Annotated in this window: 50 protein-coding genes (2 of these 50 running past the window's edge); 34 read left to right on the top strand and 16 right to left on the bottom strand. The window is 35.2% G+C overall.

The window, feature by feature from the left end; genetic code table 11:
• A protein-coding gene (locus AC3RVF_RS15305; RefSeq protein WP_489693733.1) for a translocation/assembly module TamB domain-containing protein crosses the window boundary here: on the top strand, positions 1-359 show its 3' end. Its footprint begins 4,024 nt before the window's first position; the window shows 359 of its 4,383 coding nt (coding positions 4,025-4,383); the start codon falls outside the window, past its left edge; the stop codon is at positions 357-359.
• 87 nt (positions 360-446) lie between these two features.
• Here the strand turns inward: AC3RVF_RS15305 and AC3RVF_RS15300 are convergent, their stop codons facing one another.
• The 4 genes from AC3RVF_RS15300 to AC3RVF_RS15285 form a co-directional block, all read right to left on the bottom strand.
• Positions 447-1,331, bottom strand: a complete 885-nt coding sequence (locus AC3RVF_RS15300; protein WP_489689964.1) for an endonuclease I family protein — start codon at positions 1,329-1,331, stop codon at positions 447-449.
• A gap of 9 nt (positions 1,332-1,340) precedes the next feature.
• On the bottom strand, positions 1,341-3,809 hold the full coding sequence (locus AC3RVF_RS15295; protein WP_489693732.1) for a phospholipase D-like domain-containing protein: 2,469 nt from the start codon (positions 3,807-3,809) through the stop codon (positions 1,341-1,343).
• Positions 3,810-4,214: 405 nt separating this feature from the next.
• Positions 4,215-4,595, bottom strand: a complete 381-nt coding sequence (locus tag AC3RVF_RS15290) for a Rid family detoxifying hydrolase (RefSeq protein ID WP_489689966.1) — start codon at positions 4,593-4,595, stop codon at positions 4,215-4,217.
• A gap of 26 nt (positions 4,596-4,621) precedes the next feature.
• Positions 4,622-7,387 (bottom strand): putative LPS assembly protein LptD, encoded by a 2,766-nt coding sequence (locus AC3RVF_RS15285; protein WP_489693731.1) that lies wholly within the window; start codon positions 7,385-7,387, stop codon positions 4,622-4,624.
• Between the two features lie 289 nt (positions 7,388-7,676).
• Here AC3RVF_RS15285 and AC3RVF_RS15280 point away from each other — a divergent pair, with 289 nt between their 5' ends.
• From AC3RVF_RS15280 to bshA, 8 genes are all read left to right on the top strand, one after another.
• Entirely contained in the window at positions 7,677-8,798 is a 1,122-nt protein-coding gene (locus AC3RVF_RS15280) for an N-acetylmuramoyl-L-alanine amidase family protein (RefSeq protein WP_489689968.1), read from the top strand.
• Positions 8,799-8,852: 54 nt separating this feature from the next.
• The gene (locus AC3RVF_RS15275; RefSeq protein WP_489693730.1) at positions 8,853-9,800 is read left to right on the top strand and encodes an MlaD family protein; all 948 of its coding nucleotides are present in this window, start codon (positions 8,853-8,855) and stop codon (positions 9,798-9,800) included.
• A 6-nt stretch (positions 9,801-9,806) separates the two neighbouring features.
• The gene (locus AC3RVF_RS15270) at positions 9,807-11,111 is read left to right on the top strand and encodes a 4Fe-4S dicluster domain-containing protein (RefSeq protein WP_489693729.1); all 1,305 of its coding nucleotides are present in this window, start codon (positions 9,807-9,809) and stop codon (positions 11,109-11,111) included.
• Between the two features lie 55 nt (positions 11,112-11,166).
• On the top strand, positions 11,167-11,601 hold the full coding sequence (locus tag AC3RVF_RS15265) for an LNS2 domain-containing protein (protein WP_489689971.1): 435 nt from the start codon (positions 11,167-11,169) through the stop codon (positions 11,599-11,601).
• A gap of 80 nt (positions 11,602-11,681) precedes the next feature.
• Positions 11,682-12,473 carry a (Fe-S)-binding protein gene (locus AC3RVF_RS15260; RefSeq protein ID WP_489693728.1) on the top strand — a complete coding sequence of 264 codons (792 nt, stop codon included), beginning with the start codon at positions 11,682-11,684 and terminating at the stop codon, positions 12,471-12,473.
• 3 nt (positions 12,474-12,476) lie between these two features.
• A complete protein-coding gene (locus tag AC3RVF_RS15255) occupies positions 12,477-12,962 on the top strand; it encodes an ABC transporter ATPase (protein ID WP_489689973.1) in 486 nt (161 codons plus the stop codon).
• 14 nt (positions 12,963-12,976) lie between these two features.
• Positions 12,977-15,895 (top strand): serine hydrolase domain-containing protein, encoded by a 2,919-nt coding sequence (locus tag AC3RVF_RS15250; RefSeq protein ID WP_489693727.1) that lies wholly within the window; start codon positions 12,977-12,979, stop codon positions 15,893-15,895.
• Positions 15,896-16,031: 136 nt separating this feature from the next.
• Positions 16,032-17,174, top strand: coding sequence for an N-acetyl-alpha-D-glucosaminyl L-malate synthase BshA (gene bshA / locus AC3RVF_RS15245; protein WP_489689975.1), 1,143 nt, complete (start codon positions 16,032-16,034; stop codon positions 17,172-17,174).
• On the opposite strand, the gene AC3RVF_RS15240 is transcribed toward bshA, so the two are convergent.
• On the bottom strand, positions 17,171-18,625 hold the full coding sequence (locus tag AC3RVF_RS15240; RefSeq protein ID WP_489693726.1) for a membrane dipeptidase: 1,455 nt from the start codon (positions 18,623-18,625) through the stop codon (positions 17,171-17,173). The two genes, bshA and AC3RVF_RS15240, sit on opposite strands and share 4 nt — an antisense overlap.
• Positions 18,626-18,757: 132 nt before the next feature.
• Positions 18,758-19,258, bottom strand: coding sequence for a hypothetical protein (locus AC3RVF_RS15235; RefSeq protein ID WP_489689977.1), 501 nt, complete (start codon positions 19,256-19,258; stop codon positions 18,758-18,760).
• Positions 19,259-19,391: 133 nt separating this feature from the next.
• Between AC3RVF_RS15235 and AC3RVF_RS15230 the strand changes: the two genes are divergently transcribed.
• From AC3RVF_RS15230 to AC3RVF_RS15215, 4 genes are all read left to right on the top strand, one after another.
• Positions 19,392-22,328, top strand: coding sequence for an FAD-binding and (Fe-S)-binding domain-containing protein (locus tag AC3RVF_RS15230; RefSeq protein WP_489693725.1), 2,937 nt, complete (start codon positions 19,392-19,394; stop codon positions 22,326-22,328).
• Between the two features lie 164 nt (positions 22,329-22,492).
• Positions 22,493-23,563: a chorismate synthase gene (gene aroC / locus AC3RVF_RS15225; RefSeq protein ID WP_489693724.1), complete on the top strand. Its 1,071-nt coding sequence runs from the start codon at positions 22,493-22,495 to the stop codon at positions 23,561-23,563.
• 63 nt (positions 23,564-23,626) lie between these two features.
• Entirely contained in the window at positions 23,627-25,072 is a 1,446-nt protein-coding gene (locus AC3RVF_RS15220; protein ID WP_489689980.1) for a dicarboxylate/amino acid:cation symporter, read from the top strand.
• A 177-nt stretch (positions 25,073-25,249) separates the two neighbouring features.
• A complete protein-coding gene (locus AC3RVF_RS15215; protein ID WP_489693723.1) occupies positions 25,250-26,038 on the top strand; it encodes a hypothetical protein in 789 nt (262 codons plus the stop codon).
• Here AC3RVF_RS15215 and AC3RVF_RS15210 read toward each other — a convergent pair whose 3' ends face one another.
• Both AC3RVF_RS15210 and AC3RVF_RS15205 read right to left on the bottom strand, forming a co-directional pair.
• Positions 26,039-26,446 carry a thiol-disulfide oxidoreductase DCC family protein gene (locus AC3RVF_RS15210; protein WP_489693722.1) on the bottom strand — a complete coding sequence of 136 codons (408 nt, stop codon included), beginning with the start codon at positions 26,444-26,446 and terminating at the stop codon, positions 26,039-26,041.
• A 58-nt stretch (positions 26,447-26,504) separates the two neighbouring features.
• Complete coding sequence (locus AC3RVF_RS15205; RefSeq protein WP_489689983.1) at positions 26,505-28,679, bottom strand: endonuclease MutS2; 2,175 nt, start codon at positions 28,677-28,679, stop codon at positions 26,505-26,507.
• A 39-nt stretch (positions 28,680-28,718) separates the two neighbouring features.
• Between AC3RVF_RS15205 and ung the strand changes: the two genes are divergently transcribed.
• Positions 28,719-29,384: a uracil-DNA glycosylase gene (gene ung / locus AC3RVF_RS15200; RefSeq protein WP_489693721.1), complete on the top strand. Its 666-nt coding sequence runs from the start codon at positions 28,719-28,721 to the stop codon at positions 29,382-29,384.
• Positions 29,385-29,425: 41 nt separating this feature from the next.
• On the opposite strand, the gene AC3RVF_RS15195 is transcribed toward ung, so the two are convergent.
• The 5 genes from AC3RVF_RS15195 to AC3RVF_RS15175 form a co-directional block, all read right to left on the bottom strand.
• Complete coding sequence (locus AC3RVF_RS15195) at positions 29,426-29,566, bottom strand: hypothetical protein (RefSeq protein ID WP_489689985.1); 141 nt, start codon at positions 29,564-29,566, stop codon at positions 29,426-29,428.
• 34 nt (positions 29,567-29,600) lie between these two features.
• Positions 29,601-30,455 carry a substrate-binding domain-containing protein gene (locus AC3RVF_RS15190; RefSeq protein ID WP_489689986.1) on the bottom strand — a complete coding sequence of 285 codons (855 nt, stop codon included), beginning with the start codon at positions 30,453-30,455 and terminating at the stop codon, positions 29,601-29,603.
• Positions 30,452-31,354: a nucleoside phosphorylase gene (locus AC3RVF_RS15185; protein ID WP_489693720.1), complete on the bottom strand. Its 903-nt coding sequence runs from the start codon at positions 31,352-31,354 to the stop codon at positions 30,452-30,454. Before AC3RVF_RS15185 ends, AC3RVF_RS15190 begins: the two co-directional genes overlap by 4 nt.
• A 126-nt stretch (positions 31,355-31,480) precedes the next feature.
• Entirely contained in the window at positions 31,481-31,810 is a 330-nt protein-coding gene (locus AC3RVF_RS15180; RefSeq protein ID WP_489689988.1) for a translation initiation factor, read from the bottom strand.
• A 72-nt stretch (positions 31,811-31,882) separates the two neighbouring features.
• Positions 31,883-32,833, bottom strand: a complete 951-nt coding sequence (locus AC3RVF_RS15175) for an isopenicillin N synthase family dioxygenase (protein WP_489693719.1) — start codon at positions 32,831-32,833, stop codon at positions 31,883-31,885.
• Between the two features lie 120 nt (positions 32,834-32,953).
• Here AC3RVF_RS15175 and AC3RVF_RS15170 point away from each other — a divergent pair, with 120 nt between their 5' ends.
• The 11 genes from AC3RVF_RS15170 (at position 32,954) to AC3RVF_RS15120 (ending at position 42,179) form a co-directional block, all read left to right on the top strand.
• Complete coding sequence (locus AC3RVF_RS15170; RefSeq protein WP_489693718.1) at positions 32,954-34,963, top strand: alpha-ketoacid dehydrogenase subunit alpha/beta; 2,010 nt, start codon at positions 32,954-32,956, stop codon at positions 34,961-34,963.
• 96 nt (positions 34,964-35,059) lie between these two features.
• Positions 35,060-35,221, top strand: coding sequence for a DUF1328 domain-containing protein (locus AC3RVF_RS15165; RefSeq protein ID WP_489689991.1), 162 nt, complete (start codon positions 35,060-35,062; stop codon positions 35,219-35,221).
• Between the two features lie 32 nt (positions 35,222-35,253).
• Complete coding sequence (locus AC3RVF_RS15160; RefSeq protein ID WP_489689992.1) at positions 35,254-35,733, top strand: lipocalin family protein; 480 nt, start codon at positions 35,254-35,256, stop codon at positions 35,731-35,733.
• A 2-nt stretch (positions 35,734-35,735) separates the two neighbouring features.
• Positions 35,736-36,440: a YiaD family glycine zipper/OmpA-like lipoprotein gene (locus AC3RVF_RS15155; RefSeq protein ID WP_489689993.1), complete on the top strand. Its 705-nt coding sequence runs from the start codon at positions 35,736-35,738 to the stop codon at positions 36,438-36,440.
• Between the two features lie 72 nt (positions 36,441-36,512).
• Positions 36,513-37,640 carry an NAD(P)/FAD-dependent oxidoreductase gene (locus tag AC3RVF_RS15150; RefSeq protein WP_489693717.1) on the top strand — a complete coding sequence of 376 codons (1,128 nt, stop codon included), beginning with the start codon at positions 36,513-36,515 and terminating at the stop codon, positions 37,638-37,640.
• Positions 37,637-38,356, top strand: a complete 720-nt coding sequence (locus AC3RVF_RS15145) for a methyltransferase domain-containing protein (protein ID WP_489693716.1) — start codon at positions 37,637-37,639, stop codon at positions 38,354-38,356. The genes AC3RVF_RS15150 and AC3RVF_RS15145 overlap by 4 nt, the downstream gene beginning before the upstream one ends.
• Entirely contained in the window at positions 38,353-39,405 is a 1,053-nt protein-coding gene (locus AC3RVF_RS15140) for a type III polyketide synthase (protein WP_489689996.1), read from the top strand. The genes AC3RVF_RS15145 and AC3RVF_RS15140 overlap by 4 nt, the downstream gene beginning before the upstream one ends.
• Before the next feature lie 2 nt (positions 39,406-39,407).
• Complete coding sequence (locus AC3RVF_RS15135) at positions 39,408-40,181, top strand: SDR family NAD(P)-dependent oxidoreductase (RefSeq protein WP_489689997.1); 774 nt, start codon at positions 39,408-39,410, stop codon at positions 40,179-40,181.
• Between the two features lie 25 nt (positions 40,182-40,206).
• Positions 40,207-40,656, top strand: coding sequence for a 3-hydroxyacyl-ACP dehydratase FabZ family protein (locus AC3RVF_RS15130; protein WP_489689998.1), 450 nt, complete (start codon positions 40,207-40,209; stop codon positions 40,654-40,656).
• Complete coding sequence (locus tag AC3RVF_RS15125) at positions 40,653-41,924, top strand: beta-ketoacyl-[acyl-carrier-protein] synthase family protein (RefSeq protein ID WP_489689999.1); 1,272 nt, start codon at positions 40,653-40,655, stop codon at positions 41,922-41,924. The genes AC3RVF_RS15130 and AC3RVF_RS15125 overlap by 4 nt, the downstream gene beginning before the upstream one ends.
• Before the next feature lie 3 nt (positions 41,925-41,927).
• A complete protein-coding gene (locus AC3RVF_RS15120) occupies positions 41,928-42,179 on the top strand; it encodes an acyl carrier protein (RefSeq protein WP_489690000.1) in 252 nt (83 codons plus the stop codon).
• A 159-nt stretch (positions 42,180-42,338) separates the two neighbouring features.
• Here the strand turns inward: AC3RVF_RS15120 and AC3RVF_RS15115 are convergent, their stop codons facing one another.
• The 3 genes from AC3RVF_RS15115 to AC3RVF_RS15105 form a co-directional block, all read right to left on the bottom strand.
• Complete coding sequence (locus AC3RVF_RS15115) at positions 42,339-42,803, bottom strand: arsenate reductase family protein (RefSeq protein WP_489690001.1); 465 nt, start codon at positions 42,801-42,803, stop codon at positions 42,339-42,341.
• Positions 42,804-42,816: 13 nt separating this feature from the next.
• Positions 42,817-43,119 (bottom strand): ribosome hibernation-promoting factor, HPF/YfiA family, encoded by a 303-nt coding sequence (gene hpf / locus AC3RVF_RS15110; RefSeq protein ID WP_489693715.1) that lies wholly within the window; start codon positions 43,117-43,119, stop codon positions 42,817-42,819.
• A gap of 78 nt (positions 43,120-43,197) precedes the next feature.
• Complete coding sequence (locus tag AC3RVF_RS15105) at positions 43,198-44,157, bottom strand: TerC family protein (RefSeq protein WP_489693714.1); 960 nt, start codon at positions 44,155-44,157, stop codon at positions 43,198-43,200.
• Positions 44,158-44,395: 238 nt separating this feature from the next.
• Between AC3RVF_RS15105 and AC3RVF_RS15100 the strand changes: the two genes are divergently transcribed.
• The 9 genes from AC3RVF_RS15100 to AC3RVF_RS15060 all read left to right on the top strand — a co-directional run.
• Entirely contained in the window at positions 44,396-45,256 is an 861-nt protein-coding gene (locus AC3RVF_RS15100) for a formate/nitrite transporter family protein (protein WP_489693713.1), read from the top strand.
• 357 nt (positions 45,257-45,613) lie between these two features.
• Positions 45,614-47,578 carry a tetratricopeptide repeat protein gene (locus AC3RVF_RS15095; protein WP_489690005.1) on the top strand — a complete coding sequence of 655 codons (1,965 nt, stop codon included), beginning with the start codon at positions 45,614-45,616 and terminating at the stop codon, positions 47,576-47,578.
• A gap of 34 nt (positions 47,579-47,612) precedes the next feature.
• Positions 47,613-49,850: a caspase family protein gene (locus AC3RVF_RS15090; protein ID WP_489693712.1), complete on the top strand. Its 2,238-nt coding sequence runs from the start codon at positions 47,613-47,615 to the stop codon at positions 49,848-49,850.
• Positions 49,851-49,869: 19 nt separating this feature from the next.
• Positions 49,870-50,097, top strand: coding sequence for a PGDYG domain-containing protein (locus AC3RVF_RS15085; RefSeq protein WP_489690007.1), 228 nt, complete (start codon positions 49,870-49,872; stop codon positions 50,095-50,097).
• Positions 50,098-50,157: 60 nt separating this feature from the next.
• Positions 50,158-51,180: a toll/interleukin-1 receptor domain-containing protein gene (locus tag AC3RVF_RS15080; RefSeq protein WP_489693711.1), complete on the top strand. Its 1,023-nt coding sequence runs from the start codon at positions 50,158-50,160 to the stop codon at positions 51,178-51,180.
• 196 nt (positions 51,181-51,376) lie between these two features.
• Entirely contained in the window at positions 51,377-51,943 is a 567-nt protein-coding gene (locus AC3RVF_RS15075) for a toll/interleukin-1 receptor domain-containing protein (RefSeq protein ID WP_489690009.1), read from the top strand.
• A gap of 857 nt (positions 51,944-52,800) precedes the next feature.
• Positions 52,801-53,118, top strand: coding sequence for a helix-turn-helix domain-containing protein (locus tag AC3RVF_RS15070; protein WP_489693710.1), 318 nt, complete (start codon positions 52,801-52,803; stop codon positions 53,116-53,118).
• Between the two features lie 5 nt (positions 53,119-53,123).
• Entirely contained in the window at positions 53,124-55,745 is a 2,622-nt protein-coding gene (locus AC3RVF_RS15065) for an Eco57I restriction-modification methylase domain-containing protein (RefSeq protein ID WP_489693709.1), read from the top strand.
• A 1-nt stretch (position 55,746) separates the two neighbouring features.
• On the top strand, positions 55,747-57,671 hold the 5' portion of the coding sequence (locus AC3RVF_RS15060; RefSeq protein WP_489693708.1) for an Eco57I restriction-modification methylase domain-containing protein. Its footprint extends 556 nt past the window's final position; only the first 1,925 of its 2,481 coding nucleotides appear in the window; its start codon is at positions 55,747-55,749; its stop codon lies off the right edge, out of view.

The raw sequence follows: 57,671 nt of genomic DNA, 5'->3' as shown, positions 1-57,671 counted from the left end.
CACAAATAAATGAACGCATACTAATAAACGGAAAAGTTGGTGTGCCGGTGGGCGGCGCAAACGAAACTTCGGTGGCTGGTGATATTGAAGTGCAATGGTTAATTAACGAAGATGGAAGTTTACGAATGAAATTCTTTAATCGTCAGGCAGATTTGCAGTTTATTGGCGAAGACCAAATTTTTGAACAAGGTACGGGGATTTCATATTCTGTAGATTTCAATACTTTTCAAGAGCTGTACAGAAAGCTTTTTAATAAGAATGTAACTATAGATACAGAACTGCCCGTAATTCCAGACGACAACACCTATCCAGTAGATTTTAACCCACAGGGCACAAAGATTGAGGAAGAAGGAGAGTAGGGACGTGGAGTGGCTTAAATAGTATGTCTGTGATTACACTAAAGCTGCCAAAAATAATTTCATCAAAATATTTCGGAATCAATTCTTTTATTTTTTTTGCTCGGCTTTTGAACCGTATAATCGCTCGGCTAAAGTTTCATCCAAAACAAATGGATTTGCTTTTCCCGACTGATAGTTTGCTATGAGATGAGTTCGTTTTAACTCCAATTCATCAACAGGATCCTGTTTATGCCACGCTAATAAAGTTGTTAGTTGTAATTCGAAAAATGAATCGTCAGCCAAATCGGCTTCTTCTTGGTACATTGTATAAAAGTAAAAAACCGCGCGCGCAACGTTACCTTTAAAACTGTCTTGAGGTTCAAATTTTTCATTTCCTTCTTTAGCACAAATAGATTCAATTTCGTCTGGTTTCGATTTGTACTTTTCATTTGCACTATACCAAACGTCGCATTCTTCTGCTTTTACTTCGCCAAAAGGATGATTATATCTTGAAACATTAACGCCTAAGCGCACTGGAAACAGGTGATGCATGTCGCTCTTAGCGTTTCCATCGTGAGCCCCTTTACTTTTAGGAAAGCTATGTTCTGCGATTATACTGTTGAATAAATTCAACTTCATCAACTTCAAAATAGGGTTTTCTTCGGTGTGTAAAAGCGGTAATTTATAACCCGTATACATACAACTCACGGTATCGTTTACATTATAAATTTGAGTATACATAACTTCTCTCGCCTCGTCATAGCTTAATACTTGCTTTGGCTTATAATTTTCAACTAAGTTGTGTATGGGAATAATTTCATCGGAATAAACCGTGCTTTTTACACCACATTTTACCTTTTCCGAAACTATCGTATCAGAAGTCGAATAAATGAAAACTTCAGGATTACGTACTGCAGATTGCGCCGTATTTCCGTAGAAAAGGAGTAAAATAATTACAACGGAAAATCTAAAAATGGTTTTCTTTTTCTTCAAATTACAATTTTAAAATACTTTTAAAAGCTCATCTAACTTTGATGGACCTTCAAGTTTTTTCTTTTTTAAGCTTTTTTTCATTTCAACAGTAACCTGATCTAAGATTGCATAAAATTGGCGCATCATAAATTCAAGCTCCTCTTTTCTTGTTGCCATTGATGGTCGCTCATCTACAGAATATCTTTTTAATAAGGCGTCAATATCTTTTATTTCTTGGGTTCTAAGTTGCGTTACATCATCAAATTTTATGTTGTGTTTTGCTTCAACAACAATCTTTTCTGCCTCTAGTTCTTCGAAAATCTTTTTATATGCGGCAACTAATTCTGGCGCATCTTTTATGAAAACTCCATTGTTGGTATCCATCATATAACTTCTAAATTCAGCATTTGCCGAACCTATATAAATATCATCACCAAAAATTATCACTTTCGTGTGAAGCGAAAATGAACTCGCTCCTTTAACGCCACTTTCACTTGGAAAATTGTCTGCTACTTCTTGTGTTAATCTATCCTTGTTGTATTCGAAGTATTCAAATCTATCTGAATCAAATTCTTTATTATTCTGAAGAAGATACTGCATTTGCCTTCTTCCTATAAAATTGATGGGTGTTAAATCTGTAGTGCCGATTGAATTCGTGTAAATTTTTAGTTTAATGTTTGGGCAAATATTCTTGCTCATAAGTCTATTCATTTCGTGGACAACGCCTTCTGTGGGCGAAAAATATCCTTGGTGAATAATAACTTCCACAGGTTCATTGGTTAAATTACTCTTCGCACAGGCATCCTCAAAAGCATCTTCCCAGACTTTTTGAATCATCTTACCGTGTTCAATTTCCTTGCCATAATCTGAACCAAATTTTCTGTTTTTCAAATTTCCGCGCTTAGTAATACTTAAATTGAAGGGTACATTTTGAACATAAAACATTTCTTGATTCGTCATAGGAATTACGTTCACAGTATGTAAAGTGTTACTAAACCTAGTGTTTTGAACATATCCGTTATTCGAATCGAAAAGCATATCAAAACTCGTCCAGGCTTTTCCATTTGTAGTTTTACTCACGTAATTGTCCTGATAAGATTTTAAATAATTTTCATATTTAGTTCCCCATTCTTGTTGTTTTTCAGCAACTAATGCTTCAGTTCCAGAATTTAATAATTGCACAAATATTTGAAGAGCGCAGCCTTGTTTTTCCAAATCGTTTAGATTTTCTGGACAGGCAGCTTCCGCCATTTGTGTCGCTTTATTAATTAAGTATAAATACCCAATCGGGGCGTGCTTTTCTATGTCGGAAGTTGTAGCCACCATTTTGGTATAATTCCAAAGTTCATCGTAACTTATTTGCAAAATGTTGCCGCCTTTTTCGTCTAATTCAAGAAAAACATCGGTATCCATAAAAATGTATTTCTTTTCCAAATCATTTGGATGCATATGGTATGCGTTTGCACAATTTCTGCCGCCTAATTGCGCCACCTCTTTGTCCGCTAAAATTAATTTATGGTGACTATAATCTGTTACATAATCCATTTCGTTATTAGCCATCATAGCACTGCCATCCAAGTCTTTAGGTGAAAAAGGCAAGATAGTTTCCAAACCATTTAAAAAGGGTTTTAATTGTTCCCCAAAGAATAAACCCATTATAGAAAGTTGAATCTTAGCTCCAATTTTCTCTGCATTGTTCCCCGTTTTAGCAGTCCAATACAATTTCATAACCTTCTTTAAATTCTCTTTTGTTTCTGGCGTTATTGTTGGAGTTGCGGTAGTACTTTCTGCCATCGTTTGCAATTCTCTGGCGTACCCTAATTGCGTTCCAAATAAGATTCCATTTGGGTCTTTTGAATAAAATCCGGCTAAAAATATTTTAGCTTCTAAACTCATTTCATCTTCGGCTTCACTTAATAATAAGCCGTTGTATTTTTTTAAATAAATCGATTTTTCTTCGGCGCAGTTTGGCGTAGTTTCCTGAACTCCAATTTTCTCGCCAGCACAACCAATCGTCATAAATTCAGCGAATTTAATAACAGAAACGGCGGGACGATTGTAAAAACGGACTTCAATTTGCGGAATGCCATTTGGCTGTTGATTCTCCATCCATCTAAAGAAATCGAGGTTTTTATAATTCCATTGATAATCGATTAAAATCTTCACTCGGAAATCTTTATCGGCTTTTATCTTTTCCAGAATGGAATAAGTCATATAAGCCGTAGTTTCATCTAAATCATAGATATAATAAATAAGGCGCAACTCTTTTTTCGCATTCTTAATTATATCAATTTTTGAAGCAAAAGCGAGGTCGTTATCTTTTAGAACGAAGGCCTTTTCTGCATTAAAAGAATTATTTAATAAATAATCTGGCGTAACAGTAAGTGGCGAAGTTAGGAGTAACTTTTTGCTACAACTAGAAACCAATAATGCCATTAAAAAGAAAAGTATAAATCTATAATATGAAGCTGGCAGGTTGAGAGTTATTTTTCTTCGCATACGATAGTTTTTTTGACAATTAAAAAACGGAAGTTTGGCAATTAATGAGTCAAAAACGCTGCTGTGTAAATGCTTGTCGAAAAGAAGACATGTCATTACTGAGCGCAAAGTTGCAAACTTCATATTCAAAAAAATTGAGGAGAATCAAATATAGCTAAATAGACTTATACTTTGATAAATTGATTCTTGAAAATAATTAAAGTAAAGCAACGGAACAATCGTAACTTCAGACGATTATAATTGTACTGTGCGTTTAAACCGCCGGAAGAAAAGACAGATGAAGTCGAGGAGTGGTATTGTCCGTCGTGCGTGGGTTAACGCTGAATTATTCTAAATAAATATTTTCCAAATTCTAAAAAACGATACAATTGTTGCAACTGATAGAATTAATTGGTTCCGAAATAATTACAGTGAAGCAATCACCGAAATCTCAACATTTACAAATTTGGGAAGGTTTGCTACTTCTACCGTTTCGCGAGCAGGAGCTGTAGCCTCATTGAAATATGTTGCATACACTTCATTAATCGCTGCAAAATTATGCATATCACTAATAAAGATTGAGGATTTTAGCACGTTTTCAAAAGTCATTCCTGCTTCAGTAAGGATTGCTTTTAAGTTCTCCATAACCAATTTAGTTTCACTTTTTATATCGTCAATTACCAAATTGCCAGTTTTTGGATCAATAGCTATTTGCCCAGAAGTGTAAAGCATATTTCCGTTAAGGACTGCCTGATTGTATGGTCCAATAGGAGCTGGAGCATTTTTGGTTGTGATTATAGTTTTCATATTTTTTTGTTTTGAAGTTTTGAAACTTAAAGTCCCTTATCGCTTTCTCTACGTTTGTCGTATTTAATATCGCTTAACATAGAAGATTTAATTCCAATAAAGAAATACCAAGCCGTATTAATGCTTCCGATTGGCGTCCAGTTAAAGCTCATTTGCCAACTTTCTAAATCGCGCTGGAAACGGAATTGCGTAAGTGTTACTCCTTTATTTTTAAAATCGTAACCCGAAGAAACACCGACTGTCCATCGTGGCGCTAGTTCCAGATTAGTGCTCATCATAAACGACTGACTAGAGATTTCATTTTGTCGCTGACTATTACCATAGGTTACAGTGTATGCAAAACGCATATCCCACGGAATGGTGTAATTATACCATTCTACATTAGTTTTGTCAACGTCATCTTCCTCGTCTTCTTTGTAAATCTGTCCGTCGTAAATATCTGTAGATTCTCCAAAAAGATCATCGGGACGACCACCGTTTCGAAAGGTTTCGTTGTCTGTTCTATCTAAATTTTTATCGGTGCTACCATCAAAATCCTTGCTTGAGAAGGAATAGTTAATACTCACATTGGCATTGGTTAATCTGAAAAGACTTCCGCCGTTATCAATATTGAAAACATCAATCTTTTGATTATTATTATCTAAAGCATACGGATCTAAACTTCCGCTGAAGTTGAAATCTAATTTAGGAATAATCGGAATGCTTCCCGTAAACTGCAACGGGCTCCATTGTAAAGAATCGCCGGCGAGATTATATGCTGTAGAAAAGTTTAAGTTGTTTAATAAAGTTATTTTTTTAGGCTCTAAAGCAGTTGTGTCGCGATCGCGCATTTTAGCTTCAAAAGTATTACTAAGTGAAAGGCCAATACTACTAGAATATACTTTGCCAGGCGCACCGTAGAGTGTGTTTTCGAATCTCGAATATGATACTACTTGTGCAGCTTCATCGGCAGTTTCTGGAATGATAAATTCATCGTAATATCTATCAAATGCAGGGTTAATGTTATAACTAATAGAAGGACGAACCACATGGCGCAGCGCTTGTATTTTATTATCTTTTCCGAAGTTGAAAAGACCGTAAAGCGTGGTTCCTAAACTGGTAGAAAAATTATAGGTTCGGTAACTTTCAAAGCCGGCCACAGTATCTTTAACAATACCACCCAATCCATCGTCAAGGGTCGAGTCATAATATTGACGCGTACTTTTTAATACCCACGTTTCGCGATAGTTTGTACCTGCCGAAGCGCTTAAATATTTAAGAATTTTAAAGTTTGTTGTAACTGGAATATTGTGTTGCGCGCCAATTTGTGCATCGTTAAACATTTCTGGTTTAAAGAAAAGCGAATCTGTAGTTAGTATTCTATTTTCGGCAGTTACATCGTACTGAAAATTTATGTTTTCAATGATGCCTTCTTTAGTGCCGTCTTTTGGAGCAAACGGATAAATTCTGGAAACACTTGCATTCATATTTGGTAAAGACATAGAAATTTCCTCAGTATTGGTATTCTGTGAATGCGTAGCGGCCACCGATAGATTTACTTGCGGTTCGCCTTCAAAGGTTTTGGAATAGGAAATAGAAGAACTCAAAGTGTTTACCAAAGCACTAGCATTGTTGGTCTGGTTAATGGATTCGGTGAAATATTGACTACTACCAATATTCACCGAAGCAGAAAAACGAGAGTTCGGGCTGCTTTTTGTGTCTTGCGAATGCGACCAACGTATGTTATAGATGCTGCTTTCGCTAAAATCTGGAAATCCTCTTTCTTCCTGTACTAGTTTTTCAAACCTCGCACTTAAATTCCCTCTAAATTTATAACGAAGCGAATAAGCCGTTTCTCCGCGAAGCGCATAACTTCCATTCGTGTAATAATCGCCTAACAGACTTAAGTCTAAATAATCGTTTATTGCAAAGTAGTAACCACCATTCTGAAAAAAGAAACCCCGACTGTTATTATCACCAAAAGAGGGGATAATAAACCCGGAAGTTCGGTCTTCGGTTAAAGGAAAATATGCAAATGGTAAACCAATCGGCGTAGGTACATCTGCGATGTACATATTTGTTAAGCCAGTAACTATCTTCTTTTTAGGGACAAACTTTGCCTTTCGAGTATAAAAATAATATTCGGGATCGTCAATATTTTTTGAAGTGGTAAATTTCACATTTCGTAAATAGACTACGGAATCGTTTACTTTTTTGGTGACTTCTGCAATTACTTTAAAACCATTTTGTTCGGTTCGGCTATTGTAAACCAGTGCTTTTTTCGAATCAAAATTATATCTAATGGAGTCTGGTTCCACTTTATTATTAGCCTGAACAAAAATAGGGCGCTGGCTGTAAACCCCAGCACTATCTATTCCTTTTGCGTAAACTTCGTTTTTGTTGTAATCTAGAATTATCAAACCCGCATCAATACGCATATCACCATAAATTATATATGCTTTATTATACATATATACTTTGTTTTCCTTTCGGTTTAGCAAAACGTAATCTTCGCCGTAATAATCTACAATAGCGGTCAAAGTTTCTTTGGGAGGCTTAATAGAATCGGTTTTTATAGTATCCTGTGCCTGTTCAGTAATTTCATCAATAACAGGTTTTAGGTTTACAGAAAGAGTATCCTCCTTAGTTACTTTCGGAATATTGGTTTCATTCTTTGGGGGAATGTCTTGTGCATGCAAAACAGTGCTGCAAAGGAGCAGGAATGTTAAGAAGATTGTTAAGTAATGATCTTTTGTCTGCAATGCGCTGGTACTATTATTTTGTAGATTTGGCTCAATATTTGAAACGGTCAAAAATAAACATATTTTTTCGGGTACGTTTTTTAAATTGAATTTTTTGGAAAAAGAAAATTCAACTGAAAAGAACAACGAAATATGACTAAAATGAATCATATCAAAAATGAATCCAGAGTACAGATGAATATGAAAAAATTAGTTATTCGTTAATAGTCACCATTATAAATCGATTTGTATGAATCATGGACTGCTAAGAGCAGTCATAGTTTAAAAGTAAGAGCAAGCGGTGTTGAGTTAAACCGCTAAATATTTAAAATAATCAATAATAACAATCGTTAACATTTATATGCACACTAAACTTTTCACTTCTTTTTTAATAGTTATAGCATTAACATTTTTTTCTTTCGCTGAATCTGCGACGGAAAAACCCATCAAACCGTTTGTTGTTGTTTTGGATGCTGGTCACGGTGGCCATGACCACGGAAACAAAGGGAATGGATACAAAGAATCCGAAATATCTCTAAATATTGTTTTAAAAGTGGGAGCAGAGCTAGAAAAGCTTCCAAATGTAAAAGTAATCTACACGCGTAAAACCGATATATTTATTGAATTGCGTGAACGCGCTGCAATAGCAAACAAGGCAGATGCCGATCTTTTTGTATCTGTACACTGTAACGCTCATAATTCTGATGCTTCTGGCGCTGAGACCTTCGTTTTAGGACTGCACAAAACACAAGCGAATTTTGAGGTAGCTAAAAAAGAAAACGAAGTAATTTATTTAGAAGAAAACTATCATGAAAAATATGGCGGATTTGATCCTAATGCCCCAGAATCTCTGATAGGAATGGTTTTGATGCAGGAAGAATATTTAGATCAAAGTATATTACTTGCAAGTCTGGTTCAAAATAATGTAATTAATAATTTAAAAAGAAAAGATAGAAGTGTGAAACAGGCAGGTTTTTGGGTGCTTCACAATACCTATATGCCGAGTGTTCTAATTGAAACCGGATTTCTTACCAATAAAAGTGAAGGTGCATATTTAGATTCAGAGAAGGGACAGTTTGAAATGTCTCGTGAAATAGGAAATGCCATAAAATCATACATCAGTAGTCTTTCAGTAGCTACAGAAAAAATAAAAGATCCCGAAATAGAACAAATACAAGTTGAAAAAACTATTGAAAATACCAAGGAAGCCGTTTACGAGGGTGTAACTTTCAAAGTGCAATTGGCTGCTAGTAGCAGAAAACTGGATTTGAAGCCCAATAATTTCAAAGGCCTAAAAGATGTAACTCGCGAAAAAGAGGATGGACTTTTTAAATATTATTACGGTGAATCTTCAGACTACAATAAAATTCAGGTAATGAAAACCTTTGTACAACAAAAAGGATATCCCTCAGCCTACGTTGTGGCTTTTAAAAAAGGTAAAAAAGTTAATCTACCAGAAGTGTTAAAATCGAAAGCCAATTAGTGTGCATTCTTTATATTTATGCTTTAAATTTGCTCATCATCTAAAACTATACACTTGAGACTATCGAAAGAAGTTAAAACTGGAATCCTCGCCATTGGAGCTATATTGCTGTTAATCTTTGGATACAGCTTTTTGAAAGGCACAAATTTGCTTGATAAAAACCGCGAATTTTATGTAAAATACGACAACGTAGAAGGTTTGGCGCAAGCAGCCCCTGTAACTATTAATGGACTTACCGTTGGAAAGGTTCAAAATATAACTTTTGCCAACTCAAAAGGAGGTTTGGTAGTAAAGTTTACAGTCGAGGAAGATTTCGATTTTTCCAAAAACAGTATTGTACGTATTTATAGCACTGGGTTAATTGGAGGAAAATCTTTAGGTATTTTTCCGCAATACGACAATAATATTGCTAAAAGTGGCGACACGCTTCGTGGCGATGTAGAAGACGGTATGCTTACCGCCGTTACAAAAGCACTGGGACCTTTAGAGAAAAAAGTGAATAATACATTGGCTACAGTTGATACATTATTATTAAGTATTAACGCTATAGTAGATGAAGAAACACGTCGTAATTTGCAACAAGCAATTGTAAACTTAAATACAACTCTTAATTCATTTGCGGGCGTTTCAGAAAACTTGAATAAAGTGCTCGCTAACAATACCGGTAAATTAGACAATACCTTTACTAATCTAGATAAAACGGCAAGAAACCTTTCCCAACTTACAGATTCATTATCGCAACTTGAAACTGGCAGATTGGTTACAGATTTGCAGAGTGTTGTAGATAAAATGGATAAAATTGTTACAGGCGTTGAAAATGGCAATGGATCCATGGGTAAGCTTTTAAAAGACGACAAACTTTACGAAAATTTAGAAGGAGCCTCAAGACAACTTGAGCAATTAGTACAAGATTTTAAACTTAATCCAAAACGCTATGTACATATTTCAGTGTTTGGGAAAAAGAACAAAGAATACGAAGCGCCAGCCAATCCAGACGAATAAACCATCATGCAATACATTCCAAATATATTATTTCTAATAGTCCTTTTAGCAGGTATTGGTTTTTTTACAATCAACATCCGCAAAATTATACGCAACATTAAATTGGGGCATCAAGTTGATGCATCAGACCATACCGGACAAAGGTGGAGCAACGTAATTCGAATTGCTTTGGGCCAATCTAAAATGGTGGTTCGTCCTATTTCGGGAATGTTACATATAATCGTTTATGTAGGTTTTATCATCATCAATATTGAGGTGTTAGAAATTATTATAGACGGTATTTTTGGTACGCATAGAATCTTTTCATCCTTAGGAAGTTTTTATGGCTTCTTAATTGGTTTCTTTGAAATATTAGCGCTTTTAGTTTTCGTATCTGTAATAGTATTTTGGCTTCGTAGAAACGCTTTAAAATTGCAACGTTTTTGGAAACCTGAAATGAAAGGATGGCCAAAAAACGACGGAAATATTATCCTTTATTTCGAAATGGTTTTGATGGGACTTTTCCTATTAATGAACGCCACAGATATTCACTTCCAGGAAATGAACAACGGTAACGTAGTTTCACAGTATATTGCTGGACTATTTAGTGGCACTCCCGAAGCTACACTTCATATAATTGAACGTACCGCTTGGTGGTTTCATATCGTGGGAATACTTGCATTTCTTAATTACCTATACTTTTCGAAGCATCTTCATATTTTATTAGCATTTCCGAATGTTTACTTCGGAAAAGTGGTGCCTAAAGGAAAATTTAAAAACCTAGAATCGGTTACTAATGAGGTGAAAATGATGATGGATCCAAGTGTAGATCCATTTGCAGCACCGGCTGAAGGAGCAACCGAAGCTCCTGCAAAATTTGGTGCGAGCGATGTAATGGATTTAAACAGAATTCAATTACTGAACGCTTATACTTGTACTGAATGTGGCCGTTGCACAGACGAATGTCCTGCAAACAAAACCGGGAAAAAACTTTCGCCTCGAAAAATAATGATGGACACCCGTGACCGTCTAGAAGAAGTAGGAAAAAACATTGACAAAAACGGCGAATTTAAGCCAGACGGAAAACAACTGCTCGACGATTACATTACGCGCGAAGAACTTTGGGCTTGTACAACCTGTAACGCCTGCGTAGAGGCTTGTCCCGTAAGTATTGATCCATTGAGTATTATTATGGATATGCGTCAATATTTGGTTATGGAGCAATCTGCAGCACCAACCGAGCTGAATGTAGCGATGACCAATATAGAAAACAACGGCGCCCCTTGGCCTTATAACCAAATGGACCGATTGAATTGGAAAGATGAAAATTGATTAAATAGCCATCAGTTTCGAAAGTATTCGTGAATTCGTGGTAAAAAAGATTTATATGAAAAAGGAAGACGTAGAAAAAATGCTGCACGAAAAAGTTGAAAAAGGCGAACACATTAGCCCGATTCTTCCCGAAGGAATAAAAAATTATTTAATAGATATTGACGGTACCATTACTGAAGATATTCCGAATGAAGAGCCTGAAAGAATGGCAACTTGTAAACCATTTCCAGATGCCTTAAAAACCTTAAACAAATGGTATGATGAAGGTCACATTATTTGTTTTTTCACTTCTCGTACGGAGATGCATCGCGAAGTAACCGAAACGTGGCTTAACAAGCACGGTTTTAAATACCACAGCATGCTGATGGGAAAACCTCGTGGCGGAAACTATCATTGGGTAGATAACCATTTAGTGAAAGCAACTCGCTACAAAGGTAAATTCACCGATTTAGTAGAAAAAGAGGTGACTATTAAAGTATTTAAAGACTGATTTCAGTTAATAGAAAAAAGTTAATAGTAATTAGCGTCCGAGCAATTTACTACTAACAACAAACAATTAACATTAAACACATGAGTGAACCAATAAAAGTCCCAACAATGGCCGAATACGCGGCACAAGGCAAACTGCCCGAAGTGCTGTTTTTCGTGGGATGCGCAGGAAGTTTTGACGACCGCGCAAAAAAAATAACTAAAGCTTTCGTAAAGTTGCTTAATAAAGCAAATATAGATTTTGCGGTTTTAGGAACCGAAGAAAGTTGCAATGGCGACCCAGCTAAAAGAGCAGGAAATGAATTCTTGTTCCAAATGCAAGCCATGACCAATATTGAAGTTTTAAATGGTTACGGAATAACAAAAATAGTAACCACTTGTCCGCATTGTTTTAATACAATTGGGAATGAATATCCTGAACTCGGCGGAAAGTATGAAGTTATGCACCACACTCAATTTTTAAAATCTCTTTTAGCAGAAGGAAGATTGAAAGTTGAGGGAGGAAAATTTAAAGGAAAGAAAATAACTTTCCACGATCCGTGTTATTTAGGTAGAGCTAATAACGAATATGAAGCTCCAAGAAATCTACTTGAAAAATTGGAAGTAGAACTCGTGGAGATGAAACGAAACAAACAACGCGGTATGTGCTGTGGCGCGGGTGGCGCACAAATGTTTAAAGAACCCGAACCAGGCGATAAAGATGTAAACGTAGAACGTACCGAACAAGCAATGGAAACTTCAGCAGATATAATCGCTACTGGTTGTCCGTTTTGTATGGTAATGATGACCGATGGCGTAAAAGCCAAAAATGCCGAAAACAACGTGCAAGTGATGGACGTTGCAGAAATGATTGTAAATGCAGAAGATTTATAAATAATGTTGACAGACTTTACAAACCTGCCAGATGATTCAAGAATTTGGGTTTATCAGGCCAATAGAAAATTAAGCGACGATGAAGTTGCTGAAATCACCGAACTTACAACAGATTTCTTAACCAAATGGACCGCCCACGGTGCAGATTTAGAAGCGGCTGTAGAAATGAAATACAATCGTTTTATTGTACTCGGACTTAACCAAGAAAATGCTTCGGCATCTGGCTGTAGTATTGATGCTTCGGTACATTTTATTCAGTCTCTTCAAGAAAAATTCGATGTAGACTTACTCGATAAGATGAACGTTACCTTTTATTCGGGAGACTATATTGCATACAAACCTTTGGCCGATTTCAGAAAAATGGCAAAAGATAAATCTGTATCAAAAAACACGGTTGTTTTTAACAATCTTGTAAATACAAAAGCCGAATATCTTGAAAATTGGGAAGTTCCCGCTCACGAAAGCTGGCACAGTAGATTTTTATCATAAAAGGATAGTTACTTATGAAGAATTTATTGATCACCCTCGTTTTTGTATTGCTCTCTTTTTCTGCTTTTTCGCAAGATAGAAATCCGTTGATTGTAAAAAAGGATTTTCAAAATCAAAAAAAATGGGTCGATAGCATCTACGATAAAATGACTTTGGAAGAAAAAATGGGCCAACTCTTTATGGTCGATATTTTTTCTAGCGATCCCAAAGCAAAGACCGATAAGATTAAAGACTTAATAACCAATTATCATATTGGCGGAGTTATCTTTTCTAAAGGTGGACCAGTGCGTCAAGCTAAGCTGAACAATGAATTTCAATCACTAGCAAAAGTTCCGCTAATGATTGGTATGGACGCAGAATGGGGGTTGGCAATGCGACTAGATTCTACGTATGCTTTTCCGTGGAATATGACTTTAGGCGCAATAACCGACAATAAAATTGTTGAAAAAATTGGACGTAGAATTGGCGAACAGTCCAAACGTTTGGGAGTTCACATTAACTTTGCACCCGTTGTAGATATAAATACAAACCCAAAAAACCCAATTATCGGGAATCGTTCTTTTGGTGAAGACAAAGAAAACGTTACCGAAAAGGCACTTTCGTTTATGAAAGGGATGCAAAGTGCGGGCATTATGGGCAGCGCCAAACATTTCCCGGGTCACGGAGATACAGATAGCGACAGCCACAAAACACTACCCACAATTGATTTTTCGAGAGAGCGCTTGGATACTTTGGAACTGTACCCTTACAAAAGATTGATAAATGAAGGTCTTAATAGTGTGATGGTTGCACATTTAAACGTTCCCGCATTGGAGATTCAGATGAATTATCCCTCTTCACTTTCATCAAAAGTTGTAACAGATTTGCTTAAAAATGAGCTTGGTTTCAATGGTCTCATTTTTACAGATGCCTTGAATATGAAGGGCGCTTCAAATTTTAAAAAACCTGGTGAGATTGAACTCGCTGCATTCCTTGCAGGAAATGATGTTTTATTGATTCCAGAAGATGTGCCAAAAGCAATGGTGTATCTTATAAATGCTTATAACGCAGAAGTAATAACTGAAAAACGATTGGCTTATTCTATTAAGAAAATACTGTATGCGAAGTATAAAGTTGGTTTAAACCATTACAAACCCGTAAACAAGCACTATTTAATCGAAGATTTAAATTCTGTAAACGATGATGCGCTTTACGAAGAGGCAATGGACAATGCGCTAACGGTGATTAAAAACAAACGCGCCATTCTGCCCATAAAAGATCTTCAAGAAAAAAAGATTGCATATGTAAATTTTGGAGACGCTTCCGGAGAGGTTTTCCTTAATGAATTGAAAAAATATAATGAAGTAGATTGGGTAAAAGCAAGTAGTCTCGATGATTATGTTCAAAAATTGAAAGCGTATAATTATGTAATTATTGGGTTTCATAAAAGTAACGAGAACCCTTGGAAAAGATTTGAATTCTCCGAAAATGAACTCGTTTGGCTTTATGAAATTGCACGCACAAATACAGTCATTTTAGATGTTTTTGCGAGACCGTACGCAATGCTCGATCTAAAAACAACTGCCAATTTTGAAGGCGTTGTAATGTCTTATCAAAATAGTGAAATCTCTCAAAAGCTTTCAGCCCAACTTATTTTCGGTGCGCGTGAAGCAAAAGGTGAACTTCCAGTTTCTTTAGGTGAAGATTTTCCTTTAAATACTAGTTTTAAAACAAAATCCCTACGTAGACTTCAATACGGAACTCCCGAAAGCGTTGGGGTTAATAGCTATAAATTAAGAAAGATAGATTCTCTTGTCAACTTAGGAATTAGGCAAGGAATGTTTCCCGGAGCACAAGTTATGGTTGCTCGAAAAGGAAAGGTAATTTATCAAAAGAGTTTTGGATATAATGAATACGACAAGAAAATTGCTGTAACAGATACAACTATTTACGACTTGGCTTCACTAACAAAAATTACAGCGTCGCTACCACTTGTAATGGAACTTGTGGACAAAAAGGAATTGAGTATAAACACCAAGCTTTCTGAAATGCTTCCGGAGTATAAAAACTCCAATAAAGCAAATGTTACTTTAAAGGAAATGCTTTCGCACTATGCGCGATTTAAGGCTTGGATTCCGTTTTACCGCAATACAATGAATGCCCAGAAAACAGCAATGTCTTCTGTATATTATTCAGACATTCCAGATAAAGATTTCAATGTGCAGGTTGCAGAAAAACTTTATATGCGCAGGGATTATATGGATACCATATATAAAACAATTCGTGATAGCGACTTAAATTCCCAATTAGAATATAAATACAGCGATTTACCTTATTATATTTTGAAAAAATATTTCGAACTCAAATATAATAAGCCAATGGATATGATAGTTCAGGAGAACATTTATGAATCTTTAGGGGCTAATTATACCACGTATTTGCCATTGCAAAAATTCTCAAAAGATAATATTCCGCCAACTGAGCAGGATGATGTTTTCAGAAAACAGAAAGTTCAAGGTTATGTTCACGACCAAGGTGCGGCTATGCTTGGTGGCGTAAGTGGTCACGCGGGTTTGTTCAGCAATTCTAATGACGTTGCAAAAATAATGCAAATGTATCTTTGGAAAGGATTTTACGGCGGCACGCGTTATTTTAATCCTGATATTCTAGACCTTTTCAACACTTGCTATTATTGCGACAAAAACGTACGAAGAGGTGTGGGGTTTGATAAACCACAATTGGGTACTTCGGGACCAACTTGTGGCTGTGTATCTATGACAAGTTTTGGACACAGCGGCTTCACTGGGACATTAGCTTGGGCAGATCCAGAAGAAGAAATTGTTTATGTTTTTCTATCGAACAGAACTTTTCCTGATGCAGAAAACCGAAAGTTAATAAGAAGTGATTTGCGTAGTAAAATTCAGGAAGCCATTTATGAAGCAATTGATTATTAAAATATATAGAAGAGAGCCAGAACCGCTTCGCTACAATACGCATGACTAACTTTGATTGAATTGAAATAATATAAACTAAGCAAAGAATCGTCCTGTTTCCCTTTAGTCGTGGTTCGTGGGTCGAAAAAAAACAATTATGAAAATAGCAATAGTATGTTATCCAACCTTCGGGGGGAGCGGAGTAGTAGCCACAGAGCTAGGTTTAGCGCTTGCTGAGCAAGGACACGAGATACATTTTATTACGTACAAACAACCTGTTCGCTTAGAATTACTTTCAAAAAACATTCACTTTCATGAAGTTTCTGTACCAGTCTATCCGCTGTTTCATTATCAACCTTACGAGTTAGCGCTTTCCAGCAAATTAGTAGATATGGTGAAGCTTCACAAAATTGAAGTGCTTCACGTACATTACGCCATTCCACACGCTTATGCAGGTTATATGGCGAAGAAAATGCTGGAAGAAGACAATATTTTTATTCCCATGGTAACCACCCTTCACGGAACAGATATTACGTTAGTAGGTAACCATCCGTTTTATAAACCAGCAGTTACTTTCAGCATAAATAATAGCGATGTTGTAACTTCTGTTTCAAAAAGTTTAAAGGAAGATACCTTGCATCTTTTCAATATTAAAAAAGAAATTCATGTTGTACCTAATTTTATCGATATTCCGAAGAAAATAAACCCTTATACAGACTGCCAACGCGATTTAATGGCGGCGCCAGATGAGCGTATAATTACGCATGTAAGTAATCTTCGACCTGTAAAACGTGTTAGGGATGTAATTGAGATTTTTGATCGAATTCAACAAAAAATTCCTGCCAAATTAATTATTGTTGGAGAAGGCCCCGAACGTGAAGCCTCTGAAGATCTATGTGCAAAATTGGGAATTGAAGAAAAAGTACTATTCTTAGGAAATAGTAACGAAGTAGATAAGATTTTGTGTTTTACCGATCTGTTTATTCTCCCTTCTGAAAAGGAAAGTTTTGGTCTCGCTGCATTGGAAGCAATGGCTTGCGGAGTTCCTGTAATTTCTAGCAACACAGGTGGGTTGCCTGAAGTAAATATTCACGGTGTTAGCGGATTTTTAAGCGATGTAGGTAATGTAGATGAAATGGCAGAAAATGCTTTAAAGATTTTAGCTACAGATGAAAGTTTAGCGCAATTCAAGAAGCAGGCTATTGAAGCTGCTATGATTTACGACACTAAAAAAATCGTGCCTTTATACGAAAAACTTTATGAGGAAGCTATTCAGAAAACAGCCACTACGAGTTCTTAATAGTTTCGCTTTATAAATTCCATTGCGTTTTCTTTCATTACACGCTGTACAATTGCTTCGGCGGTAATTCTATTGTAGTCTTGCAACATACCTATATTGGATGAAAGGTAATCGTTCGCGTGATTCAGCATTTCTTCTGATAAATCTTTTATATTTTCAACGGTCCAAAGACCATTTATAGGGTTTACTATTCCATCAAAATCGCTTCCTATACTTTGGATACCCCAACAAAATAAGCCATCGTTATCAAGTACTTCGGCAATGTGTTGTACTTGCCTCCAAACCAAAAGTGCCTTTTTTCGCAATTGTTTTCTTTTATTCGGAAAATAGATTTTACTATCTGTAATTGCTTTGGAGCTACCAATGCGTCGCTGATCTAATTGAATTCCAAAAATACCGTTGCTGCGGGCAATTCTAATTAACTCGTCGTCATAAAAGTTTATATCTATATTAGAAAACCAATCTTCATGTTCGGTTATACCCGTTCTATTCCATTGTGCGATAGAATGTTTACCATTACAGGCTGCGTGGCTTGCAATAATAGGAATCTTTTCTGTACTATATTTTGTGTCGAGCAAGTTATAGTAAGCTTTTCGAGAAGCTGTACTTAAATGCTTTACGTCTATTGGTATTCTTTTATTATCAGTATTGTTTAATAATAAATTAATAGCTTCAATACCCAAATCTGTGAGGCCAGTATTTAAGCCTCGGCTTTGATTCTTCTTTAAAATTCCTATTGAAATACTACTTGCGTGCCCGCAAAGCTCATTGTAAAAATGATGTGCGAGCGTAATAAACATAGGGCGATAGTTCCAATTTTTTATGGCATTAATGTTTCCAATAACTTCGGTTCTACTGGCCATATCTTTATTCATATCTAGCCCAGTATTAAAACTATGGCCGCCTTCAATTGTTAGAATAATATTTATTATTTTTTTGGAATCAGTTTCTTGTGAAAAATTGTTTTCAATATCCTGATAATTTCTTACCAAACGATATGTGAAAATTTTTCCATCAATTTTTTCTACGTGATTGTGAAGCTGTTCATAATATTTATATTCAGAAACTAAATCGGCAAAATAATCATTATTGCTACGAATGTAATCCATTCGCGATTGGCTAATACTAGCAGCAAGATTCACTAAAACATCAGTCACGCCTTTAATTCCGATAACTTCTTTTCCAAAAAAATGTTTTTCAAAAGGATAGAGAGCAACCACAACAACTTTGGCATTTGCTTTCGCAATAGCCGTTAAGTCTGACTGTGTAAATTTTGTAAGTGTAACGATCCTGTTTACAAGCTTCTCTAAGAAATTGGGAGGGCTGTAATGCCAAATGGAATTTTTCCGATTCGGGTCTATAGCGTTTTGCTTTATTGGTTTATACTTAAAGCTTTTGCTATATGATTTTAGTGAGGGATGGCAATGTATATCTACATATTGCTTGTCCATTTTGTCGCATTTTGTTAAGTCATATAAAAGTGCGATAAATATTCGACTAAAAAAACAGGGTTTTTCCTATTTTTTAAAAAGGAAAATGCCCCATGGGAGTGGGGCATTCTGTTAAAACTATGTATTAAAAACTTAAAATTGATAACGAAGTGCCAAACCTACGTCGAAACTAACGTCGTCTCTATAACCTAAGTTGAATTGTGGCCTCATATCTAACGAAATAATAAGTGGAATATCAAAATTATATTCAATACCAATATCTCCCGTTATAAAAGCAAAGGCTTCTGAATCGTCATATCTGTCATCAAATGGGTAATCGTTCTTTTTTGTATCATAATTTACGATACCTACACCTGCTCCTGGACCGGCGTACCAGTTAAATCCTCCATCAATATTCCAAATCCACTGATAGATTCCAACAAGTTTTACTGCATCCCAATGTTTCTCACTGTGAAAAGCTAAACCTAGCTCTAATCTATTGTTATCGCCCAAATGTCTTTGGTAATTTACTTCGGGGCCAAAACCGTCACTTTCGCCAAAACGAAGTCCGATTGCATTTTTAGAAATCTCTTGTGAATTAGCCTGCCACGTGAGTGCAGAGATGATGGTAAATAAAAAAATGACTTTTTTCATGATTTGAGTTTTAGTTAATAATGGTGTAAAAGTATCCGAAATTAGTGTACCCCGTAGTTAAAGCAATGCCAATCTATATCTGCAATATTCGAAAGTTATGTTAAGGAAGTTTTTTACATTTACAGCAGTTACTATGAAAAAACAATTACAGGAATTACAGGAAACTTTTAATGGCGAATTATATACGGATGCTTTACACACCGCCATTTATGCTACAGATGCCTCCGTTTACCGAAAAGTACCATTGGCGGTTTCTTTTCCCAAAGACAGTGAAGCTATTAAGAAACTCATTCGTTTCGCTTCAAAGAATGAAACATCACTCATTCCTCGTGCGGCGGGAACTTCCTTGGCTGGGCAATGTGTTGGGGAGGGTATAATTGTAGATGTTTCAAAACACTTCACCAAAATAATTTCAGTAGATACCGAAAAGCGTACTGTAACGCTTCAACCAGGCGTTATTCGGGATGAATTAAATACATATTTAAAACCGTTCGGCCTTTTCTTCGGCCCAAATACATCTACCAGCAATCGTTGTACGATAGGCGGAATGGTGGGCAATAATAGTAGTGGAACCACTTCAATTCAATACGGGGTAACTCGCGATAAAATTTTAAAGTTGAAAACCATACTTTCTAACGGCGAAGAAGTAGTTTTTGAGCCGCTGTCTAAAGATGGCTATTTAAAAAAGATGGCGCTTAATTCTTTAGAAGGTAAAGTTTACAAAACTCTTTATGACGAATTAATTTCTGAAGAGTCGCAACAGGAAATTTGGAATGAATTTCCAAAACCTCAAATACACCGAAGAAGCACAGGTTACGCAGTAGATAGTTTGTTGAATACTTCTGTTTTTGGCGAATTCAATGAAGATATAAATATCTGTAAATTGCTTTGCGGAAGCGAGGGAACCCTTGCTTTTACTACCGAAATCACACTTCAACTAGATCCATTGCCACCGCAATTTACCGCAATGGTTGCAACACATTACGAAACACTCGAAGCCTGTTTAAACGATGTTGTGATAGCAATGCAGCACAATTTGCATACTTGCGAAATGATGGATAATGTAATTTTAGATTGCACCAAAAAAAGCAAGACTTATGAGCCTTATCGCTTTTTTGTGGAGGGAAATCCAAAGGCAATTCTGCTATTAGAATTGAAGAGTAATTCTGAAGAAGATTTGGATGCTCAAATAGCTTCTTTATTAACCTCACTGAAAAATACCAATTATAGTTATCACAATCCAGTTTTAAGAGGCGAAGAGATAGAAATGGCGTTGGAATTGCGAAAAGCCGGACTAGGACTGCTCGGAAATATGGTAGGCGATCGAAAAGCGGTTGCGTGTATTGAAGATACGGCAGTGGCTTTGGAAGATTTGTCTAATTACATAGCAGAGTTTTCCGCATTAATGAATATGTACAATCAGCAAGCGGTTTATTACGCTCACGCTGGAGCGGGGGAGTTGCATTTAAGACCAATCCTCAATTTGAAAGAAAGTGAAGGCGTAGATTATTTCCGTAAAATTACGACCGATGTTGCCGAATTATGTAAAAAATATAGGGGTTCCTTCAGTGGCGAACACGGTGATGGCATAGTAAGAGCCGAGTTTATTCCATTAATGATAGGTGAAAAAAATTATGAATTATTAAAACGAATTAAAACTGCTTTTGATCCACAAAATATTTTCAATCCTGGAAAGATTGTAAATGCTTTTAAAATGGACGAATCGTTGCGATACGAAGTAAATAGGGCAGAACCGAAGATTGAAACGCTCCTAGATTTCAGCGATTCTGAAGGTATCCTTCGGTTGGCAGAAAAGTGTAATGGCAGCGGCGATTGTAGAAAAAGTGCAGAAGCGGCTGGAGCTATGTGCCCCAGTTATCACGCTACAAAAAATGAAAAAGATACAACTCGCGCTCGTGCAAACGCATTACGCGAAGTATTGACTAATAATGACGCAGCAAATAAATTCAATTCTAAAGAGTTAAAAGAAGTTTTTGATCTCTGTATAAGTTGCAAAGCTTGCGCCAGTGAATGCCCAAGCAATGTTGACATTAGTACCGCAAAAGCTGAATTTTTGTATCAGTATAACAAAGCAAATGGAGTTTCTTTTTCGAATAAATTATTCGGAAAAAGTACGAAACTGAATAAAATGGCTTCAAATTTCCCGAAGCTTTCAAATTGGTTTTTCACAAATAATTTTACTGCTTCAATTATAAAAAATATTGCCGGAGTACACCCAAATCGGTCATTGCCAAAAACATCAATTAAGAGTTTTAGTAGTCATATTCAATTTACTGAAAATCAACGAAATAATGAAATTATTAATAAGCGATTTGAGTTAAAAAAAGTTCTTCTTTTTGTTGATGAATTCAGCAATTATTTAGACGCTGAAATTGCGTTAGATTCGTATTCACTTCTCACAAGTTTAAATTATAATGTGGTTATAATAGATACTTTGGATAGTGGAAGAGCACTAATTTCTAAAGGGTTTTTAGAAGAAGCGAAAAGGGAAGCCACCAAAAACGTTTCTTTTTTAAAAGATAAAGTTTCAACAGAAGTGCCACTTATCGGTATTGAACCCTCTGCAATATTGTCTTTTCGCGACGAGTATATTCGGTTGGTCGATGATAAATCTTCTGCGGCCAACATTGCCAAAAACACATTTTTAATAGAAGAGTTTTTAGCTGCCGAAATTCAAAATGGAACTATTTCTGCTGAACAATTCACTTCCGAAGAAAAGCAGATTAAAATTCATTCGCACTGTCACCAAAAATCACTGAGTAATCAAAAAGTAACTTTCGATATTTTAAACCTTCCCATAAATTATAAACCAACTATAATTACATCCGGCTGTTGTGGAATGGCGGGGAGTTTCGGTTATGAAAAGGAGCATTACGACGTGAGTATGAAAATAGGGGAACTGAAACTTTTTCCAGCGGTTCGCAAAACTTCCGAAGACGTAGTTATTTCTGCAAACGGCACTAGTTGTAGACATCAAATTATGGATGGTACGGGAAGGCAGGCATTACATCCAGTAACTATTCTTAAACATGCGCTTTTAAAATCTTGACGGTTTTACCCAATATCGTTTTGCTGCTCCTCCCAAATTATTGACATCCGCTAATGTTAATGCGTCTTCAATCCTAATAGTTATGGTTAGTTTCTTCACATTCTTTTCCCAAATCATTTTTGAATATTTCCACTTGAAAGTTTACATTTGTTGAAAACCAATCTATGGCTGGCAATTCCTTCGGGAAAATTTTTAAATTAACCACCTTCGGCGAGTCGCACGGCCCAGCCATTGGCGGAATTATAGATGGCTGTCCGTCAGGACTTTTATTAAATTTTTACGCTATTAATGCCGAAATGCAACGCCGTAAGCCCGGTCAATCCGCAATCGTTACACAGCGTAAAGAAGAAGATGAAGTAAAATTTCTTTCTGGAATATTCGAAGGAAAAACAACTGGTACGCCCATTGGTTTTACAATTGAAAATACCGACCAAAAAAGCAAAGATTACAGTCATATAAAAGATATTTATAGACCTTCGCACGCCGATTTCACTTACGACAAAAAGTATGGAACCCGTGATTACCGTGGCGGTGGGCGGTCTTCTGCTCGCGAAACTGCTTGTAGAGTAGTGGCCGGAGCGATTGCAAAACAATTGCTAAAAGGCATAAAAATTACCGCCTACGTTTCTTCTGTTGGGGAATTGGAGCTCAAAAAGTCTTATTCTGAAGTTGATTTTTCTGAAATTGAAAAAAATCCAGTTCGTTGTCCTAATGCCGAAATGGCAAAAGAAATGGAAGATTTTATTAAGTCTATCCGAAAACAAGGTGATACAGTGGGAGGCACGGTAAGTTGTGTGATTCAAAATATGCCTATTGGTTTAGGCGAACCAGTTTTCGATAAATTACATGCCGAATTAGGCAAAGCAATGCTTTCAATAAATGCCGTGAAAGGTTTTGAATATGGAAGTGGTTTCGCCGGAACTGCAATGAAAGGCAGTGAGCACAATGATATTTACAAAGCCGACGGAAGTACGAAAACCAATTATAGCGGTGGCATTCAGGGAGGAATAAGCAATGGTGAAGATATTTACTTTAAAGTTGCCTTTAAGCCCGTGGCTACTATAATGCAAAAGCAGGATACAATTGACAGTGCTGGAAATAGCGCCATAGCCGAAGGAAAAGGCCGTCACGACCCTTGTGTTGTTCCGCGCGCCGTCCCCATTGTGGAAGCAATGGCAGCATTAGTAATAGCCGATTTCTGGTTATTAAATAAAATTGCAAAATTTGAAGATTGAAAAGCTTCATGAAAATTAATACACAAATTCTCAAATCTAAAATCTAACGTCTTACATCTAAATATGAAAAAACTAGCGCTACACTGGAAAATAATCATCGGATTGGTTTTGGGAATTATCTGGGCTTTGCTTTCCAGCCAATTTGGATGGAGTGAATTCACAATAGATTGGATTGCACCTTTCGGGACAATTTTCATCAATCTTCTGAAACTTATAGCGGTACCATTGGTTTTGGTATCAATAATTAGTGGCGTAGCAAATATTGGTGATGCCTCGAGTTTAGGAAGATTAGGAGGGAAGACGCTTCTTGCTTATTTATTCACAACACTATTTGCAGTGAGCTTAGGTCTTCTTTTAGTGAATTTAATACAACCAGGCAAACTCATTGACGAACAGAGCAGAATCGATAACCGTATAAGTTATGAAATCTGGGCAGCTTCGGAAGGACGTCAAATAAAAGATGGGATTAATTATTTACAAGAGCCAGAGTTTTTTGAAAGAGCACAAAAAATTACAGATCTTACAAGGGGCGAATTGAAAGATGCTTCTGTAACCGAAAAAATACAGACTGTAGAAAAAACTAAAAAATCTACTCCATTACAGCCTTTGATAGATATTGTGCCTGAAAATTTCTTTTTCTCTTTGTCGAATAATGGGTTAATGCTGCAAATTATTTTCTTCGGAATATTCTTTGGGGTCTGTTTGTTATTGATTCCTAATGAAAAATCCCGTCCTGTCACCACTTTCATGGATAGTACCATGGAAGTATTTATGAAAATGGTCGATTTGGTAATGCAAGCGGCGCCATTTTTTGTTTTCGCTTTATTGGCAGGAGTTGTTAGCAAAATGGCTGGCGATGATGTTGGGAAAGTATATGAAATATTTAAAGGTTTAAGCTGGTATTCACTAACCGTATTTCTGGGCTTAATGTTGATGATATTTATTATCTATCCACTATTCTTGAAAATTTTTGTAAAAAAAATTCCATATAAAGGGTTTTTCAAAGCAATGGCACCCGCACAAACTTTAGCGTTTTCAACGTCAAGTAGTGCTGCAACACTACCCGTAACTATGGAATGTGTGGAAGAAAATCTTGGTGTCGATAAAAAGATAACCAGTTTTGTTTTGCCTATTGGAGCGACTGTAAATATGGATGGAACCTGCCTTTATCAGGCCGTGGCGGTTGTTTTTCTTGCCCAGCTACATATGATTGACTTAACTTTCGGACAACAACTAACTATTGTATTAACTGCTACATTGGCCTCCATTGGTTCCGCAGCGGTGCCGAGTGCAGGTTTGGTTATGCTAATCATCGTGTTAGAATCTGTTGGCTTAAATCCTGCTTGGATAGCTATCATTTTCCCTGTTGATAGAATTTTAGATATGTTCCGAACCGTAGTTAATGTTACTGGTGATGCTACGGTATGTACTATTATAGCAGATGGCGAAGATATGTTAGACTATGTACCTCACGATAACCCTTCAGAAACATTTGACTTAGATTCTTAATAACACATAAGTACTCTTAATATTATAAATTGTTTTTATACATTAAGCTGATTTACAATTATATATGTAAATTTTTGGCTAAAAAAATATTATTTATTAAATTTGAGTTCTCCCTGGAATAAAACCCAAACTATAAACCTGAGCAAATAACTTCTTAGCTGTGTAAAATACATGGTGATGAAATATTTACTTTTATTCTTCGGGGCTGCATTATTTGTAACTAATAACTATTGCCAAGTTGGAATTGGCACCACAGAACCTTCTGGGGCCAGTATGCTTGAAATTAGCAGTACTTCAGATGAAGGAATTACCTATGGTGGATTTATGCCTCCACGAGTGCCCGATATCGCCGCTCGAGAAGCAATTAATCCTTCGGTTGAAGATGTGGGGTTGCAAATTTTTGTGATCTCTACCGGGGCACTTCAAGTCTGGAATGGTTCAGCTTGGGAAAATATACATGTTATAAATTCGCTGCCAGTAGAACCTTGGATTAATGAATTCCACTATGACAATACAGGAGCAGATGTTGGAGAGTTTATTGAAATTGCTGGTCCAGCAGGTATAGATTTAGGCAATTATAGAGTTTATCTTTATAATGGATCCAATGGCCTAACAACAGTAAGTGTTTTGCTATCTGGTTTAATCGATAATGAATCTAGTGGATATGGAGCTTTGTCTTTCACACCCTCATCTCTTCAAAATGATATGGAAGGTTTGGCACTTGTAAAAAGATCAAATAATCAGGTTATTCAATTTATAAGTTATGAAGGTTCCTTTACCGCATTAAATGGGCCTGCAAGCGGGATTCTCTCTATCAATATTGGTTTTCAAGAGGATGATCCTGGAACACAAGCGGGTTTTTCATTACAACTTACAGGAACTGGAAATAAATACGACGATTTTAATTGGAATCCTCCTGCAGATGATTCTCCAGGTACTTTAAACATTGGGCAGATTATTAATTAATTATAAAAATCTGCTTTTTAATTCTGGAGTTGGAATCATACAACTTTCCTTTTTCCCAAACCATTTGTAGCGATTTCTGGCTATATAGTCATAAACCGCGTTTCGAATGAATTTTGGAACTATCATAACCCCAAAAAGTAAGGGGTAAGCACCCGAAAGATTTGCTGAAATATGAAGTGCAGCCGAAGCTTTTTCATAATATTTATCGCCATCAATGAGTATGATGGAATCAACTTTTGAAGTGTCGATTTTAAATTTTGAAGTCAACTCTTGTCCAATTTCACTTTGTAATGCAGCAAATTTGAAGGTATTTTTAGGGTCACGTTTAATAATAAAATTGACGGCGCCATTGCAAAGATTGCAAACATCATCGAACAAAATGATTTTATGACTATTGGTTTTATTCAAGAATAATTATTTGAGTGAACAGTGAAAATGCTAATTGGAACTGAAAACAACTACTTTATTAAACTTTCTCAAGCTCAGATAAACTCACATTAGTGGTGAATATTCCGTAATTTACAAATGCCTTATTTTTTTCAATAGTGTCTATCGTGCCAATTGCCTTACCATCTATCATTCGCACTCTGTCGCCAATTTTGAGGGTAACTTTCGGTTTTGGCGGTGGTAATCGTTTCGCTTTTTCCTTTTCTTCTTTTTTGCGTTCCCTAATTACTTCAACCTTTTGTTCAACTTCTTTTATTATCTCTTTTTCCTTGGCTTTTACAGCTTTTTTTACTTTTGGAGCCAACTTTTTTCGCTTGCTATTTTCAACCATAACCAGCTTCATCATTTCATCAATCAATTGCTTTTTCTGCTTATTGTTGAAATATTTCTCCGAAAGCATATCTATTTTCTTCCCTAAACTAATTAGTTTTTGGTTAGAGTCGAATAATTCCTGATAGCTTTCCAGTTTTTCCTGCACGCGGGCGTTAACCTCTTCTAGCTGTTTACCCTCTATACGTGCTTTCTGTTCTTCAGATTTAAGCGATTCTGAAGTTTTCCGCAAATTGGAACGTTCTTTTTGAAGATTGGCAATGGTTTTGTCAAAACGTATTTTGCCGCGTTCTATCTTTTTCTTTGCTCTATTAATAAGACTATAAGGAATACCGTTTTTCTGCGCCACTTCAAACGTATAACTGCTTCCTGCTTCACCTAAATGAAGCGAATAAAGTGGTTCTAAAGATTTATTGTCGAACTGCATATTGGCGTTAATAGCGTCTGGAAGTTCGTTTGCCAAGAGCTTTAAGTTGGTATAATGTGTTGTTATTATTCCAAATGCTTCACGTTCATAAAAGACCTCCAAAAAAGTTTCAGCCAAAGCGCCACCCAGTTCGGGATCGCTTCCAGTTCCAAATTCATCTATCAAAAAAAGTGTTTTATTGTCGCACTTTTTCAGAAATTGATTCATCTTTTTTAATCGGTAACTATATGTACTAAGGTGGTTTTCGATGGATTGGTTATCGCCAATATCGGTTAAAACCCTTTTAAAATAGCACATTTCACTTTGAGGTTCAGCTGGAATCAACATTCCACTTTGTAGCATTACCTGCAAAAGTCCGACAGTTTTGAGTGTGATACTTTTTCCACCAGCATTTGGCCCAGAAATTACGATAATTCGTTTATCGGGAACCAGTTCAATACTTTGCGGAAATGTCTTTTCCTTTCTTTTATTGTTAGAAACCAACAAAAGTGGATGGAAAGCATTTTGCAGCAAAATCCTTTTTTCTGAAGTAAGAATCGGTAAAATACCGTTTATTTTCAGTGCATATTTTGCTTTGGCGTAAAGCACATCCATAGCAATTAAATATTCCTGATAGCTCTCCAAAAGAGCGGCGTGTGGTCGTACAAATTCGGTTAATGCTTTTAAAATTCGCTTAATTTCTTCATCTTCTTCATAAAGCAAATTACTAAGTTCATTAGCATAATCAAGGGTTTCCTGAGGTTCTATATAAACGATGCTTCCCGTTTTTGAACTGCCCATAACCGCGCCTTTCACTTTTTTTCGGTGCATAGCTTTTACTGCTAATACCCGCCGGTTATCTACTACAGATTCGCGTATTTCGTCTAAATAATCATTTTGAGAATATTGTGAAAGTGCTTTTGTAAAAGAAGAATTTATCTTTCCTTTTACAACATTCAATCTTCTGCGAATCGTGCCGAGTTCATTTGAAGCCTCGTCCTTTATTTCGCCGTATTTATCAACCCTTTTATTTATTTCTTCGGAAATAAGTGTAGTGTAGTTTACATCCTGAGAAAAGGAATTTAAATGAATGTAGAATTCTTCAAATTTTTTAAAGAATTTAAGCAACATTTTAGTGGTTTCCGAAATAGAAAGAATCTTTCGAAAGCCTGAAATCTCCAACGTACTGTTTTCAATATCCAGCAAACGAAGTTCCCGAAAAATTGGTTCGAAACCGTGGTTCGGAATTCGAATATCTCCTTCAAAAGAAGCGGTAAACTCTTTTACGCGTTGCAGTTCGGGTTCAATTTCGTCAAAATCCCGAAAGGGTATTATGGCTAAAATATTTTCTCGTCCTGGTTCAGTAACACAAAATTCCGATACTTGCCGCAGCACAGAGGGGAATTCTAGGTCTTCTAAAGTTTTATTGTCAATACGGGCTTTCCGCTTTATTTCCATTAATTTTACGTTTTCAGCAATCCTACAAAAGTAACAATAATGGAGGTAACAATCCAGCCCGCATGGAAGGCGATTTTACAGAAAGAATTTGAAAAACCGTATTTCAATAATTTAATTGAATTTGTAAAATCAGAATATAGTTCTTCCCAATGTTTTCCACCAGAATCTGAGATTTTTTCAGCATTTAATCACGCGCCGTTTAATAAAGTTAAAGTCGTAATAATAGGGCAGGACCCATATCATGGACCGGGACAAGCACACGGTTTGTGTTTTTCGGTTGGTGAAAATGTTGCTGTTCCTCCTTCATTGAAAAATATTTTTGAAGAAATTCGAACCGATTTAGGGATAGCAATTCCACAAAACGGAAATTTGGAACGTTGGGCAAATCAAGGGGTTTTAATGCTTAATGCAACTTTAACGGTAAAAGCACATAATGCCGGAAGTCATCAAAGAAAAGGTTGGGAAAAGTTTACAGATGCCGTTATTGAAAAGCTTTCAGAAGAAAGAGAAGGATTGGTATTTTTACTTTGGGGAGGTCCAGCAAAGAAAAAAGGAGCGAAGATTGATACTTCAAAACATTTGGTTTTAACTAGTGGTCATCCTTCGCCATTGGCCGCAAATAGAGGCTATTGGTTTGGGAACAAACACTTCAGCAAAACAAATGTATATTTAAGTGAAATTGATAAAACGCCAATTAATTGGTGATAAGAAAATAATAATGAAAGATAAGAAATGGGGATTATTTCTTATTCTTCTTCTGGTACTTCGGACTCTGTAGCATCGTTACAGCTAAACTGCAACAACAAAAAGTTTGTGACTAACAACGCCCCCAGAACGATTAAAAAAGTAGTCATAATAATGGTTTTTATATTAAGTAGATGCAACATCAACAATGGGGTTGCGTAATTTTTAAGAAAATTTTTAGAAATTATGTAAAATGCTGGTTTCCTGAATTTTATTATTAATTAAATCCAGCTCTACTAGTTTTTGTTGAATGTTTTCTAGCTCTTTTGAAGTTAATTGACGGTCGCTCCAGTCTGTTAATGATAACCATTCACGTACATCTTTAATTTTTTGTCCGTAACGTTTGGCTATCATTTTATCAACATCTGGAAATTCTTTAAAATTGGTGGTTATACTATTTATAACTTTCAAAATAGATTTTACACTCGCTGCTTCATTTTCCAAAACATCATTTCTTACAGCAATTACAAAACTGGGCCAAGGAGTAGGGGATTCGCCAATTAAGCGGAAAGTACCATTGTCTACGTGGGGTTTGGTCATAAACTTTTCCCACATAAAATAGTCGCCGTTTCCTTTTGGAAGTCCTTCCAAAGCGCCTTCTAAATCTTGAATTACTTTAAACCGCAAATCACTTTTTAAATCCCATTCGTGATTTTCTGCATTTACAAAAGCCATTAAATGCGAACCAGAACCGAAACGGCTGATGGCTGCATTTGTTCCTTTTAAATCGCCAACTTCTTCAAAATCTGAAGCTGCAGCAACGTGAATTCCCCATAATAATGGTGATTTCACAAAAACCTGAACTATCTTAGAATCGTTGCCTTTTATGATATCGCGAACCATTCCTTCGGTAAGAATTACGGCCATATCAATTTCTTTTTCGCGAAGGGCACGGGCCATTTGGCCAGTTCCGCCGGGATAATCTCTCCAACGAAGATTAATTCCTTCTTTTTGAAATTCTTTATCGCGAAGCGCGATATACCAAGGTAAGTTAAAGTGTTCCGGCACACCGCCGATTAAAAAGTTTTTCATTCCGTAATTTTTCCGAGCGTATATTGAATAAGTGCTTCAATTGTTTTGGATACATCTTTACTAAAAGTTTCCGAAGCGCGATTAGCAATGATAGCATTCATTGAAACTGCACGGTGACCTAAAAGTTTTGCCATTCCGTACATTGTGGCAGTTTCCATTTCCAGATTGGTTATTTTTTTCTTTTTATAGCGAAAAGTGGTGAGCTTTTCATTTAAGTTTTCATCTTTCAATTTTGCGCGAAGCACACGACCTTGTGGCCCATAAAACCCAACATTTGTAATAGTAATTCCCTGAGTGATTTTTCCTGCCTGACCGCCGTTTGTATTGGAAGTGAATTTTTTCAGCAAAGTTGCATCTGCTTCCACAGCATACGGAACGGAATTATCGGGGTTCCATTGGGTGTGGTCTATAAATGATTGTGCAAAATCGCGATTGAATATTTTATCGGTTTTGTCGTAATAATGCATTACGTTGTCTAAACCAATACCTAAAGCACTTACTAAAAAACTATCAACTTCTATTTCGGGAGTTAGGCCTCCTGAGGTTCCAATTCTAATAATATCGAGCGATGTAAGCTTTTTCTTTATCTGGCGCTTTTCAAAATCTATATTTACCAAAGCATCGAGTTCGTTAAAAACGATATCAATATTATCGGGCCCAATTCCGGTGGAAATTACGCTAATGCGTTTGCCTTTATAAGTTCCTGTGTGCGTTTTAAATTCGCGATGCTCTGCTTTGACCTCAATAGTGTCAAAATATTTTGAAACCGTTTCTACCCGCCCTGGATCGCCAACAGTAATTATTGTGTTTGCCAATTGTGAGGGCGCAAGATCTAAATGATAGATTTTGCCATCTGGCGTTAATATAAGTTCGCTGGGTTGTAAAATATTTGGATTCAAATTTATGGTGTCAAATTAAGTTTAAATGTTGTGGAGTTTAAAAGTTTAGCGCTTTAAAACGAAATTTTTCTTCGATTAGTCGTCAAGATTTAAGGTTTTTTAAAATGCTGACTATTGCCACTATTATCAACCTCCAACTCGTTTCACTTTAAATCCTTTATCCTTTAAAAATTGCATAATCTTATCGCGAAAATCTCCTTGAATAATGATTTGTTCATTCTTAAAACTTCCGCCAACGCTTAGGAGTTGCTTTATTTCTTTTGCAAGTATTTTAAAATCACTATCGGCTCCCGTGTAACCTTCTATAATTGTAATTGGCTTTCCTTTACGTTTTTCATATTTACAAATCAACGGATCGTCCTGTAGCCACAATGTATGTTCCTCCGTTGTTTCAGGGACATCTTTTGGTTCGTGGTCGGGAAATAAATTTTTTAATTGATTTTCTAAAGAATTCAATGTATTATTTTTAAGGGTTGTGATTTCGGCTACGCTCAATCACCGAATTGGTCCTTGAGCGGAGTCGAAGGTTTACTTTTTAATAAGTCCTATTTCCACCAAACGCTGGTGCAAAAATTCGCCTGCAGTAATGTCTTCGTAGGCTTTTTCATTATTTTCATCAATACATTCAGACAAACAATTTAATTTCATATCGCTGCGTGGGTGCATAAAGAAAGGAATAGAATAGCGCGGGCTTCCCCATTCATCACGTGGCGGATTTACAACACGGTGAATAGTAGAACGCAATTTATTGTTGGTTAGCCTTTCAAGCATATCGCCAACATTAATAACAAGTTCGTCTTCATTCGGAATTGCGTCAATCCATTCGCCATCTTTGCGCAAAACCTGCAAGCCGCCGGCTGAAGCACCCATTAACAAAGTAATTAAATTTATATCTCCGTGAGCACCTGCGCGCATAGCACCTTTAGGCTCACTTGTGATAGGAGGATAGTGAATAGGACGTAAAATGCTGTTACCGTTTGTTGCCCAATGGTCAAAATAAAATTCGTCCAGACCAATATAAAGCGCCAATGCACGAAGTACATAAATACCAGTTTTTTCAAGCATTCTGTAGGCTTCCATTCCGGTGTGGTTAAAATCTAAAAGTTCTTTAATCTGTATGTTTTCTGGATATTTTTCTGAAAGATTTGCATCTTCCGCAGGTTCTTGTCCAAAATGCCAAAACTCTTTTAAATCGCCTTCTTTCTTGCCTTTAGCGTGCTCTTTTCCGAAGGAAACATAACCACGTTGCCCTCCAAGGCCCTCAATTTCATAGCTTTCTTTAGTTTCAACAGGAAGTGCGAAAAAGCCTTTTATTTCTTTATATAATTCTTCAACCAATTGATCGCTGAGAAAATGATTTTTAAGTGAAACAAAGCCTATTTCTTCGTAAGCTTTACCTATTTCATTTACAAATTTTTGCCTTCTTTTAGGATCTTCAGATAGAAAATCGGCCAAATCTACACTAGGTATATTGTTCATAACAAAATATTTTTAGGCTACAAAGATACCAAATTGTAAAACTTTAACCGAAGATAAAATTTGCTTTAATAATCCGTATTACAATGGGTTTTTTTCTACTTTTGAACTTGCAAAAAATTAATGATGAAACCAGAAACAACCCCCCATATTTTCTTCGACTATAATAGAAATGATATTGATGACGCTACATTGCTAAAATTATACCGAGGTATGTTGAAGCCAAGGCTGATAGAAGAAAAAATGCTCATTCTATTACGCCAAGGAAAAGTTTCGAAATGGTTTAGCGGAATAGGGCAGGAAGCAATTTCAGTTGGCCTTACGGCTGTTTTGGATAATGACGAATACATTTTGCCAATGCATAGAAACCTTGCGGTTTTCACTATGCGCGATATTCCGCTGCACCGCTTGTTCTCGCAATGGCAGGGTAAAGCGAATGGTTTTACAAAAGGTCGCGACCGAAGTTTTCACTTTGGAACGCAGGAATTTCATATTATAGGAATGATTTCACACCTAGGCCCACAGTTTGGCGTGGCTGATGGAATTGCTTTGGGAAATAAACTAAAAGAAAACAATAAAGTTTGTGCTGTATTCACGGGTGAAGGCGGAACTAGCGAAGGCGATATTCATGAAGCGTTGAATGTTGCTTCAGTTTGGCAACTTCCAGTTCTTTTTTGTGTTGAAAATAACGGCTACGGGCTCTCAACCCCAACTAATGAGCAATATAATTGCGAACACATTGCAGATCGTGGCAAGGGCTACGGGATGGAATCTCATATTATTGAAGGAAACGATATTTTAGAAGTTTATACCAAACTTAAGGACTTAGTTGAAAGCATGCGCACTAATCCGCGTCCTGTTTTGTTAGAATTCAAGACTTTTAGAATGCGAGGTCACGAGGAGGCGAGTGGTACAAAATACGTTCCTACAGATTTAATAGATGAATGGGGTTTACGCGATCCGCTTTTAAATTTCGAAAGCTATTTATTAAATGAAGGCTTACTTTCTGAAGAAAAAATTGAGGAGTTCAAAAAGGAATTTAAGCATGAAATAGATGAAAATCTGGAGATTGCATTTGCTGAGCCAGTAGTTGAATTTAATGAAGCCAATGAATTAAATGACGTCTATAAATCATTTGAATATCAGGAAGTTGCTGAAATTTCAGAAAATGAAAATATTCGGTTAATTGATGCTATTTCACAAGGTTTAAAGCAATCTATGGAACGCCACGATAACCTTATAATTATGGGTCAAGATGTGGCAGAATACGGCGGGGTATTTAAAATTACGGAAGGTTTTGTAGAGCAATTCGGAAAAGAACGCGTTCGCAATACACCTATATGTGAGTCTGCAATAGTTTCGGCAGCAATGGGACTTTCTATTAATGGTTATAAAACTGTAGTAGAAATGCAGTTTGCAGATTTTGTTACTTCGGGTTTTAACCCAATTATTAATCATTTAGCCAAAAGCTATTACCGTTGGAACGAAAAAGCAGATGTAGTAGTACGTATGCCTTGCGGGGCGGGAGTTGGTGCTGGACCTTTCCACAGTCAAACTAATGAGGCTTGGTTTACACACACTCCGGGATTAAAGGTTGTTTACCCAGCTTTCCCTTATGACGCTAAAGGATTATTAGCCACTAGTATTGAGGATCCAAATCCGGTATTGTTTTTTGAGCATAAAGCACTATATAGAAGCATTCGCCAAGACGTGCCTACAGATTATTTTACTTTACCGCTTGGTAAAGCTTCACTTTTAAAAGAAGGTAAAGACGTTACTATCGTGTCTTATGGCGCTGGCGTGCATTGGGCTTTAGAAACTTTAGATCAATTGCCAGAAGTTAGTGCAGATCTTATAGATTTAAGAACATTAATGCCTTTAGACACAGAAGCAATATATAAGTCTGTAAATAAAACAGGAAAATTAATTATTCTTCAAGAGGACTCAATATTCGGGAGTATAGCTTCAGATATCTCGGCATTAGTAATGGAAAATTGCTTCGAAAATTTAGACGCTCCTGTAAAAAGAGTAGGTAGTTTAGAGACACCAATTCCATTTGCAGCAAAGTTAGAAGCAGGCTATCTTCCTAAAGAAAAATTCAAACAAAACCTATTAGATTTATTGTCTTACTAATAATTTAACACTGGTTGTTAAACTTTAGATAAAGACTTAACAAACGTTAAAATTCTTAGCTACTTTAGTACCATACTAATCATTAAAACCATTATTATGTTACGTTGGATCGTTATTTTTCTAGTAATTGCGCTGGTTGCAGCAGTTTTTGGATTTGGAGGCATCGCAGAAGGTGCAGCTGATATTGCAAAAATCATTTTTTACATTTTTATCGTTCTTTTAGTAATATCCTTACTATCCCGATTATTCAGAAGATAATCGAAATTTAACCAATTAAAAAAATCTTATTTATGAAAAAACTCCTCATTTTGGCTGTTATTGTAGCCACAACATTCGCTTGCGGTACGCCAAAGACCGTTCAAGAATCACGAAAAGTTATTAAAGGATATTGGTCTTTAGACAATATTTCCTACGACTCTTCAGGAACATTTAATGTTACTTTATTCAACGACACTTCTGTGGAATGCATGGAAGGTAGCTCTTGGAGATTTATACCTAATAATAATACAGGTAATTACACTATTGATAATACAAATTGCCCTACAGGTGAACGAAATTTCATCTTTACTATTCAGGAAATGGACCCTGCATCTGGACTCTATGATTTTCTGTTAAAACCAACAAACGTAAAAGGAAAATCTGAAACGAACGCGGGTTATAGACTTCGTTTGGCTCAGTTAAACGAATCTTCAATGCGTTGGGAACAAACAGTAAATTTGGATGGTAAGCCTTTTAAAATAAACATGAACTTTTCTAAAATTCAAGAATAATTATGAAAACATTTAAACAAATTACATTAGTTGCATTAGCTCTTACAATGGTTATTAGTTTAGCCAGCTGCGAAGCAACCAAAAATGCAAATAATAAACAGAAAGGTGCCGTAATTGGTGCTGCTGGTGGTGCCGTATTAGGTGCTATACTTGGTAACAATATTGGCAAAGGTGGCAATGGAGAAATTGGCGCTGTAATTGGCGGTGTTGTTGGTGGTGGTGCTGGAGTATTAATAGGTGCCAAAATGGACAAACAAGCTCAAAAGATTGAACAAGAAATTCCAGGTGCTCAGGTAGAGCGAGTGGACGATGGTATTGTTGTAACTTTTGACGAGAATAGTGGTGTTTATTTCGACACAGCTAAATACAATGTTAACGCTAATTCACAAGCATTGTTAGATAAACTAGCTGGCGTACTTAAAGAGTATCCTGATACCAATGTACTAGTTGTAGGTCATACAGATAGTGTAGGGGCAGATGAAATGAATATGACGCTTTCGAAAAACAGAGCGCAGTCTGTAACAAATTACTTTGTACAATCTAAAGGGCTTAGCTCAGGAAGATTTACCACGAATTGGTTTGGTGAAACAGCTCCAGTAGCAGATAATACAACTGCCGAAGGACGTGCAAAAAACCGTCGTGTAAATCTTGCAATCGTTCCTAATGAAAAAATGAAACAAGACGCACAGAAAGAAGCTGGCGAATAATAGCAATATTAAATTTTAAGAATCCCGCACCACTTTTGGGCGGGATTTTTTTTTTAGCTTTAAACTTTATAAATGACGAAAAAACGCAAATGGGATGTAATAATAATTGGCGGTGGACTCGCAGGCCTAACAACTGCGCTGCATCTAGCTAATACAAATATTTCCGTTTGTTTGATTGAAAAAAGTGAATACCCAAACCACAGAGTTTGCGGTGAGTATGTTAGTAATGAAGTATTGCCCTATTTAATATCATTAGGAGTTGATCCATTTTCTGTAGGAGCGAAACAAATTTCAAAATTTAAAATTACTTATACAAAAGGCACTCCTATAACTGCCACATTGCCACTCGGCGGTTTCGGGATTAGTCGTTATGCTTTTGATCAACTTATTTATGAAGCAGTTAAAAACAAAGTCAAATTTATTTTTGACACAGTTGAAAAAGTAAGTTTCGAAGAAAACCAATTCAGTGTAACGACGCAAAAGAAAGAAATTATAAATGCAGATTTTGTAGTTGGCGCCTTCGGGAAAAGATCGAATATTGATTCTTTTTTAAATAGAAGGTTTATGCGGCAGACTTCGCCGTGGCTTGCGGTGAAAGCACATTACGAATACGATTTCCCAGAAGACACCGTTGCACTGCATAATTTTAACGGGGGCTATTGCGGTTTAAGTAAAGTTGAAAATAACGCAGTTAATGCCTGTTATTTAACCACTTTCAAATCATTTAAAAAATATGGCGACATTGACGCTTTTCAAAAAGAAGAAATGTCTAAAAATCCTTTTTTGAAAGATTTTTTCAACAATGCGAAGCCATTATTTAAAAAACCACTTACTATAAGCCAGATTTCATTTCAAGAGAAGAAACCTGTAGAAAATCATATTTTCATGGTTGGCGATAGTGCTGGCCTAATTCATCCACTGTGCGGCAATGGAATGGCAATGGCAATAAAAAGCGCCAAGATTTTTTCCGAATTATTTATAAAATCATTTCAGAAAAACAAATTTAATCGTGCTACTTTAGAAGCAGATTATACAAAAAATTGGGAGGATGAATTTCAAAGTAGATTGAAAACAGGAAGGTTTATACAACGCATATTAATGAATCCATTTACTTCAAAAGTAGGGTTTACGGTGGCCAAAGCTACACCTGCATTGGTGCCACTGATTATTAAAAAAACACACGGAAATATAGTTCAATGATTACATTTAGCAACAAATACAGGTCGCAACAGATTGAAACAATGGACAGTCTAGATTTTCAGGGCGCAGAAATGAAAGCTGTATTAAACGACTTAAAAAGAGTAAACAGATGGTTGGGCGGTAATAGCATAACCATTGATGGCATTCAAAAATTATTACAAAATCATTCTAAATCTGAAAAGATTACTATAGTCGATTTAGGTTGTGGCGATGGCGAATTGCTTCGTAAATGCGCCGATTTTGGGCGGAAGAACAATTACAATTTCGAATTAATTGGGTTGGATTTTAACGAAAACATTGTTCGTTTTGCGGAAAAGCAGAGTAAAGATTATACAAATATTAAATATCTAAAAGTTGATGTCTTTTCAGAAGAAAGTTTAATTCCTAATTGCGATATTGCATTGTGTACGCTGTTTCTTCATCATTTCAGCAATGATAAGGTTGAAAACTTATTGAAAATTTTATTAAACAGAGCAAGTATTGGATTAATAGTAAACGATTTAAAGCGAAGTAAACAAGCTTTCAATTTATTTAAAGTTCTGAGTAAAGTATTTTTAAAAACCAAAACAGCGAGATACGACGGTTTAATTTCAGTTGCGAGAGGTTTTAAAAAGCAGGAACTAGAAAATATTTCAGAAAAAATCTCAAATCAGAAAAGTGAAATTGACTGGCGGTGGGCGTACCGCTACCAATGGATACTCAAAAAAGAATTATGAGCGTAAAAATTACAACAGTTGCAACGCAATTGCCTAAATACAGTAGAGAAACAGCAGAGATTATTCCGTTTGTAGAACAATGGATGCAAAATCAGGAAAGTCGTTTTCAAAGAAAAGTGATTAAAATTTTTGAAGGAGCCGGGGTAGATAAACGCTATTCTATTATGGACCCTTTGGAAGTTTTTACCAATACAAGTTTTGAAGAACGCAACGATATTTATATTCGAGAAATTACAAAGCTCGGCAAACAAAGTCTTGAAAAAGCTTTGCAAAAAGCTAATTGGAAACCTACAGATGTAGATTTTATAATCACCGTAAGCTGTACGGGCATAATGATTCCTTCCGTAGATGCATATTTAATAAACGAACTAAAAATGAGACAAGACATTGTCCGTTTGCCAGTTACAGAAATGGGATGTGCAGCCGGAATTTCGGGTATTATTTATGCAAATAATTTTCTAAAAGCAAATCCTGGAAAACGCGCAGCCGTAATTGCATTGGAGGCGCCCACAGCAACTTTTCAGCTCGAAGATTTTTCAATGGTGAATATTGTTAGCGCTGCAATTTTTGGTGATGGCGCGGCTTGTGTTTTATTGTCTTCAAGTGAAGAAGACGAAGGGCCAGAAGTTCTTGCCGAAGAAATGTACCATTTTTACGATGCTACAGATATGATGGGTTTTAAGCTGGTAAACACTGGGTTACAAATGATACTCGATAAATCGGTTCCTGAGAAAATAGCTGAACATTTTCCAGCAATTGTGCATCCGTTTTTGAAGAAGAATAATTTAGAAATAGCAGATATTGATCATCTTATTTTTCATCCTGGCGGCCGTAAAATTGTTGAAACGGTAGAGGATTTATTCGGTAAATTGGGCAAGAACATCAATGATACCAAAGAAGTGCTTAGGTTGTATGGCAATATGAGTAGCGCAACGGTGCTTTATGTTTTAGAAAGATTTATGGATAAAAAACCCGCCAGCGGAGATTTAGGATTGATGCTTAGTTTCGGTCCCGGTTTTTCGGCACAACGCGTTTTGTTGAAATTTTAATTATGAGCGAATTCAAAAATCAATGGGCAATAATATTAGGCGGCAGTAGTGGCTTAGGTCTTGCTAGTGCTAAAAAACTTGCATCCCGCGGAATGAACATTTGCATTATTCACCGCGATCGAAAAAGTAATTTACCAGTTTTTGAAGAAGCTGTTAAAGAAATAGAAGCATTGGGAGTGGCTGTAAAAACGTTCAATAAAGACGCTTTAAGTGAAGAAGTTAGAACTGAAATTATCAAAGAATTTCCAAAAAATAGTGTAAAACTTTTATTGCACAGCATTGCAAAAGGAAGTTTAAAAAAAATGAATGGTTCCGAAAATGAACTTTTAACCAAAACAGATTTCGATATAACAATTCACGCAATGGCAACCAGCTGGTATGAGTGGGTTCAATCATTAATTGCCAACGAAATATTTACAAATAACGCACGAAATATCGCTTTCACAAGTGAAGGGAATTCTCGGGTTTGGCCAGGTTATGCAGCAGTTTCTGCAGCAAAGTCAGTGTTGGAATCTTTAATGCGAAATATGGCAGTTGAACTGGCGCCGTCGGGAATTACAAGCAATTGCATTCAAGCGGGAACTACGGAAACACCATCATTTTTAGTAATTCCAGGGAGTGAAAAACTCGCTGAAATGGCAAAAGTTAGAAACCCTTTTAATAGGCTCACAAGGCCAACAGATGTAGCAAACGCCGTGTTTTTACTCTGTAAAGATGAAGCCGATTGGATAAATGGAATAGTTATGAAAGTTGACGGCGGAGAAAGTCTAAGGTGAAACTGAAAACAAAAAAGGATCAATATTGAAATCTAAAGAAATAATAGCTAAGCTTCCGTATTCCGAACCTTTTTTGTTTGTGGATGAGTTACTCTCTGTTTCCACTGAAAATATAAGCGGAACTTATACTTTTAGCAAAGACGCTTATTTTTACAAAGGTCATTTTAAAAACAACCCAATTACACCGGGTGTAATTTTAACCGAATGTATGGCGCAGATTGGTTTGGTCTGTTTTGGAATATTTCTTCTAAGTGAAGATCCTCTTTCAGAAAATACTGGTTTCGCGCTTAGTAGCACTGAAATTGGTTTTTATCGTCCCGTATTTCCAGACGAAAAAGTAAAAGTGGTTTCAGAAAAAATCTATTTCAGATTCAACAAATTAAAATGTAAAGTGAAAATGCTGAACATAAATGATGAAATTGTTGCGCAAGGTACCATTAGCGGCATGCTTCTAAAAGAATCTAAAATTAAATGAAGAAACGCGTTGTAATAACAGGGTTGGGAGTAGTAGCGCCAAATGGAGTTGGGGTCCCAACTTTTTCCGAAGCCATTAAAAAAGGGGTTTCGGGTATTTCGTTTTTTCCGGAATTGCGCGATTTGAAATTTTCATGTCAGTTGGGCGCAAAACCAAACATTTCCGAAGAAAAAAAGCGGGAATATCTTTCTGAGTTACAACTTCGAAACTTCAATAGCAGTGGTATTTTATACGGTGTAATTGCGGGAATGGATGCATTGAAAGATGCAAAATTAGAACCCGCAAAATCAGATAGCGAACCTCTATGGGACTTAGGAATAATCTTTGGAACCGGAACCAGCGGCATTGAAAAATTTCGCGAAGCCATTTATAAAATTGACGATAAAAATGTACGTCGCTTAGGGAGCACATCTGTAGCCCAAACCATGGCAAGTGGCGTGAGTGCTTATTTAGGCGGGCTCATTGGCGCCGGAAATATGGTAACTGCCAATTCCTCTGCCTGTGCAACGGGAACTGAGGCGCTTTTAATGGGTTATGAGCACATTGCCAACGGGAAGGCCAATTATATGCTTTGCGGCAGCACGAGCGACCACGGTCCGTATATTTGGGGTGGTTTTGACGCAATGAAGGTGACAACCTATAAATTTAACGAAACGCCGAGCGAAGTTGCTGGCCCGATGAGCGCCGATGCCAGTGGATTTGTACCCGGAAGTGGGGCAGGAGCGTATTTACTTGAATCTTTAGAAAGTGCTCAAAAGAGAGGAGCAACTATCTATGCCGAGATACTTGGTGGCTCAATAAATAATGGGGGACAAAGAGGCGGGGGAAGTATGACGGCACCCAACAGCACAGCGGTTCAGAGATGTATTGAAAATGCGTTACTAAATTCAAATGTTTCTGGGGATGAAATTGATTATATTAATGGGCATTTAACTGCGACAATTAAAGATCCGGATGAAATTGAAAACTGGAGTATTGCCTTAAACAGAAGTGGCTCAGAATTTCCCTATATAAATTCACTAAAAGGAATGGTGGGGCATTGTTTGGCAGCCAGCGGAAGTATTGAAATTGTTTCAGCCATTGTTCAATTGCACGAAGGTTTTATATTTCCAAACGTAAATTGCGAAAATTTGCATCCTAAAATCACTTCCGTTATTTCTTCGGAAAAAATTCCGATGAAACTTCAACATAAATCATTAAAAACAATTGCAAAGGCAAGCTTCGGCTTCGGAGATGTAAACGCTTGTGCTATCTTTAAAAAAATATAAAATATGACTTCGGAAGAAATATATAAAAAGCTTGAACCTATTATAAAGACTTACTTGCCGGAAGATGTGGCTGCTCAGGAGATAAACCCGAATAGCGACTTAACGCGAGAATTAAATATTAATTCTGCGCATTTGGTGGATATTGTTTTGGATATAGAAGATAAGTTTGATATTGAATTTAAGAATGAAGATATGGAGCAACTACGCAGTGTAAATGACGCTATTTCTTTAATTCAGCAGAAAATTTCAGTGTAGTTTGAAATCTTGAGCTTTAAGCGAAATATTAATTCGAAAGGCTAAATTAATTTCTGAATTGTTTTCAAAAAAAAAGGCTTAACTTTTTTATCAACTATTAAAAACAGTTTAAAAAAGTTAAGCCAATCTTTCAACCTTTAATAAAGGTTTGAAAAGCAGTTATTTATTCTTCTCAATAAATCTATCGTCTTCGGTAGTTCTTTCAATATCGGGTTCGGTATCGTTAGACGGGCTTTGTTCAAGACCAGCAGAATCTACATCAAAAAACTCCATTATTTCTGGCGGATTGTCTATTTGCTTGGTTCTTTTACCCATAATTGCAATTGGTCTGGAAATAACCGAATCATTATTCTGAATAATTTTCAGCCAATCATTAGAACCAAAATTCTCCGTAGTTTCGGCATCAATTTCCAGCTGTCTTTTATCTACTAAGTCACCAATTTTAACTCCAAGTGCAGCTGCAATATCAGCCCATTGGGTATCCGAAACTTTAGTTTTTGCTAGATCTATAGCCAAGTATTTTTCGTTAATACCTGTGAGATAGCTTAATGTATGCGTGCCTACACGCGTATTGCTACTGTATATAAGCGTCAATTGTTTTTCATCGCGTGCTATAACTCCCATATTTTTCATGCTATTAATGTGCGTTTAATTTTTCTTTGCGTTTTTGAAGTTGTGAACGAAGTTCTGTAATTACTTTTGCTACCGAAGCCTCGAAAGATCCTGTGGACGTTTCAGCAAAAATGGTGGGGCCGGGCATACTTAAACGTACGCTACAGATTTTTCCTATTTCGGGGTTGGTAGTATTTTCCTTTTTAAAATATACATCAGCGCTTACAATGGAGTCGTATTTGGTTTCAAGTTTGTTTAATTTTTCAGCAACAAATTCTTCTAATCTTGGGCTTGCTGACACCTCGTGATACTCGAAATTTATATTCATATCTTTTTAATTTGGATTTCAAATTTAAAGATACAATAGCAAAAAAGTGAATCCAAACTTTTAATAGGATTTTGTGAATTAATCCTCTTCCACCACTGTAGGGTTGGGGTCTGGAATTACAATAGAAGCAATAATACCAGCTGCGAGTGAAAGACCAATAACACCCAGCGAAAGCCATTCAGGAATTTCAACATTGTGCGATAGAATCATTTTTACACCTACAAACGCAAGAATAACAACCAGACTGTAATTGATATATCTAAACTTGGTTAGCATTCTGGAAATTAAAAAGTACATAGATCGCAGTCCTAGAATCGCCAGAATGTTTGAACTAAAAACTATAAAAGGATCGGCAGTAATTGCCAAGATTGCAGGAATACTGTCTAATGCGAAAAGTATATCTGTTAATTCAATAATCAGTAACGCAACAAATAGGGGAGTTGCAGCGCGAATTCCCATACGTTTAATGAAGAATTTATCTCCGTCCATTTTGTAACTTACAGGGAATAGTTTCTTCAAAAAACGAAACATTTTCGAACTTTTTGGGTCGAAAGTAGATTCTTTATGGGTCAACATTCTAAATGCCGTAATTAATAGGAAGGCTCCAAAAACGTAAATTATCCAATCAAATTTATTTATTAATGCAACACCGAAAAAGATCATTAACGCTCTAAACACAATAGCTCCTAAAATTCCGTAGAATAAAACTTCGTGCTGATATTTTTGTGGAATTTTAAATGAAGAGAAAATAACGGCAATTACAAAAACATTATCAATACTCAAGGAAAGCTCTATCAAATACCCAGTAATATATTTAAGTACAGCTAATTGAGGGGTTAAATTAGTAGGATTTTCCACTAACCCATCTTTAAATAACCACCAGATAACTCCGGAAAATCCGAGCGCTACGGTTACCCAAATGGCAGTCCAAATAGCGGCTTCTTTTGTTTTGATAACGTGTGCTTTACGATTGAAAACACCAAGATCAAGTGCTAAGAATAAAAGTATAAAAGCTGTAAAAATTACCCAGACCATCATTAGTTAAAATTTTGAACAAAAATAGGATGAAATGTAATCCAAAAGTGATATTGAAACGTTAATAATGGTATAGAGCGTTAAATCTTTTTTAAATAGTTTTCAGGCTAATCTTAACCTATTAAATTTAAATAAAAAGTACATTTCTCATCTTTCAAACTAAATTAATAAAAAGGTTTCGTTTCTAGAATTTGATTTAATTATCTTCGGAAGACGAAACATTTTTTTATTGCAGAACTAAATGGCAAACCCTAACAAAATCAAAACCGACGAACAGCAAAATATTGATGAAGAGTTGCAAAAATCTGATTCTTCAGAATTGACTGAGGCGAAATCGCACGGTGAAATACTGAAACAACAAATAATTGAAGGGCAGGAAACATACAATAAAAGCCCTATAAGTATTTTGCTAAGCTCCTTTACTGCGGGTTTGGAGATAGGTTTTAGTTATTTACTTATTTGTGCATTATATTTCTTTCTAGTCGGGAAAGTTGAAGAAGACACAATTATAAAGTTGCTGTCTTTTGTCTATCCTGTTGGGTTTATCATGATAATTTTGGGACAATCCATACTTTTTACCGAACAAACCTCATTGTTAACGCTTCCCGTTCTCAACAAACAAAGAACTCTCGGGAGCCTTTTAAGATTATGGGGATTGGTAATTTTGGGGAATCTACTTGGAGGTTATCTTATGGCGTTTTTATTCGTTTGGATAGGTCCGCGTTTGGAGATTTTTGATCTTGTAACTATCGAAAAAATAGCCATTCACGTAACCGATTACGATAAAATAACAATTTTTGTAAGTGCAATATTAGCCGGTTGGTTAATGGGCTTGCTTTCTTGGCTAATTGCAGCGTCCAAAAGTACGCTTAGTAGAATTGTATTGATATTTATTATTACGGCGGTTATTGCGTTTACTGGGCTTCACCACAGTATTGTTGGTAATGTAGAAGTATTTGCTGGGTGGATTAGTTCGCCCGCAATTACATTTACAATGTATTTATCTTTTATTGGCTTGGCACTTTTAGGAAATGCCTTGGGCGGTGCTTTTTTCGTGGCTTTATTGAAATATCGCGCCTTTGTTTACGACGTGGAGGGATAAATTTTAAATATCCATTTATTATATATTGAACAACATTCGCAGTAGTTTCCAATAAAAAATCCCTCGATAAAGGGATTTTTTTTATTTGTGCTTTTAGCGAATAGTAATGGATTATCCTGGATTAATATTTGCTCCTGGCTTTGATTTTGCCTTTGGTGCTGCCGGTGCCTTTGTAGCAGCTGGTTTTTTCGGATTTTTATTTTCCGGCTTCTTTTCTGGTGTTTTGGCCATGATTAAATATTTTTAGTTAAACAATAGCTTAAAGATAACCATTTAAAATTCATCTTCAATTTAATATGGATTAAATTATAGGCATACAAGTGAATTTGAGTAACTTAGCGCAACTAACCAGATAATATGAAGCTTAACGCCTTTTTTAAGCAGTGCCATGAAAAGGAAGTATTTAAAATGTTATCAATTTACGTGGTTTCTGCTTGGATTATTTTGCAGGTGCTTTCAGTAACTTGGCAACCTTTAGGTCTTCCTCAAAAGTCTGTTACATTCCTGATAATAATATTACTTCTTTGTTTTCCACTGTACATCTTTTTTCTTTGGAAATACCGACTTTCTAAGTTGCATAAAACAGAAGAAGAGCAAAGCGAAAAAGATTTAAAGAAGCGGTCTGCATTTCGGAAAATGTATTTTTCTGCTTTGGGAATTATCGCCTCCTTGTCTGTAATTGCTGTCTTTCTGATTGTAAGCAAGAATTTTTCACAACAAAATAATGGCCTTCCAACAATTGTTAGCAGCGATAAAATTGCTGTCTTAAAATTTGGCAATAACACTGGCGACCCTAAATATGATATTGTAAGCAAAATGGCTTCCGATTGGATAATTCACGGCATTACCGAAAACCACGTGGCTCAAGTAATTACACAGGATTTGGTAGATGAATACAAAACAATTTTAAAAGGAAAAAAAATTGAGGAAGATGAAACCACCATTGTCCGTGAATACCTAAAACCCAGTAAAATAATTTCGGGAAATTTCTACCTAAAAAATGAAAAGCTACTTTTTCAAGGGATGCTAATTGACGGGAAAACTAATAAAACCATTATTTCTTTTAAACCTACGGAATGTGATGCCGAAAACCCGCTTAAATGTATTGAAGACCTAAATGAATCTATTACAGGGTATTTTATTACGAAGGATGAGCAAAAATTAATGCTGCAAGAAACCCCACCAAAATATGAAGCTTATAAATATTTATTGGAAGCTAAATACAGTAATGATGACCAGGAATATTTAGAATTATTGAACAAATCTATAGCCTTAGATTCCACCTATTTTGAACCCAAAGTGCTTCGCGTCGCCTATTATTACAACATTCAGGAATTTAAAAAGGCAGATTCGCTTTTAAAACTTATAAAGCCAGATTCATACGCAAATAAACGGCAATTGAATTTGCTAAATATGCACCAAGCGCTTTTAAAAGGCGATAACCGAACGGTTTATAAAACTATTCTAAAAGAATATGACTTTGCGCCATTCGATTTAATTACCAATAAAACTGCTATGGTTGTGGCTTTGCAATATGTAAATAAACCTCAAGATGTAGAAGCAATTTACAAAAACGTAAATATGGACAGCATGAGCCTTCAGAATTGCTCTTATTGTGTTCAACGTATTTATGTAAAAGCATTTGCAGATATTGAATTGAACCGCTACGCCGCAGCAATTGAAAGCATTGAAAATACCCAAACTAAAGACGAAGCCAAATTATTGAACAGACCATTGGCAATTGCCTATGTACGAGCCGATAAAACTGAAGCTTTAAATCAGTTTTTAAGAAAAATTGAAATCACTGCCTCTTCAAAAGAGGCGCAGGAACTAATGTTGCAAGTGGGAAAGGAATATCTTTTGAAAAAGGATGAAACAAAAGCAAATGAATATTTCAACAAAATTATAAATTCTGAAATAAAAAGCGGCGATCAAAAACTTCTGTCTAGCGCGCTATTTTATAATAAAGAGTACGGTCAAGCGACTATTATTTTGAATGAAATTCACCTGAAAGACCCTGAGAATATTGAAATATTAGCAAAATTGGCTATTAGTCACTATAAAGATGGCAATCTTCCGGCTGCCGAAAAAAACATAAACAGTTTAGAAAATTTGCGCGGCGATTACCAGTTTGGTAGTGTAGATTATGCGCTCGCTCAATATTATGCAGCTACAGAAAACCAGACTCAATTATTTAAACAATTGTTGAAAGCTGCTGCAAACGGGCATGTTTACCACTGGAAATACTATAAAAATGACCCCCAATTCATAAAGTATACTAATTCAAAAGAGTTTGAGGAAGTAATGAATTTCTGGAAATAGGTTAACTCTTCAGACCTACGTAAATTATAAAAAAATGGCAAAGCTTAGAAACGCTCATGCACTGTTAATAGGAGTAGGGAAGGACCTTCCAGAATCTGCAACGGATGCTAGAGCCATCTACAAAATATTGGGCAGCAGGGAATTTGGTGGTTATTATAAGAAAAACATCAAATTACTAACCAACAAAAAGGCTACGCGGAAAAGAATTTTGGAAGCCTTAGATCATCTGCTGGAAGTTACAGACGAAAATTCTTCGGTATTGCTATATTATTCTGGGCATGGCGGCACTTACAGCGACAATACTTTTATAAAAGACGAGGCGCTGCGCAAACCTGAAGAACAGAATCAGAAGTATTTTCACCTTTGCCCAAACGATTACGATCCTAATAATTATAAAACTACATGGATTAAAGCGGAGGAAATAAAGGAAAAAATTCAGCAGTTAGAATCACGACGATTAATATTCTTTTTAGATTGTTGCCACGCAGCGGGTATGACTGCAGGCGTTTTGGCTCCAGGCACACAGCATCCAAAGTTAACAAATGCAGATGGTCTAGCGCAAAATTTAGACGATGGCAGGGGAATGACCATTGTTTCTGCCTGCCGTGCAGACCAGCTTTCATATATTATGGAAGGCGATGAAAATAGCCTTTTCACAAAATGTATGATTGAAGTTTTAAGGGGAGATAACAAACAAGAAAACGACGATCCTTTTGTACGTATTTTTGAAGTGGTTCAGTATTTATTTAAAAAAGTACCACAGGTACATCCTGAACAAAACCCGTATGCGAACTTGCAAATATTTGAAGATTTCGTAGTTAGTTTCGCTTCAAAATTGATGGATGACAATACAGCTGATGATGAAATTGAAACTTTAGTACGCAAGTCTAAAAGTACTAATAAAGAACCTGTTACAAAATTTCGAGAAACTGAAAATTCTAATAGTGCTATACTATTTATACACGGTTTTTCTGGAGATGCTGAAAATACTTTTTCAGAAGCTCCAAAATTGTTAATGGCAAATACGGAGCTGGATGGTTGGGATATGTTTCCATTGGGATACAGCGGGAATGTGGTGCCCGAAATGGGTAAAAATATTTGGGCCTGTGCGAGCGATATAAAACGAAATTCAGATTTTCTGCTTACTTCAATTAAAAATAAATATTCAAAATACAAGCGCATAGCCATAATTGCGCACGATTTGGGTGGGATTGTAGCCCAACAAGCTTTGTTGGATTTGGAAAAAGAAGACTTAGATAGAATTAGTCACCTGCTATTTTTTGGCACCCCAAGTAACGGATTGCCAGAAATAGAACTAAAAAACTTCTTTACTTACGGCAATGATGAAAAGGAACTGAAAGAGGGAAGTCCGTATATGAAAAAACTCAGAAGCCGCTGGGACGAAGCTTTTAAAGACGGTTACCCTTTTACCTTTAAAACTATTGCTGGTAGCAAAGATGAATACGTGCCTCTAAGTTCAAGTTTGGAGCCATTTGCAAAACAATATCAAGAATTAATTGAAGGAAATCATTTTTCTATAGTACATATAGAAAATGAGGAAGATGACGGCTATCAGGCTATTCTAAACACGTTGACTAATAAAAGTTTTCTGAATAAATTTTCGAACAAAGAAGAAATCAATATTGCCTTGGGGGAATATAACGCGGTTATAAACTCTTTACGGCCAAAATTGAATGACCTTGACGGCAAAGGCTTGGAGAGACTTATTTACGCTTTAGAAGGCGCTGGGAGGGAAGTGGAGGCAATGCAAATCTTGGCGGAACATCCAATGGCGCAAAACAACTCGAATTTGTTGGGAATAATGGGCGGACGTTATAAAAGGCAGTATTTAAAATCATTTTCAGCAGAAGATTTACAAATGGCCCTTAAGCATTACAGCGACGCCTTAAAAATGGCTGAAGGAAAAAAGGACTTTTCACAAATATATTATCACGCAATAAATCTTGCTTTTTTAAGCTTAATGCAGGACGAAAAGGCGACTATGACTGAGTTTGCAGATCAAGCTTACGAAGCTACAACCAAAGATCCGTTCCCCAGTCTTTGGAAAATTGCCACCATAGCCGAAGCATATTTATACAAAGGCAACTTTGAAGAATCTAAAGCAAATTATGCAAAAGCCGCAGCAATGGCTGGATTGCGCGAAAAACTTTCAATTTATACAAATGCTTATAATGCATACACCAGTTTAATGCAAACCGATAATCCGCAAGATGCGTTTATCAAATTTCTAAGACTTAATTTTTTGTCGTAAATTCAATGAAAAATTATACATGAAACTGAAATTTACTCAAGACGAAAACCCCAGATTGGAATTTAAAAAAGCAATGAAAAAACCAATTCCAATAGAATGTGCGCAAATAGACGAAGCATTTGAAGTGGAAACTATGGAAGGACTAATGAAAGGTAAAGCTGGCGATTGGTTGATGATAGGTGTAAATGGTGAAAAGTATGTATGTGACAAAGCGATATTCGAGAAGACCTACACGCTTTGTAAGTAAAATTGATTTGCGTTTAAATACGTAATCAATTGACGTTAAGATAATTAAATACTTAAGGTTATGGCTTCAAAAAAGATATTTATTAGCTATTCTAAAAAGGATACGGCGTATGTTTCATCGCTCGTTCAGGCACTTCGGCAACAGGGCTTTGATGTTTGGTTCGATAAAAATATCATGACGGGCAATGATTGGGATGATACCATTGAAGAAGAAATTAAAAAAGCAGATACACTTATACTCATTCTTTCAAAAACCTCAGTTGCATCAGACAATGTAAAAGATGAAATGTCGTACGCGCTAAGTTTGGGCAAAAGTGTAAATCCCATTAAAATAGAAAACTGCGACGTACCTATGCGCTTGGCTCGAAAACAATATATCGATTTTGAAGTACTTGGCCCAGAAGTAGGATTTCAAAGGTTGGTAAGGGATATAAACATGCAATTATCAAACGGTGAAAATGCTCAGGAAGCGAAAGTAAACTTTGTTCCGCCAAGGCAATATACCACACCAAATAGACAAATTCCTAAACCAAAGTCTAACAATAACTTACTTTATATAATAGGGGGAATAGGTGTAGGCATTACCCTTGTGATTGCATTTATATTTATTTTGGTTGCTATATTTAATCCAAGTACCGACAACACTTATACCGAAACCGTTGATCCCTATAAATTTAGTGATGAAACAGTGCAAAATTCCGTAGAAGATGAAGACTGGAACAACACCTACAGTAAAAATAATCTAGACAGTTATATCGCTTTTTTATACCATTACGGGAAATCCACAAAATATTATGCAAATGCCTATACAGAGTTAAATACCATTTTAAATAAATCTGCAACCGTTTGGTATGGAATAAAAGGCGGCGAATATAATTTTAAAAGATATTTATATTATTATGGCGATCAAACAATGCCACCTCAGATTGACGATATTATAACACCTATATTTAAAAGTGAACTTTACGAAGGCGATAATTTTGAACGTTATGGCAATTATATACAGCCAGGTAAAAAGCTTTTAGTTTACGATGTGTGGGTAGATGAGAATAATAATATCTGGGTGCGAGTGCGTTATCAATAAAAAAGCATATCCGAAGAGCAAGGTGCGCAAATAGACATAGCATTTATAGTAGAAAGTACGGAAGGCCTTATAGAGGAAAACCCGGCGGCTGTTTAATGTTAAACATTAACGGTGAAAATATGTGGATGATGCTGCTATTTTTAAAAAGAGCTATATATTGAAATAGAAGCATTTCAAAAAAATAATACTGTAAGCAATGGGAGGAAAGAAAGTATTTATCAGTTATTCAAGGCAGGATATAGATTATATACAATCTTTAGTAGAAGCGTTGAGATTACAAGGTTTTGAGGTGTGGTTTGACAAAAATATAATTTCCGGCACAGATTGGGACGATACCATAGAAGCAGAAATAAAGCAGGCAGATGCTATTGTTTTGGTGCTTTCAAAAACCTCGGTAGCTTCAGATGTTGTAAAAGACGAAATCTCGTACGCTATGAGTTTTGGCAAAAGCATAAACCCAATTAAAATAGAAGATTGTGAAGTACCAATGCGATTGGCGCGAAAACAATTTATCGATTTTGCAGCACTAGGTCACGAAGCTGGCTTTGAAAGATTGGTCAACGATTTGCAACACATCTTAAATTTATCCGAAGAAAACAAATCTATTTCTAAGAAAGATTTTAATCCACCTGTAGCAAATACAATTGCAAATTCATCTTCCCCAAAAAAGTCAAAGAAAATAGGGAAGTATATACTTATCGGTATTGTTTCAGTAATACTATTTATTGCAATCAAAACGCTTATAGCTTTCTTTGCGTGGTAAAATGAGTAGTGGGATCAGTGCTGATCTAAATATTCTATTTTACATAATATAAATTATAGTACAAATGTTCATTATGTTGTTTAAGCCTTTGTTTCCATTTGATAGCTATAATGTAGTATTATGTAAAATATCCCAGAAGCATTCGTTTTCCTTATAATAATTGGTACTTGGGTCATTAAACTAATAAGCGGTTTGCTTCGCAGCGTTTATTTAAAACATTATGTATCTATAATTAGCCGTTATGTAAAATAGCCGCTACCAAGCGCTCGATTGCTTTATAAAATTAAATTGCTCAGGCAATTTATTTTACACACAATTATCCAACGCTTGCCAACGCCAAAATAAAAGCTAACCTTTTTGCTCTTATTAAAAATCGCGTATTCGATAAAATGTACGTAATAAAAAAATTTAGACGATTCTCGTAGATTGCCACAAGAGCATAAATTTTAAGAAAAATAAAATTCTATGCACTTGTTATGTTTAGAACTTCAATTAACCTTTTTTTATTGTTTCATTATCTTTTGTCTTGAAACAAAAGAAACAAAAATTCAAGGCTGCATATAATTTTGGAAACAATTAACGGTTCAATCGCTATATTTTAGGAAACATTCTAACTAGTTAACAATGCTTTGAAATCCCTTGTATATCAGAAACTCTTATGAAACTGTATTACTAAACCCCTAAAATATAAACGCTCATTTCTCCTATTGTTTTAACCAAAATTTTATGAGGCCAAGTTTAACATTGAGATTCTATTTTACATAATATTTTTTTCATAAAATTAATACCTTTATTAGGCTTAAATTAATAATTTTGAAATATATTTGACAAAAATTGACAAGTCAACAATTAGCAAAATGGGTTTAGACAAATTAGAATTAGGTAAATACCTGCGTGAGTTAAGAACTTTAAAGAGTGAAACTTTACATCAGGTTTCAAAAGGAACTGATATAGACTCTCCCCTTTTAAGTAAGATTGAAAGAAGTGAAAGACTCCCAACTTCAGAGCAAATAAAACGACTTGCCGAATATTACAAAATATCTGAAGAAAAATTAAAAATTCAACACGTTGCTGAAAAAATATTGAAGGATTATGGTGCAAACGATATTACATTCAATGCAGTTAAACTCGTAAATGAAAAATTAATAAATTATAATAAAAAGAATAAAAAATAATTATTTTGAAACAAGATATAAAAAAAATAATTTCAAAATTTAATTTCGAATTAAATTCAACTTGTACAGAAATCTGTGTTTCAGATTTAAGTGTATTTTTTTCTGTCCTGATTTCAAGTTTTATTCTTAAAAATAGAAAATCAAATATCCAATTAAATCAAATTAATTCTGATAACATATTGTTGAGTTTTAGAGATGAGTTACAAATTATTGACCATAGATTTCCAGAACTTATTAAATCATTTAAAGAAACTAAAAAAGTCATTAATTCTAAATTACTTACTCAAACTATTAGTGAATTACAATTAAGTTTTGAAAATGTAAATGAGGATGTAATAGATATTATCTCTTGGTCTTTCCAGTATTTAAAAAAGGAATTAACCAATAAAGCGTTTAAGAAAACTGGTAAAAATAATAATAAGATTGAAGATGCTGATTTGCTTTTTACGACTCAATTTTTTACGGACAGTTATATGGTTAAGTATCTAGTTGATGAAACGCTATCAAAGATTAAACCTCAAGAACTTGAAGATATAGTTATAATTGACCCAGCTTCTGGAGGAGGCAATTTTCTAAATTATTCTTTTGAAAAATTATTCTATTTGTTTAAATCTTATAAAGAAGATTGGACAGATAATAAAATTGTTGACTGGTTATTAAATAACACAATAGTTGGTTATGATTTAGATTCGAATCTTTCCAAAATTACCTCATTGTCTTTATTTATTAATGCTTGTCAATATTCAATACCAGATAAGTCAGTATCAATTAATATTTTTGGAGGAAAAGAAAATGATAATTTAGGTTTTTTAAATCCTAAAATTACTTCAAATTCAATTAATAGAGTATCAATAAACTCTAAACTAAAAAGAATTAATAAAGAAAACCTTAAGAAAATATTTCTGACGAATCCACCATTTATGGGTAAAAGAGATATGGATGTATCACTTAAAAATTATTTGTTAAATAATTACCCAGAAAGCAAAGGAGACTTATGTGTTTCTTTTATTCAAAGAATTATGCAACTAATGAATCAAAATGATATTCTAGCTGTTGTAACTCAAAATAATTGGATGTATTTGTCTTCTTTAAAAAGATTTAGAGAATTATTTTTAAAGGAAAATAGTTTAAGAGTTTGTATAGATTTAGGTACAAATGCATTTGAAGATATAAATGGAGAGAAAACTAATATAGCCCTGTGTGTTATAGAGAAATCAAATACAAGCCCTACCCTATTTATAAATCTGAAGAATAATAAAGGAAAAGAAAAGAAGATATTAGTTTCAAGTAATGATATCCCTTCGGAATTTAAATATACTGTTAATCAGAATGCATTTTTAGATAATTTAAATTTGGAGTTTAACTACCAACTAACTAATAGATTTGAAACTATTAAAAAATTCAATTTATATTCTGCTTATGGGAATCCAATGCAAGGTACATCTACAGGGAATAATAAAGAATTTATAAAGTATGCTTGGGAAGTAAATGGAAATTCTGATTGGAAACTTGTTAGTAAAGGTGGAGGTTTTAGTAAATGGGTTGGGTTAAATTATTACAAAGTTCTTTGGGGTGAAAACGCAGAATTTATAAAAGCCAATAAAGGAAGCGCCCTTCGCAACATCAATAAAATACCTTCGACAGAACTAGTATATAGTGATACTGGAACTCTAGGATTAAATGTAAGGATTTTAAAAAGCAATCAAGTATTTATAGCTTCTGGCCCAGGAATTCAAGTCATAAAAGGGAATAAATTTGCTCATTTAGCATTTTTAAACTCTAGAGTTGCAACTTTTCTTTTAAAATTAATTAATCCAAAATTCACAATTAGTGCAGGTTACATTTCTAATATTCCTGTTCCGAAAAACATATTAGATTCTAAATATATATCTAATAAAAGTGAGTTATGCCTCAATTTAAAGAATGATTATTTAAAAAATAAACTGCCTAATTTTGAATTTAGTCACATCGATTATTCTACGATTAAAAAATTAGACAATTTTATTAATGAATGCATATTGAAAGATTTAGAGAATGATTTTCAACGCTTATTGTTAGAATTTAAGATTGAAGATAGGATTCGAGGAGAATACAAATTTGGGAAAGAAGAATTGGCAGAAATGAAAAGGATGGTTGGAGAATCACCTTTTTACAATAAAAAAACAAAAAAGGAATTGTCGATTATAGAATTAGATTCATTTTTAAGTAATTGTGTAGATATCAACTGCCTTTCAAGAAGTAAGACAATTAATGGATTTTCTATTGGAAGTGAAAGTGTATTGGAAGAACTTTCATATATATATGATTTATGTCCTAAAATTATATATATGCACCTTATTAATAATATTAAATTATTGAAATCTACACAAGATAAATATTATAAAGATTTACTACATAAATTGGTTCTTTTTGAGTTAGGCATTAATCATATTTCAGATTATTCAAGGAGAATAATCAATTTAAATGATTTAATACAGTCATTGAAACATAAATATAATTTTCTGAAAAATTTAAAGGACTTGAATAAAACAATTGAACTTATCGTTAGTAAACATCATAAAAGTAGTTTTTTGAATAAGCCTTTGGTATCAATAAATAATCAATCTGTAATTGTTGGTCAAGAGTAATATGATTAAAGCATTAAAAATATTTTCAGCCATATTAAAGGAATATCTTTCCATAAGGTTTAACGGTTTTACGAATATTAATCCCGTTGAACTTAATAAAGAGAGATTTAGAATAAGAGCAGCATTTATAGCTACAATTATATATTTAAAAAACAATAATAACAGAAAAAATGATTTTAATCTTCTTGAAGCAAACGAATGGCTAAAGCTTAGCTTTAGTAAAGAAAATTTCTTCTCTTCGATATTGAATGATATCCCAGAAGATTTATCATCAATCATTGAAAGTAGTTTTGTTAATTTCAGCAGTATTGATGATGTTGATATTATTACTCTATATGAAGATTTGTTAAGTGTTGAATCTTTTACTGGTGATATTGAAACAACAATTTCAAACGCAAAAAATTATAGAAATAAGTTAGGTAGCTACTATACTCCTAAAAGTTTAGCTAGAAAAATAACGCAAAGAACAATTGATACTTTTTTTAAACTTAATTATAATATTGAGAATCTTTCTAACTCGAAAAACATAGACTTAAGCAAAGAATTTTTAGATGATTTAAAAGAAATAACATTTGCTGACTTTTCTTGTGGAGGAGGAATTTTTCTTTTAGAAGTGGTTTGTTATTTTGAAAACCTCGTCGAAAAATCCAATCTAAATTCAACAGAAAAAGAAGAATTATTAGTTAACATTACCAAAAACATTTATGCTTATGATGTTGATTGTATAGCACTTGAAGTTGCTAAAATACTTTTAGCATTGAAGATTAATAAAACTTCTAGTTACAGTTTAATTAACTGCAATTTCAATCATTGCAATTTTCTATTGCATTCAGATTTTGAAGAATCTTCATTAGAAAAACAGAAAATATTTTCTAGTGGATTTATTTATCATAGTAAATTATCAGTTGAGAATAAAAATTTAAGAAAAATTGATGTTATACTCGGAAATCCTCCTTGGGAAAAAATCAGATTTGAAGAAAAGAAATTTTATGCACTTTATGATAATATAATTTCAAACATCCATTTTAAATCTTCAAGGATAAAAGAGATTAAAAAGTTAAAAGACAAAAATGTAGAATTAGCTGAATTTTCTAATTCCTTCAAAGAAGAGATTGATTTGGCAAAGGTCAAATTGAAAAAGGATAACTTTTTCAATTTATCACATAAGGGCGAACTAAATACTTATGCTCTGTTTACTGATGCAGCATATAAATTAAAAACTAATAGAGGTGTTGTTGGTTTAGTTTTGAAAAGTAGTATTGTTACAAGTCAAGTTAATAAACTATTATTTAATACTCTATCAAAAAGCAATTCTTTAATTGCAATTTATGATTTTATTAATCGAAAAAAAATATTCAATATTGATAGCAGAGAGCGCTTTTGTTTTCTGTTATTAGGTAATTCAAAAACGAATTCATTCTCTGTTTCAATGAATCTATTGGATAGTGATCATTTGAATAATACGAAATCTAGTGTAACATTATCGAGTAGCGATTTATTTTTAATTAATCCTCTTACAGGAATGTTACCAAATTTTTCAAATAAAGATGAAATTAATTTTTTAATTAAAATCTCAAAAAATAATCCTTATTTCGAAGATGTATATGGTGATGTGAAATTCGGTCGAATAGTTCACTTCACAAGCCATTCGGCTTTTATTACTAAAAGGAAAACATCTGAAAATTTAGGAATATTTGAAGGGAAATTTTTCAATCAGTTTGACAATAAGTATTCTGGTTTTAATGAGGTTGCTGATAAATTACGATATGGTAATAAGTCATCATCCAGAATAATTAATGATTCTGAAAAAAAAGAAATATCATTTTATCCCGAGTCAAGATATTTTATAAGTAAAAAAAAATGGATAGAACTTTCTAAGAATCATACTGAAGATTATATGTTATCGTGGAGGAGTTTAACTTCTGC

The sequence above is a fragment of the Aequorivita sp. IT1183 genome (assembly GCF_058068265.1).
This window is presented reverse-complemented; position numbering and strand designations above follow the sequence as displayed.

What these genes read in the sequence shown, in the direction of transcription:
- AC3RVF_RS15295 (WP_489693732.1), bottom strand. Translation starts at nt 3,809, where the DNA reads ATGCGAAGAAAAATAACTCTCAACCTGCCAGCTTCATATTATAGATTT.
- AC3RVF_RS15290 (WP_489689966.1), bottom strand. Translation starts at nt 4,595, where the DNA reads ATGAAAACTATAATCACAACCAAAAATGCTCCAGCTCCTATTGGACCA.
- AC3RVF_RS15280 (WP_489689968.1), top strand. Translation starts at nt 7,677, where the DNA reads ATGCACACTAAACTTTTCACTTCTTTTTTAATAGTTATAGCATTAACA.
- AC3RVF_RS15270 (WP_489693729.1), top strand. Translation starts at nt 9,807, where the DNA reads ATGCAATACATTCCAAATATATTATTTCTAATAGTCCTTTTAGCAGGT.
- AC3RVF_RS15265 (WP_489689971.1), top strand. Translation starts at nt 11,167, where the DNA reads ATGAAAAAGGAAGACGTAGAAAAAATGCTGCACGAAAAAGTTGAAAAA.
- AC3RVF_RS15260 (WP_489693728.1), top strand. Translation starts at nt 11,682, where the DNA reads ATGAGTGAACCAATAAAAGTCCCAACAATGGCCGAATACGCGGCACAA.
- AC3RVF_RS15255 (WP_489689973.1), top strand. Translation starts at nt 12,477, where the DNA reads ATGTTGACAGACTTTACAAACCTGCCAGATGATTCAAGAATTTGGGTT.
- AC3RVF_RS15250 (WP_489693727.1), top strand. Translation starts at nt 12,977, where the DNA reads ATGAAGAATTTATTGATCACCCTCGTTTTTGTATTGCTCTCTTTTTCT.
- bshA (WP_489689975.1), top strand. Translation starts at nt 16,032, where the DNA reads ATGAAAATAGCAATAGTATGTTATCCAACCTTCGGGGGGAGCGGAGTA.
- AC3RVF_RS15240 (WP_489693726.1), bottom strand. Translation starts at nt 18,625, where the DNA reads ATGGACAAGCAATATGTAGATATACATTGCCATCCCTCACTAAAATCA.
- AC3RVF_RS15235 (WP_489689977.1), bottom strand. Translation starts at nt 19,258, where the DNA reads ATGAAAAAAGTCATTTTTTTATTTACCATCATCTCTGCACTCACGTGG.
- AC3RVF_RS15230 (WP_489693725.1), top strand. Translation starts at nt 19,392, where the DNA reads ATGAAAAAACAATTACAGGAATTACAGGAAACTTTTAATGGCGAATTA.
- aroC (WP_489693724.1), top strand. Translation starts at nt 22,493, where the DNA reads ATGGCTGGCAATTCCTTCGGGAAAATTTTTAAATTAACCACCTTCGGC.
- AC3RVF_RS15220 (WP_489689980.1), top strand. Translation starts at nt 23,627, where the DNA reads ATGAAAAAACTAGCGCTACACTGGAAAATAATCATCGGATTGGTTTTG.
- AC3RVF_RS15215 (WP_489693723.1), top strand. Translation starts at nt 25,250, where the DNA reads ATGAAATATTTACTTTTATTCTTCGGGGCTGCATTATTTGTAACTAAT.
- AC3RVF_RS15205 (WP_489689983.1), bottom strand. Translation starts at nt 28,679, where the DNA reads ATGGAAATAAAGCGGAAAGCCCGTATTGACAATAAAACTTTAGAAGAC.
- ung (WP_489693721.1), top strand. Translation starts at nt 28,719, where the DNA reads ATGGAGGTAACAATCCAGCCCGCATGGAAGGCGATTTTACAGAAAGAA.
- AC3RVF_RS15195 (WP_489689985.1), bottom strand. Translation starts at nt 29,566, where the DNA reads ATGTTGCATCTACTTAATATAAAAACCATTATTATGACTACTTTTTTA.
- AC3RVF_RS15190 (WP_489689986.1), bottom strand. Translation starts at nt 30,455, where the DNA reads ATGAAAAACTTTTTAATCGGCGGTGTGCCGGAACACTTTAACTTACCT.
- AC3RVF_RS15175 (WP_489693719.1), bottom strand. Translation starts at nt 32,833, where the DNA reads ATGAACAATATACCTAGTGTAGATTTGGCCGATTTTCTATCTGAAGAT.
- AC3RVF_RS15170 (WP_489693718.1), top strand. Translation starts at nt 32,954, where the DNA reads ATGATGAAACCAGAAACAACCCCCCATATTTTCTTCGACTATAATAGA.
- AC3RVF_RS15165 (WP_489689991.1), top strand. Translation starts at nt 35,060, where the DNA reads ATGTTACGTTGGATCGTTATTTTTCTAGTAATTGCGCTGGTTGCAGCA.
- AC3RVF_RS15160 (WP_489689992.1), top strand. Translation starts at nt 35,254, where the DNA reads ATGAAAAAACTCCTCATTTTGGCTGTTATTGTAGCCACAACATTCGCT.
- AC3RVF_RS15155 (WP_489689993.1), top strand. Translation starts at nt 35,736, where the DNA reads ATGAAAACATTTAAACAAATTACATTAGTTGCATTAGCTCTTACAATG.
- AC3RVF_RS15150 (WP_489693717.1), top strand. Translation starts at nt 36,513, where the DNA reads ATGACGAAAAAACGCAAATGGGATGTAATAATAATTGGCGGTGGACTC.
- AC3RVF_RS15145 (WP_489693716.1), top strand. Translation starts at nt 37,637, where the DNA reads ATGATTACATTTAGCAACAAATACAGGTCGCAACAGATTGAAACAATG.
- AC3RVF_RS15140 (WP_489689996.1), top strand. Translation starts at nt 38,353, where the DNA reads ATGAGCGTAAAAATTACAACAGTTGCAACGCAATTGCCTAAATACAGT.
- AC3RVF_RS15135 (WP_489689997.1), top strand. Translation starts at nt 39,408, where the DNA reads ATGAGCGAATTCAAAAATCAATGGGCAATAATATTAGGCGGCAGTAGT.
- AC3RVF_RS15125 (WP_489689999.1), top strand. Translation starts at nt 40,653, where the DNA reads ATGAAGAAACGCGTTGTAATAACAGGGTTGGGAGTAGTAGCGCCAAAT.
- AC3RVF_RS15120 (WP_489690000.1), top strand. Translation starts at nt 41,928, where the DNA reads ATGACTTCGGAAGAAATATATAAAAAGCTTGAACCTATTATAAAGACT.
- AC3RVF_RS15115 (WP_489690001.1), bottom strand. Translation starts at nt 42,803, where the DNA reads ATGGGAGTTATAGCACGCGATGAAAAACAATTGACGCTTATATACAGT.
- hpf (WP_489693715.1), bottom strand. Translation starts at nt 43,119, where the DNA reads ATGAATATAAATTTCGAGTATCACGAGGTGTCAGCAAGCCCAAGATTA.
- AC3RVF_RS15105 (WP_489693714.1), bottom strand. Translation starts at nt 44,157, where the DNA reads ATGATGGTCTGGGTAATTTTTACAGCTTTTATACTTTTATTCTTAGCA.
- AC3RVF_RS15100 (WP_489693713.1), top strand. Translation starts at nt 44,396, where the DNA reads ATGGCAAACCCTAACAAAATCAAAACCGACGAACAGCAAAATATTGAT.
- AC3RVF_RS15095 (WP_489690005.1), top strand. Translation starts at nt 45,614, where the DNA reads ATGAAGCTTAACGCCTTTTTTAAGCAGTGCCATGAAAAGGAAGTATTT.
- AC3RVF_RS15090 (WP_489693712.1), top strand. Translation starts at nt 47,613, where the DNA reads ATGGCAAAGCTTAGAAACGCTCATGCACTGTTAATAGGAGTAGGGAAG.
- AC3RVF_RS15085 (WP_489690007.1), top strand. Translation starts at nt 49,870, where the DNA reads ATGAAACTGAAATTTACTCAAGACGAAAACCCCAGATTGGAATTTAAA.
- AC3RVF_RS15080 (WP_489693711.1), top strand. Translation starts at nt 50,158, where the DNA reads ATGGCTTCAAAAAAGATATTTATTAGCTATTCTAAAAAGGATACGGCG.
- AC3RVF_RS15075 (WP_489690009.1), top strand. Translation starts at nt 51,377, where the DNA reads ATGGGAGGAAAGAAAGTATTTATCAGTTATTCAAGGCAGGATATAGAT.
- AC3RVF_RS15070 (WP_489693710.1), top strand. Translation starts at nt 52,801, where the DNA reads ATGGGTTTAGACAAATTAGAATTAGGTAAATACCTGCGTGAGTTAAGA.